At 66.8% G+C, this 55,438-nt stretch carries 55 protein-coding genes and 1 tRNA gene (1 of these 56 cut by a window edge); 21 read left to right on the top strand and 35 right to left on the bottom strand.

Translation table 11 applies throughout. From position 1 onward, the window contains the following. The 5 genes from ACMX2H_RS13855 to ACMX2H_RS13835 all read right to left on the bottom strand — a co-directional run. Positions 1-1,814: the 5' portion of an oxidoreductase gene (locus ACMX2H_RS13855; protein ID WP_414961137.1), read on the bottom strand. 205 nt of this gene lie to the left of the window's left edge; 1,814 of the gene's 2,019 nt are visible here — the first part of the coding sequence; its start codon is at positions 1,812-1,814; its stop codon lies off the left edge, out of view. Between the two features lie 105 nt (positions 1,815-1,919). Then, positions 1,920-2,630: an MOSC domain-containing protein gene (locus tag ACMX2H_RS13850; protein WP_414961135.1), complete on the bottom strand. Its 711-nt coding sequence runs from the start codon at positions 2,628-2,630 to the stop codon at positions 1,920-1,922. Continuing rightward, positions 2,623-3,078 (bottom strand): VOC family protein, encoded by a 456-nt coding sequence (locus ACMX2H_RS13845; RefSeq protein ID WP_414961133.1) that lies wholly within the window; start codon positions 3,076-3,078, stop codon positions 2,623-2,625. Before ACMX2H_RS13845 ends, ACMX2H_RS13850 begins: the two co-directional genes overlap by 8 nt. 111 nt (positions 3,079-3,189) lie before the next feature. Continuing rightward, positions 3,190-4,350 (bottom strand): cystathionine gamma-synthase, encoded by a 1,161-nt coding sequence (locus tag ACMX2H_RS13840; protein ID WP_414961131.1) that lies wholly within the window; start codon positions 4,348-4,350, stop codon positions 3,190-3,192. 11 nt (positions 4,351-4,361) lie between these two features. Continuing rightward, positions 4,362-5,738, bottom strand: a complete 1,377-nt coding sequence (locus ACMX2H_RS13835) for a cystathionine beta-synthase (protein WP_414961129.1) — start codon at positions 5,736-5,738, stop codon at positions 4,362-4,364. Between the two features lie 130 nt (positions 5,739-5,868). On the opposite strand from ACMX2H_RS13835, the gene ACMX2H_RS13830 reads away from it, so the two are divergent. After that, positions 5,869-6,906 (top strand): DNA-3-methyladenine glycosylase family protein, encoded by a 1,038-nt coding sequence (locus ACMX2H_RS13830; protein WP_414961128.1) that lies wholly within the window; start codon positions 5,869-5,871, stop codon positions 6,904-6,906. Positions 6,907-6,974: 68 nt separating this feature from the next. Here ACMX2H_RS13830 and trxA read toward each other — a convergent pair whose 3' ends face one another. Continuing rightward, complete coding sequence (gene trxA, locus ACMX2H_RS13825) at positions 6,975-7,364, bottom strand: thioredoxin (protein WP_414961126.1); 390 nt, start codon at positions 7,362-7,364, stop codon at positions 6,975-6,977. A gap of 179 nt (positions 7,365-7,543) precedes the next feature. Here trxA and ACMX2H_RS13820 point away from each other — a divergent pair, with 179 nt between their 5' ends. Further along, on the top strand, positions 7,544-7,951 hold the full coding sequence (locus ACMX2H_RS13820) for a hypothetical protein (RefSeq protein WP_414961124.1): 408 nt from the start codon (positions 7,544-7,546) through the stop codon (positions 7,949-7,951). A 79-nt stretch (positions 7,952-8,030) separates the two neighbouring features. Here the strand turns inward: ACMX2H_RS13820 and ACMX2H_RS13815 are convergent, their stop codons facing one another. The 3 genes from ACMX2H_RS13815 to ACMX2H_RS13805 all read right to left on the bottom strand — a co-directional run bounded on the left by ACMX2H_RS13815 (position 8,031) and on the right by ACMX2H_RS13805 (position 9,868). Beyond that, positions 8,031-9,104 carry a lipid II:glycine glycyltransferase FemX gene (locus ACMX2H_RS13815; RefSeq protein WP_414961122.1) on the bottom strand — a complete coding sequence of 358 codons (1,074 nt, stop codon included), beginning with the start codon at positions 9,102-9,104 and terminating at the stop codon, positions 8,031-8,033. Positions 9,105-9,277: 173 nt separating this feature from the next. Then, positions 9,278-9,359 (bottom strand) — tRNA-Tyr (locus tag ACMX2H_RS13810). A gap of 95 nt (positions 9,360-9,454) precedes the next feature. Then, entirely contained in the window at positions 9,455-9,868 is a 414-nt protein-coding gene (locus tag ACMX2H_RS13805; protein ID WP_414961120.1) for a hypothetical protein, read from the bottom strand. 165 nt (positions 9,869-10,033) lie between these two features. Here ACMX2H_RS13805 and ACMX2H_RS13800 point away from each other — a divergent pair, with 165 nt between their 5' ends. After that, positions 10,034-10,525 (top strand): YajQ family cyclic di-GMP-binding protein, encoded by a 492-nt coding sequence (locus tag ACMX2H_RS13800; RefSeq protein ID WP_414961118.1) that lies wholly within the window; start codon positions 10,034-10,036, stop codon positions 10,523-10,525. 75 nt (positions 10,526-10,600) lie between these two features. Here ACMX2H_RS13800 and ACMX2H_RS13795 read toward each other — a convergent pair whose 3' ends face one another. From ACMX2H_RS13795 to ACMX2H_RS13780, 4 genes are all read right to left on the bottom strand, one after another. Continuing rightward, complete coding sequence (locus ACMX2H_RS13795) at positions 10,601-11,770, bottom strand: NAD(P)/FAD-dependent oxidoreductase (RefSeq protein ID WP_414961116.1); 1,170 nt, start codon at positions 11,768-11,770, stop codon at positions 10,601-10,603. Between the two features lie 157 nt (positions 11,771-11,927). Beyond that, positions 11,928-12,614, bottom strand: a complete 687-nt coding sequence (locus ACMX2H_RS13790) for a histidine phosphatase family protein (RefSeq protein WP_414961114.1) — start codon at positions 12,612-12,614, stop codon at positions 11,928-11,930. A 7-nt stretch (positions 12,615-12,621) separates the two neighbouring features. Then, positions 12,622-13,491, bottom strand: a complete 870-nt coding sequence (gene htpX, locus ACMX2H_RS13785; RefSeq protein WP_136787641.1) for a zinc metalloprotease HtpX — start codon at positions 13,489-13,491, stop codon at positions 12,622-12,624. A gap of 134 nt (positions 13,492-13,625) precedes the next feature. After that, positions 13,626-14,906 carry an MFS transporter gene (locus ACMX2H_RS13780; RefSeq protein WP_414961112.1) on the bottom strand — a complete coding sequence of 427 codons (1,281 nt, stop codon included), beginning with the start codon at positions 14,904-14,906 and terminating at the stop codon, positions 13,626-13,628. A 187-nt stretch (positions 14,907-15,093) separates the two neighbouring features. Here ACMX2H_RS13780 and ACMX2H_RS13775 point away from each other — a divergent pair, with 187 nt between their 5' ends. Continuing rightward, positions 15,094-15,555, top strand: coding sequence for a Fur family transcriptional regulator (locus ACMX2H_RS13775; protein ID WP_414961110.1), 462 nt, complete (start codon positions 15,094-15,096; stop codon positions 15,553-15,555). Continuing rightward, positions 15,556-17,055, top strand: coding sequence for a catalase (locus ACMX2H_RS13770; RefSeq protein ID WP_414961108.1), 1,500 nt, complete (start codon positions 15,556-15,558; stop codon positions 17,053-17,055). Between the two features lie 77 nt (positions 17,056-17,132). Here the strand turns inward: ACMX2H_RS13770 and ACMX2H_RS13765 are convergent, their stop codons facing one another. The 11 genes from ACMX2H_RS13765 to ACMX2H_RS13715 form a co-directional block, all read right to left on the bottom strand. Continuing rightward, positions 17,133-17,522: an ankyrin repeat domain-containing protein gene (locus tag ACMX2H_RS13765; protein ID WP_414961106.1), complete on the bottom strand. Its 390-nt coding sequence runs from the start codon at positions 17,520-17,522 to the stop codon at positions 17,133-17,135. 86 nt (positions 17,523-17,608) lie between these two features. After that, entirely contained in the window at positions 17,609-18,229 is a 621-nt protein-coding gene (locus tag ACMX2H_RS13760) for a TetR/AcrR family transcriptional regulator (RefSeq protein ID WP_414961104.1), read from the bottom strand. 638 nt (positions 18,230-18,867) lie between these two features. Next, on the bottom strand, positions 18,868-20,295 hold the full coding sequence (locus ACMX2H_RS13755) for an FAD-dependent oxidoreductase (RefSeq protein WP_414961102.1): 1,428 nt from the start codon (positions 20,293-20,295) through the stop codon (positions 18,868-18,870). Between the two features lie 119 nt (positions 20,296-20,414). Next, positions 20,415-21,317 (bottom strand): hypothetical protein, encoded by a 903-nt coding sequence (locus ACMX2H_RS13750; RefSeq protein ID WP_414961100.1) that lies wholly within the window; start codon positions 21,315-21,317, stop codon positions 20,415-20,417. After that, a complete protein-coding gene (locus tag ACMX2H_RS13745) occupies positions 21,314-21,772 on the bottom strand; it encodes a hypothetical protein (RefSeq protein ID WP_414961098.1) in 459 nt (152 codons plus the stop codon). Before ACMX2H_RS13745 ends, ACMX2H_RS13750 begins: the two co-directional genes overlap by 4 nt. 111 nt (positions 21,773-21,883) lie before the next feature. After that, positions 21,884-22,333, bottom strand: coding sequence for a hypothetical protein (locus tag ACMX2H_RS13740; RefSeq protein WP_414961097.1), 450 nt, complete (start codon positions 22,331-22,333; stop codon positions 21,884-21,886). 78 nt (positions 22,334-22,411) lie between these two features. Further along, entirely contained in the window at positions 22,412-22,924 is a 513-nt protein-coding gene (locus tag ACMX2H_RS13735; protein WP_414961095.1) for a hypothetical protein, read from the bottom strand. A 24-nt stretch (positions 22,925-22,948) separates the two neighbouring features. After that, positions 22,949-25,783, bottom strand: a complete 2,835-nt coding sequence (locus tag ACMX2H_RS13730; protein WP_414961093.1) for a hypothetical protein — start codon at positions 25,781-25,783, stop codon at positions 22,949-22,951. A 138-nt stretch (positions 25,784-25,921) separates the two neighbouring features. Beyond that, a complete protein-coding gene (locus ACMX2H_RS13725; RefSeq protein ID WP_414961091.1) occupies positions 25,922-26,299 on the bottom strand; it encodes a DUF6507 family protein in 378 nt (125 codons plus the stop codon). Positions 26,300-26,371: 72 nt separating this feature from the next. Beyond that, positions 26,372-26,677 (bottom strand): hypothetical protein, encoded by a 306-nt coding sequence (locus ACMX2H_RS13720; RefSeq protein WP_127512819.1) that lies wholly within the window; start codon positions 26,675-26,677, stop codon positions 26,372-26,374. 111 nt (positions 26,678-26,788) lie between these two features. Then, positions 26,789-27,136 carry a hypothetical protein gene (locus ACMX2H_RS13715; protein WP_127512820.1) on the bottom strand — a complete coding sequence of 116 codons (348 nt, stop codon included), beginning with the start codon at positions 27,134-27,136 and terminating at the stop codon, positions 26,789-26,791. Between the two features lie 269 nt (positions 27,137-27,405). Here ACMX2H_RS13715 and ACMX2H_RS13710 point away from each other — a divergent pair, with 269 nt between their 5' ends. From ACMX2H_RS13710 to rarD, 7 genes are all read left to right on the top strand, one after another. Continuing rightward, positions 27,406-27,735 (top strand): hypothetical protein, encoded by a 330-nt coding sequence (locus tag ACMX2H_RS13710; protein ID WP_414961089.1) that lies wholly within the window; start codon positions 27,406-27,408, stop codon positions 27,733-27,735. A gap of 2 nt (positions 27,736-27,737) precedes the next feature. Next, entirely contained in the window at positions 27,738-29,063 is a 1,326-nt protein-coding gene (gene eccD / locus ACMX2H_RS13705; RefSeq protein WP_414961087.1) for a type VII secretion integral membrane protein EccD, read from the top strand. Positions 29,064-29,082: 19 nt separating this feature from the next. Then, entirely contained in the window at positions 29,083-30,225 is a 1,143-nt protein-coding gene (locus ACMX2H_RS13700; protein WP_414961085.1) for a nucleotide-binding protein, read from the top strand. Beyond that, the gene (eccCa, locus tag ACMX2H_RS13695; protein ID WP_414961083.1) at positions 30,222-34,409 is read left to right on the top strand and encodes a type VII secretion protein EccCa; all 4,188 of its coding nucleotides are present in this window, start codon (positions 30,222-30,224) and stop codon (positions 34,407-34,409) included. The genes ACMX2H_RS13700 and eccCa overlap by 4 nt, the downstream gene beginning before the upstream one ends. Further along, the gene (locus tag ACMX2H_RS13690) at positions 34,402-34,851 is read left to right on the top strand and encodes a hypothetical protein (protein ID WP_414961081.1); all 450 of its coding nucleotides are present in this window, start codon (positions 34,402-34,404) and stop codon (positions 34,849-34,851) included. Before eccCa ends, ACMX2H_RS13690 begins: the two co-directional genes overlap by 8 nt. Next, complete coding sequence (locus ACMX2H_RS13685; protein ID WP_414961079.1) at positions 34,848-35,846, top strand: DUF6177 family protein; 999 nt, start codon at positions 34,848-34,850, stop codon at positions 35,844-35,846. Before ACMX2H_RS13690 ends, ACMX2H_RS13685 begins: the two co-directional genes overlap by 4 nt. 96 nt (positions 35,847-35,942) lie before the next feature. After that, the gene (gene rarD, locus ACMX2H_RS13680) at positions 35,943-36,971 is read left to right on the top strand and encodes an EamA family transporter RarD (protein WP_414961154.1); all 1,029 of its coding nucleotides are present in this window, start codon (positions 35,943-35,945) and stop codon (positions 36,969-36,971) included. Positions 36,972-36,999: 28 nt separating this feature from the next. Here rarD and ACMX2H_RS13675 read toward each other — a convergent pair whose 3' ends face one another. From ACMX2H_RS13675 to ACMX2H_RS13665, 3 genes are read right to left on the bottom strand one after another with little or no spacing between them, the layout of a single operon-like run. Beyond that, positions 37,000-38,193, bottom strand: coding sequence for an ABC transporter permease (locus tag ACMX2H_RS13675; RefSeq protein ID WP_414961077.1), 1,194 nt, complete (start codon positions 38,191-38,193; stop codon positions 37,000-37,002). Further along, the gene (locus ACMX2H_RS13670) at positions 38,190-38,903 is read right to left on the bottom strand and encodes an ABC transporter ATP-binding protein (protein ID WP_414961075.1); all 714 of its coding nucleotides are present in this window, start codon (positions 38,901-38,903) and stop codon (positions 38,190-38,192) included. Before ACMX2H_RS13670 ends, ACMX2H_RS13675 begins: the two co-directional genes overlap by 4 nt. Next, the gene (locus ACMX2H_RS13665; RefSeq protein ID WP_414961074.1) at positions 38,900-39,955 is read right to left on the bottom strand and encodes an efflux RND transporter periplasmic adaptor subunit; all 1,056 of its coding nucleotides are present in this window, start codon (positions 39,953-39,955) and stop codon (positions 38,900-38,902) included. The genes ACMX2H_RS13670 and ACMX2H_RS13665 overlap by 4 nt, the downstream gene beginning before the upstream one ends. 278 nt (positions 39,956-40,233) lie before the next feature. On the opposite strand from ACMX2H_RS13665, the gene ACMX2H_RS13660 reads away from it, so the two are divergent. The 6 genes from ACMX2H_RS13660 (at position 40,234) to ACMX2H_RS13635 (ending at position 43,848) form a co-directional block, all read left to right on the top strand. Further along, positions 40,234-40,761 carry a hypothetical protein gene (locus ACMX2H_RS13660; protein WP_414961072.1) on the top strand — a complete coding sequence of 176 codons (528 nt, stop codon included), beginning with the start codon at positions 40,234-40,236 and terminating at the stop codon, positions 40,759-40,761. Between the two features lie 559 nt (positions 40,762-41,320). Then, a complete protein-coding gene (locus ACMX2H_RS13655; RefSeq protein WP_414961070.1) occupies positions 41,321-41,800 on the top strand; it encodes a DUF2975 domain-containing protein in 480 nt (159 codons plus the stop codon). Then, positions 41,800-42,006 carry a helix-turn-helix domain-containing protein gene (locus tag ACMX2H_RS13650; protein WP_127512832.1) on the top strand — a complete coding sequence of 69 codons (207 nt, stop codon included), beginning with the start codon at positions 41,800-41,802 and terminating at the stop codon, positions 42,004-42,006. Before ACMX2H_RS13655 ends, ACMX2H_RS13650 begins: the two co-directional genes overlap by 1 nt. Beyond that, positions 42,003-42,866 carry a DUF817 domain-containing protein gene (locus ACMX2H_RS13645; RefSeq protein WP_414961068.1) on the top strand — a complete coding sequence of 288 codons (864 nt, stop codon included), beginning with the start codon at positions 42,003-42,005 and terminating at the stop codon, positions 42,864-42,866. Before ACMX2H_RS13650 ends, ACMX2H_RS13645 begins: the two co-directional genes overlap by 4 nt. A gap of 106 nt (positions 42,867-42,972) precedes the next feature. Beyond that, positions 42,973-43,350 carry a hypothetical protein gene (locus ACMX2H_RS13640; RefSeq protein WP_414961066.1) on the top strand — a complete coding sequence of 126 codons (378 nt, stop codon included), beginning with the start codon at positions 42,973-42,975 and terminating at the stop codon, positions 43,348-43,350. A 45-nt stretch (positions 43,351-43,395) separates the two neighbouring features. Next, positions 43,396-43,848, top strand: a complete 453-nt coding sequence (locus ACMX2H_RS13635) for an SRPBCC family protein (RefSeq protein WP_414961064.1) — start codon at positions 43,396-43,398, stop codon at positions 43,846-43,848. Here ACMX2H_RS13635 and ACMX2H_RS13630 read toward each other — a convergent pair. From ACMX2H_RS13630 to ACMX2H_RS13615, 4 genes are all read right to left on the bottom strand, one after another. Beyond that, on the bottom strand, positions 43,845-44,708 hold the full coding sequence (locus tag ACMX2H_RS13630) for a universal stress protein (protein WP_414961062.1): 864 nt from the start codon (positions 44,706-44,708) through the stop codon (positions 43,845-43,847). The genes ACMX2H_RS13635 and ACMX2H_RS13630 overlap by 4 nt on opposite strands. 236 nt (positions 44,709-44,944) lie before the next feature. Then, entirely contained in the window at positions 44,945-46,330 is a 1,386-nt protein-coding gene (gabT, locus tag ACMX2H_RS13625) for a 4-aminobutyrate--2-oxoglutarate transaminase (RefSeq protein WP_414961060.1), read from the bottom strand. Between the two features lie 282 nt (positions 46,331-46,612). Continuing rightward, entirely contained in the window at positions 46,613-46,750 is a 138-nt protein-coding gene (locus tag ACMX2H_RS13620) for a methionine/alanine import family NSS transporter small subunit (RefSeq protein WP_414961058.1), read from the bottom strand. Continuing rightward, positions 46,747-48,318, bottom strand: a complete 1,572-nt coding sequence (locus tag ACMX2H_RS13615) for a sodium-dependent transporter (RefSeq protein ID WP_414961056.1) — start codon at positions 48,316-48,318, stop codon at positions 46,747-46,749. The genes ACMX2H_RS13620 and ACMX2H_RS13615 overlap by 4 nt, the downstream gene beginning before the upstream one ends. A gap of 232 nt (positions 48,319-48,550) precedes the next feature. Here ACMX2H_RS13615 and ACMX2H_RS13610 point away from each other — a divergent pair, with 232 nt between their 5' ends. The 3 genes from ACMX2H_RS13610 (at position 48,551) to ACMX2H_RS13600 (ending at position 51,272) form a co-directional block, all read left to right on the top strand. Continuing rightward, complete coding sequence (locus ACMX2H_RS13610; protein WP_414961054.1) at positions 48,551-49,984, top strand: PucR family transcriptional regulator; 1,434 nt, start codon at positions 48,551-48,553, stop codon at positions 49,982-49,984. A gap of 130 nt (positions 49,985-50,114) precedes the next feature. Next, the gene (locus ACMX2H_RS13605) at positions 50,115-50,738 is read left to right on the top strand and encodes a putative glycolipid-binding domain-containing protein (protein WP_414961052.1); all 624 of its coding nucleotides are present in this window, start codon (positions 50,115-50,117) and stop codon (positions 50,736-50,738) included. A gap of 105 nt (positions 50,739-50,843) precedes the next feature. Further along, complete coding sequence (locus tag ACMX2H_RS13600; protein ID WP_414961050.1) at positions 50,844-51,272, top strand: hypothetical protein; 429 nt, start codon at positions 50,844-50,846, stop codon at positions 51,270-51,272. Between the two features lie 81 nt (positions 51,273-51,353). Here ACMX2H_RS13600 and ACMX2H_RS13595 read toward each other — a convergent pair whose 3' ends face one another. Genes ACMX2H_RS13595 through ACMX2H_RS13580 form a run of 4 tightly spaced genes read right to left on the bottom strand, consistent with a single transcriptional unit; the run spans position 51,354 to position 55,243 of the window. Beyond that, positions 51,354-51,992: a LysE family translocator gene (locus ACMX2H_RS13595; RefSeq protein WP_414961049.1), complete on the bottom strand. Its 639-nt coding sequence runs from the start codon at positions 51,990-51,992 to the stop codon at positions 51,354-51,356. A 39-nt stretch (positions 51,993-52,031) separates the two neighbouring features. After that, positions 52,032-53,132, bottom strand: coding sequence for a polyprenyl synthetase family protein (locus tag ACMX2H_RS13590; protein WP_414961047.1), 1,101 nt, complete (start codon positions 53,130-53,132; stop codon positions 52,032-52,034). A gap of 9 nt (positions 53,133-53,141) precedes the next feature. Beyond that, entirely contained in the window at positions 53,142-54,479 is a 1,338-nt protein-coding gene (locus tag ACMX2H_RS13585) for a geranylgeranyl reductase family protein (RefSeq protein ID WP_414961046.1), read from the bottom strand. 2 nt (positions 54,480-54,481) lie between these two features. Further along, positions 54,482-55,243 carry a demethylmenaquinone methyltransferase gene (locus ACMX2H_RS13580; RefSeq protein ID WP_414961044.1) on the bottom strand — a complete coding sequence of 254 codons (762 nt, stop codon included), beginning with the start codon at positions 55,241-55,243 and terminating at the stop codon, positions 54,482-54,484. Positions 55,244-55,438 lie beyond the last annotated feature (195 nt).

Below are 55,438 nucleotides of genomic sequence, written 5' to 3'. Positions count from 1 at the left end.
AGGCCGTCGTCGTCAATTTTGCGGTAGGTGGCGGCAGGGATCATCTGCACGCCGCGGCTCTTCAGTTCTGCCCGGTGGATCCAGCCGGTGGTCTTGCCCAGCCCGGCACCGGGCTTGGTGTCCTTGCGCTGCAGCAGGTGCACCGTCCGCGCCGGGCTTTCGGGCCGCGGTGCGGCGAGGCCCCCGCGAACGGCCGGGTCGTCGTCGATCCCCCAGCGCTCACGGAAGAGCGTCGGCTCCAGCGAGGCGCTGGGCCCGGCCTGCGTGATGTACTCGCTGACATCGAAACCGATGCCGCCTGCGCCGAGCACTGCCACGGTTGCACCCAGCTCGCGGTGGTCGCGGAGCACATCCAGGTAACCGAGCACGCTCGGGTGGTCCACACCGTCCAGCTCCGGGATGCGCGGCACCACGCCGGTGGCCAAGATGATCTCGTCGAATCCGCCCTCGGCCAGTTCGGCTGCCGTCACCCGGGTCTTTAGCCGCACGTCGACGCCGAGCAGCTCCAGCTGGCGGTCGAAGTAGCGGATGGTCTCGTGGAACTCCTCCTTGCCGGGGATCTGCTTGGCCAGGTTGAACTGGCCGCCGATTTCTTCCGCGGCTTCGTACAGCGTGACCTGGTGGCCGCGCGCGGCAGCGGTCACGGCGCAGGCCAGGCCGGCCGGTCCGGCGCCGACGACGGCCAGCGACTTCGGCTTAGCCGCGGGCTCGATCACCACTTCGGTTTCATGGCAGGCACGCGGATTGACCAGGCAGGAGGTGATCTTGCCGGCGAACGTGTGGTCCAGGCAGGCCTGGTTGCAGGCGATGCAGGTATTGATGCGGTCGGCCTGGCCGCGCGATGCCTTCAGCACGAACGCCGGGTCGGCGAGCAACGGCCGCGCCATCGAGACCATGTCCGCGCACCCGCCGGCCAACAGCTGCTCGGCGGTGTCCGGGTTGTTGATCCGGTTGGTGGCCACCAGGGGAATTCCGACGGCGCCCATCAGCCGGCGAGTGACCCAGGCGAACCCGGCCCGGGGTACCGAGGTGGCGATCGTCGGCACCCGGGACTCGTGCCAGCCGATGCCCGTATTGATGATGGTGGCCCCCGCCGCTTCGACGCCGCGGGCCAGTTGGGCAACCTCCTCGAAGCTGGAGCCGCCTTCCACCAGGTCCAGCATGGACAACCGGTAGATGAGGATGAATTTCTCGCCCACGCGCTGGCGGGTGCGGCGGACTATCTCTAGTGGGAAGCGGATCCGGTTGTCGTAGCTGCCGCCCCAGCTGTCGGTGCGCTCGTTGGTCCGGGCCACGATGAACTCGTTGATCAGGTATCCCTCCGAGCCCATGATCTCCACGCCGTCGTACCCGGCGTCCCGGGCCAGCGCGGCAGCCGCGGCGAAGTCCTCGATGGTCTGCTCAATCTCCTCCTCGCTCAGTTCGCGGGGGCTGAACGGGCTGATTGGAGCCTGCACCGGACTGGGCGCCACCGGTTCCGGGTGGGCGGCGTAGCGGCCGGCGTGCAACAGCTGCAGCGCGATGCGCCCGCCTTCTGCGTGGACGGCATCGGTGATGGTGCGGTGGCGGGCAGCCTCCGCCGTCGTCGTCATCATCGCGCCGCCGGGCTGCAGCCGGCCGTCGGCGTTCGGGGCGATGCCGCCGGTGACGATCAGCCCGACGCCGCCGCGGGCCCGTTCGGCATAGAACGCCGCCATCCGCTCGAAACCGCCGGGCAGCTCCTCCAAACCCACGTGCATGGAGCCCATCAGCACCCGGTTGGGCAGGGTGGTAAAGCCCAGGTCCAGCGGTTCGAACAGCTTCGGGTAGGCCACTCTGCACTCCTTTGCACAACAAGTTGCATAAAGCCTACGGCGAGAGAGTGAAACGGACAAGGACCAGTGGAGGATGCATCGGACCGACCCGGCAGGCCGGCGTCGTTAGGCGTGGACGCGGCCTCGGGCCGGGTCTCGGTTCAACGCCCGGTGGACTGCCTTGCGGACGTTGCCGTGCAGCGTGATCTCGCCAGCGGCCTCGGACGCCAGGAGCGCCTGTGCTTGCTCCGGGGTGAGCCCCAGCGACGACTCCGCCACGCTGACACCATGCCCCGGCCGGAACAGCACGCGGATCCCGTCGCCGGCGGCAAGCGACCCGGCAGTGACGACTTTGAGGTAGGTGCCGGGCAGTCCTTTCTGCAGAAAGCGTTTGACCCAGCGGGGTTCATCCATGTGCCGGGCAAAGGTGGCGCACGGGATCCGCGGCATGGTCACCTCGACGACGACCTCCGGGCCCACCTGCCACCGCTCCCCCACCAGCGCGCCGCTGACCTGCACGCCGGTGGTCCGCAGGTTTTCGCCGAACAGACCAGGCGGAATGTCCCGCCTGAGTTCATCCGCCCAGGCGGCGGCATCTTCCTGAGCGTAGGCGTAGAGGGCTTTGAGCTCGCCGCCGTGGTTCTTGCGGTCGGCTTGGAGATCGGCGCGCAGCCCCATCGAGTGCAGGGGAATCCGGCCGGCGACCGGACGCTTGTCGATGCCGGTGATTCCCACTGTGCTGGCATCCGGCTTCAGCGCGTGGAGCCGGCAGAGGGCGAGCAGAAGCCCGGAAGGCAGTTGGTCGTCGCGAGAAGGGGTGGTGGCCGGCTCAGGCATGGCCCTCGAAGCTGATGTCCTGGACCTCGGTCCCGTTTGCGCCCGGCAGCGGCTGTCCGCGGTACATGCCAAAGGCCCAGAGGTTTCCGTCCGGATCGTTGATGGCAAAGCCGCGGTCCCCGTAGTCGGTGTCCTGCAGGTCGCGGATGATGGAGGCGTCGGCGGCCTTCAAGCGGGCGTAGAGGGCATCCGGATCGTGGGTGTACACGTTCAGCTGGGCCGAGCCCGGCTCGCGGGCCCACAGGGTGCCTTCGGCGTGGCTGGAGATCATCACCATGCCGCCTTCCGGCCAGAGCAGCTCGGCGTGGAGGACCACGCCGTGCTCCTCGAACCGGGCGTGTTCGGTGAACCCCACGGTGCCGGTGAGGTACTCGATCAGTTGCGCCGCCTTGCGCGACTGCAGACCGGGGACAACGCTGGCCGGTGGGTACTGCTTGTTCGGATCCATGGGCACAGTATTCCTTGACCGCCCGGGACACGCCAGAGGCCTGCGGTCCGGTCCGCCGGTACCGCAGGCCTCTGCGTTGTTCAGGGCTGCGTTAGAGCTGCGTCGAGCTGCCTAAAGCCGGGCGAAAGCCTGCTCCAGGTCCGCGATCAGGTCCCCGATGTCCTCGATGCCCACGGACAGCCGGATCAGGTTCTCCGGCACGGCCAGTTCGGTGCCCTTCACCGAGGCGTGGGTCATTTCCGAGGGGTAGTTGACCAGCGATTCGATGCCGCCCAGGGATTCGGCCAGCGTGAACACCGTGGTGGACTCGGCGACCTTGCGCGCCGCCGCCTCGCCGCCCTTGAAGGAAACCGAGACCATGCCGCCAAAGCCGCGCATCTGCTTCTTGGCCAGTTCGTGGCCGGGGTGATCCGGCAGCCCCGGGTAGAAGACGGCCTCCACTTCGGACCGGCCCTGCAGCCATTCGGCCACGGCCTGGGCATTGGCGGAGTGCCGGTCCATCCGCACGCCCAGGGTCTTCAGGCCGCGGGTGGTCAGGAAGGCGTCCAGGGGTGCGGATACGGCACCCACGGCGAACTGCACGAAGCCGATCTTCTCGGCGAGCGCGTCGTCGTTGAGCACCACCGCGCCGCCGATCACGTCCGAGTGGCCGCCGATGTACTTGGTGGTGGAGTGCACCACGACGTCGGCGCCGAAAGCCAGCGGGTTCTGCAGGTACGGCGAAGCGAACGTGTTGTCCACCACCAGAAGGGCACCGGCGGCGTGGGCCAGTTCCGCGAGCGCGGCGATATCGGTGACCTTCATCATCGGGTTGGACGGAGTCTCCACCCAGAGGAAGCGGGCCTTTTGCTCGTTGACCGCGGCGGCCACTTTGGACTCGTCGGACATGTCCACCACGGTATGGCCGATGCCCCAGGCGCCCAGCACCCGGTTGATCAGCCGGTAGGTTCCGCCGTAGGCGTCGTTGCCCAGCACAATGTGGTCGCCCGGGGCGAGCAGGGCGCGGATCAGCGCGTCTTCGGCTGCCAGGCCGGACGCGAAGGAGAACGCGTGCTTGCCGCCCTCCACCGCCGCCAACTGAACCTGCAGCGAGTCGCGGGTGGGGTTGGTGCCGCGGCCGTATTCGTACCCGTTGCGCAGCCCGCCGATGCCGTCCTGGGCGTAGGTCGAAGACTGGTAGATCGCCGGCACCACAGCGCCGGTGGCGTCGTCCGGCACCTGGCCGGCGTGCACGGCCCGGGTGTTGAAGCCCTGGTTGTTCTCTGCACTCATTCTTCTCTCCTTCAGCTCGTGAGGTAGGTCAGCAGGTCGTGCCGGGTCAGCACGCCCACAGGAGCCCCGGCCAGCGTGACCAGCACGCTGTCGGCCGCCTGCAGCTTCTCCCGCGCGGCGGACACCGGCTCCATCGATCCGACCAACGGCATGGCCGTTCCCAGATGATCGCCGACCTTGTCGGTCAGTTGTGCTTCGTTCTTGAACAGCTTGGCGGTGAGGTCCCGTTCGTTCACGGCTCCGACCACTTCGCCCATGACCACCGGCGGTTCCTGCGACAGCACCGGCAGCACGGAGACGCCGTATTCGTTCATGATCTCGATGACGTCGCGCACCGTTTCGTAGGGATGCGTGTGCACAAGGTCCGGCAGCCGACCGCTCTTGCGCTGCAGTACCTCGCCCACGGTGGCATCTTCGCCGCCGGCAATGAAGCCGTATGACTTCATCCATTCGTCGTTGAAGATCTTGCCCAGATAGCCGCGTCCGGAGTCCGGCAGGATCACCACCACGATGCCCTCCGGGCCCAGGGTCTTGGCCACGTTCAACGCCGCCACCACCGCCATGCCGGAGGAGCCGCCAACCAGCAGCCCCTCTTCCTGCGCCAGCCGGCGGGTCATCGCGAACGCTTCGGCGTCGTTGACGGCCAGGACCTCGTCCGGCACGGACTTGTCGTAGTTGTCCGGCCACATGTCCTCGCCCACGCCTTCAACGAAGTAGGGCCGTCCGGTGCCGCCGGAGTAGACAGAACCTTCCGGGTCGGCGCCGATGATCTTCACCGGGCCGCCGGGGCGGTCGGCGGAGACTTCCTTGAGGTAGCGGCCGGTTCCGGTGATGGTGCCGCCGGTGCCGGCACCGATCACCACGTGGGTGACCTGGCCGTCCGTGTCGCGCCAGATCTCCGGGCCGGTGGTCTCGTAGTGGCTGGCCGGAGCTGCCGGGTTGTTGAACTGGTCCGGCTTGTAGCCGCCGTCCACCTCCGTCACCAGCCGGTCGGAGACCCCGTAGTAGGACTCCGGGCTGTCCGGGGCCACGGACGTGGGCGTGACCACGACGTCGGCGCCGTAGGCCTTGAGCACATCGCGCTTTTCCAGGCCCACCTTGTCCGGGGTCACGAAGATGGACTTGTAGCCCTTCTGCTGGGCCACCAGGGCCAGCCCCACACCGGTGTTGCCGCTGGTGGGTTCGATCACCGTTCCGCCGGGCTTCAGCCGCCCGTCCTTTTCTGCTTCCTCGATCATCTTCACCGCAATGCGGTCCTTGATCGATCCGCCCGGGTTGAAATACTCCACCTTCGCCAGGACGGTGGCAGCAATACCTTCGGTCACTTTGTTCAGTTTGACCAACGGAGTGTTGCCGATCAGGTCCAGAACAGAATTGGCATATTTCATGGGCCCAAATCTACCTGCCAGCCCATACCGGGGCACATCCGGCGTAAGACGGGTTCACGCCCGCGCCGGTCGATGCGGTCCGCGGGCCGGCCGGGCCGCAACTGTCGGCCGTGCGTGCGACGATTAATCCATGCTCTCCACTGCCTCCGCGTCCGGCACCACCGGACTCACCAGTGAGGTGGAAATCCCGGAGCCTTACGACCTGCCCGGGACCTTGTCCATCCTGTCCCGGGGCAAGCAGGATCCCACCGCCCGGATGGACGACGCCGGTGCCTGGCTGACGCTGAATACCTCCTCCGGCGCGGCCACCCTGCTCATCACCCGCCGGCCGCGCCGGGACAACGAAATCCGGCGGGAAGCCACACCCCAGGAAGACGGCACCCGCGGTGCGGCCGCGGCAGGCAGCCGGGACACCGCCGTTGTCATGGGACAGGCCTGGGGGCCGGGCGCGGAGGAAGCACTGGCCGGCCTGCCGGCCCTGCTGGGGGTCAACGACGACTGGTCCGGATTTGACGCACCGGAATTCCACGCGGGACTGCCTCGGCTGGTGAGCGTGCCGCGGCGGCGGAACCCGGGGCTGCGCCTGCCGGCCACCGGGCGGATGATCGATGAACTGGTTCCAGTGATCCTGGAACAGAAAATCACCACGATCGAGGCGCGATACTCCTACAAATATCTGGTCCGGCGGCACGGCACCCCGGCACCGGGACCGGCTCCGGACGGTCTCATGGTCCCGCCAACGGCCCACGGATGGCTGCGCATTCCATCATGGGACTGGCACCGCGCCGGCGTGGATTCGAAACGCTCCGCCACCATCCTGCGTGCCTGCTCCTCCGGCGCAGCCCTGGAGCGCCTGGCGTCGCTGCCGGCCGGCGACGAGCTGGCCAGCAAGCTGTGCACCATCCCCGGGATTGGACCGTGGACTGCGGCCGAGACCGCGCAGCGCACGCACGGGGACCCCGACTCGGTGTCCGTGGGCGACTTCCATCTGGCGGCCTTTGTGGGCTACGCCCTCACCGGACGCAAGACGGACGACGCCGGCATGCTGGAACTCCTGGAACCGTGGCGGGGCCACCGGCAGCGCGTGGTGCGGATGCTGGTGCTCAGTGGTTTCCGTAAGCCCACGTTCGGGCCGCGGCTGCCCCCGCAGGACCACCGCCGCCACTGAGCCCCGGTTAAAGCACCGAGGGAGCAGGACAGTTGCCCTGCTCCCTCGGGAGGTTCGTGACGTTGTGGCTACTCGGCTGCCTGGCCGTCCTGCGCTGCCTGCTGTTGGGCAGCGACCTGCGCGTGGACTTCCTGCATGTCCAGGCCCTTGACCGCATCCACCAACTGGGTGAACTGGCTGGAGTTCAATGCGCCGGGCTGGGAGAAGACCAGCACCTTTTCGCGGAATGCCATCAGGGTGGGGATCGAAGTGATTCCGGCGGCGGCGGCAAGATTCTGCTCAGCCTCGGTGTCCACCTTGGCGAAGACGATGTCGCTGTGTTGCTCGGAAGCGGCGTCGTAGACGGGGGCAAACTGCTTGCAGGGGCCGCACCAGTCGGCCCAGAAGTCAACGAACACAATGTCGTTCTCTTCAATGGTCTGCGGGAACTGGGCCTCGGTGATATCGATGGTTGCCATACCCCCACGCTACGCGCCGGACTGCGGGCTGTCGCCCCGTGTTCGCTCAGCGCATGAGCTTGCGGGGTGTCACAAAGGCGTCCGGCGGCTGTTATCCACAACCTGGGGCGGCGCCTTCCGGCAGCGGTGCCCGCCTATCTAAGGTCGATTCCACCAGACACTCACCGGAGGGAAACGACATGAACCGCTGCACCGTCCTGATTGTCACCGACGGACTGGAGCTCGACGCCGCCATCTCCCGGAGCATGGGATTGATGGACGACCTGAATGACAGGCTGCCGTTCGCCCATGATCCGTCGAAGACCGAGCTGTATGCGGTGGGCGACGGCGCCTCGCTGAAGGAGCGGGTCGGCCTGCCGCACGGCAAACCCGGCGCCGGGCCGGCAGCCACGTATGTAGGCGACCTGTACTACATCTGGAGCGATGGGAAGTGGTACACGCCGGCGGACTGTCCGCCTGCTCCGGCCGACCATAACGGCGCCTCTGCCTGGCAGTGGCTGTACTACAACGTCATGCACAACTCGGGGCCGACCACGTACTGCTTCCTCTGGGACATCCACCCGCTGCCGCTGCGCGAAGCAGCCTGAGGACGGCAACTGATCGCGTCCCAGTCGGCTGAGAAGTGGCGTCCCGCCCGGCCGCTGATTGGTGTCCCCCGCCAGCTGCTCAGTAGAACGGCTGGTGGCGGCGGCGGACGTAGAGGCCGCGGGCAATCTTCTCCCCCGCTGTCGACCACAGCTTGTACTTGAGCGGCGAGATCACCTGGTCATAGCAGCCGACGAAGTCGGTGATGGTCTTGGTGAAACTGGTCTTGAACAGGCCCAGTCCGTAGTACTCATGCTCGGGGTTCTTCAGTTCGGACGCCGGCGGAGTTCCGCACAGGTCGTAACTGGTAATGCCCAGCTCCTTGAGCTGGTTCATCGCCGTCCACTGGATGAGATGCGAATCGCCGTACTGCTTGCGCCGCGGCAGCGATCCGCCGTCCTTGTAGGTGCCCTTGCGCCCGTAATTGACCACGAACGCCCCCACCGACGGCTTGCCGTCCTCGTAGGTGAACAGCAGCCGACCTTGTCCGGCAGCAATGAAGTTGCCCCAGAACGCCTTGAAGTATTCGAAAGAGCGAACCTGCACGTTTTTCTGGCCCTGCTGCACCTGCCCCATCAGGTTGAACATGGCCCGGAAGTTTTCCTCCGTCGGCTCAGCCGTGACAACTTCGGCGCCTTCCCGGATCGCCCGGCGCACGGCGTTGCGGCCGCGGGAGGAAAAGCTCTTGAGGACCACCTCCGGCTCCGGGGCAATATCCACGATCGCGGTGTGATCGTTCGGCTGCAGGTCCGGCATCTTGACCAGCCCTTCGCGTGCCAGCAGGGCGCGCGCATCATCAGTGGCCTCAACGTCCGGCTCAATCCGGATCGCGAAGACACCGCGCGCCTGCTCCTGGCAGAAGCGGCGGTTGGCCTCGAAAATGCCGGGCAGGTCATCGGGGGACGCGACATCCGGGCCCTTGATCATGTACCAGTACTGGCCCAGCAGCGGAACCTGCTTTTCCAGCACCAGGTTGTAACTGGTGTAGCCCGCGGTTTCATACGCGAGGTAGAGCGGCTTCCACCCGTGCTCCGCTTTCACCGCTGCGTAGGCCTTGGCCTGCAGCATGTTGCCGCCATTGGGGTTCGCTGTGACATGGTTGTCCCAGGCCTCGACTTCCTCCGGCGTAGCAAAGCGGGCGGTGAATTGTCGCAAGAGAACTCCTCGTCATGGCGGCCAGTCGCCGCCGGTCACATCCGCGGTCAAGTCTATCGGCGCCGGTTCCGGCCCGCTGTCGCAGGTGGACCAGCGGCCGCCGGTAAAACCGGCTAGTACGGAAAAACCCCGCCCGACCAGTAAGTCTTGGTCAGACGGGGTTTCCCGTTCGGTGGCAGATGAGGGATTCGAACCCCCGTAGGCAATGCCAGCTGATTTACAGTCAGCCCCCTTTGGCCGCTCGGGTAATCTGCCGAACGCCTTCTCGATCAGAAGACCGCTTCCCCGTGAGGAAGCAAGACAACTTTACACAAAGATCGGGGCAAGAATCGAATCGGGGTGTTTCGCAGCTATAAACCCCGGAGAATCCGCTCCTGGATCTGGTTCACAAAGCGGTCGGCTTGGTCCGCGGTGACCAGCCGCATCTGCACCGCCTGATCCATTTCCCGGCGGATCCCATCCAAGCGGGACGCCGGCTCAGCCCCGACGAGCAAGTCGGCTTCAGCGGACGCATCGCCTGCGCCGGACATATCGCCCAAGTTGCCGCGGTCGCTGCCCAGACCGTTCGCTGTCTCCCGCGGAAGCACTGGTGCAGCACCGACGGCGCCGACGGCCTTGGCAGGGGTCTGCGATGGCAGGGACACAGTGGCCGCCGAAGCCGGAGCTGAACCCATCACAACCACCGTGGCGACGGCCGTGGCGGTCACGAACGAACCCGCGGCAACCCTTATCGACGTGACTATGTACCGCGGGCGGGCTCCCATGTGCGCTTCTCCTGAAGATCGGTGATTGATACAACACAGTGATTCTGGCGGATCCGGATGAAGGAACAATGGACAGAAGCTGCGTGAAAGCTGGGAAATCTGACCCGCTGCTGCGCGATTCAGTAGGCTGGTGCCAAGCAAACACGCCCCGACCTAGGAGGAACCATGGCCAGCGATTCTTCGTTCGACATCGTCAGCAAAGTGGATAAGCAGGAAGTTGCCAATGCTTTGAACCAGGCGCAGAAGGAAATTGCGCAGCGCTATGACTTCAAGGGAGTCGGCGCCGAAGTCGATTTCAGCGGCGAGAAGATCTTGATGAAGGCAAACTCCGAGGAGCGCGTGAAAGCTGTCCTGGACGTACTGCAGTCCAAGCTGGTCAAGCGTGGCATCTCCTTGAAGTCGCTGGATGCTGGCGAGCCGTTCGCGTCAGGCAAGGAATACCGGATCGAAGCCGGCATCAAGGAGGGCATTGCCCAGGACCAGGCCAAGAAGATCTCGAAGATCATCCGCGATGAGGGTCCCAAGGCCGTGAAGTCGCAAATTCAGGGTGACGAACTTCGGGTCACGTCCAAGTCCCGTGATGACCTGCAGGAAGTCATTTCCCTGCTCAAGGGGTCGGATCTGGACGTCGACCTTCAGTTCATCAACTACCGCTGACTTCAGTACGACGACGGCTGCGCACCTCCGGTGCGTGGCCGTCGTCGCGCTGTGGGGTGGTCTGACCTGCCGTTGCTATTGCGCGCTGACGGCGCGAGGACCGCGCGGCCAGCTGTACGACCCGCTGCGCCGCCGTTCTCCCCTGATCCAGGTCAGTGTCATGCGGCACACCTGCTCCTTGACCAAGGCTCCTGTCCGATGGCTCAGGGCCAGCCGGCGCGGGGTGTCGTCGGCCCGCACCGGTTGGACCAGCCCCGACTTCCGGCCCAGGCTGACGCAGCGCAGCAGGAAGCCGGCGGACAGCTCCTGCGGGTCCCTCTGCCGGATCCGGGCGCTGATATTGTCCGCGGCGTGTGCGCCCATTGGCATGGCCATCGCGCAGCTCATCCGCAGGTGCGCGGCAACCGCGTCCGGCGCGCGGACAGCGTCTCCGGCGCCGAAGATCTCCGGGAACTCGGGGCAAGCCAGGGCTGAATCGACGAGCAGCCTGCCGTCAGCATCGGTGGCCAGGCCGCTCACCCGGGCGAGGTCCGGAGCGGCGAAGCCTGCTGTCCAAACGGTGCAGTCGGAGGCCATCGACGTGCCGTCGGAGAGCGTGATCTGCTGCCCCTCCGACCGCTCCACCCGGCGCCCTTCCATCAGCTGGACTCCAACCTCCCGGAGTCGTTTCAGCAACGCGCGTCGTCCACCGTCGGACAGGTCAGCCCCGATCTGCCCGCGGGAGACCAGCCGCACCGTCAAGCGCGGATGCGCCTCAGCGATTTCAGCAGCGGCTTCGATTCCGGTCAGCCCGCCGCCGATGACACTGACGACGCCGCCCGGCGCCAGCTGCTCCAGTTCCGGCCGGAGGCGCGTGGCCGACTCGGCGTCCTGGAGCGCGTAGCTGCCGGATCCCGACGGGGCGGGCTGACTGGTGCTGCCGGGAGCGTAGACCAGGAAGTCATACTTCAGCGGAGCGCGGCCGTCGTCGAAGTGGACGGTGTGGGCGTGCGGATCGATCCGTGTGGCTTGGCCGACCACCAGCGTGGCCTGTGGGTGCAGCACCGTTTCCATGGGAACCGAGGCTGCGGCCCGGCTGCCCGCCGCCACCTGGTGCAACCGGATCCGTTCGACGAAGTCCGGGAAGGGGTTGATGACGGTTACGCCGATCTGGCCTGCCAGGTCCTTGTTGCCGGCGAGCCGATTCGCTGCCATGACTCCGGCGTAGCCAGCCCCAATAACGACGATCCGTTGATGTGCAATCACTGCGATCTCCCTGAAGTTTTTGGTCATAAACATAGGACACCGCGGAGGACTGAACTGTGACATAGACACGAACGGGCGTGGATTCATGGCCGTTGGCAGCCGGGCAGCCGGGCCCGTGGTCGGTTTGGAGCCTCGCGTCAGGCCGGAGATCCTGGCGTCAGTCCCGGGAATCGGTGGGGATGCGGTCCGGGTTGATCGCATCGGCGGTGGGACCGTCGGCCAGCGGGGCGGCAACTTCCGGGCCACCGATGGCTTGGCCCATCCAGGTCAGCGCCTCCCAACCGTCCGGGCCGCTGTCGAGGACTACCACTCCGGTGTTGCTCAACTGGTTCTGGGCAACGAACGGGACGCTCAGATTCGATGCCCGCGCACCCGCCCAACTGCGGATCATGGCGCCGTGGCTGACCACCGCCAAGGTGCCTACGCCGGCGGCTCTGGCCTCGTCGATGACGGCATCGAAGCGGCCGAACGTTTCGTGACCGTCCGGGCCGCCGGGCATCCGCCGATCCAGGTCGCCCGATGCCCACGCAAAGACCGTGGTCATGTAGGCAATGATGGCGTCTCGGTCGCCTCGCATTTCCAGCTCACCGGCCGAGATCTCCCGCAGCCCGTCGTGAACGTCGGTCTCGAGCTTTCGGGCGGCAGCCAGCGGTGAGGCTGTGAGCTGCGTGCGCACGAGTGTGGAGACTAGCAGCGCGTCGATCGGTTCGCCGTCGAGCGCCGTCGGCAGGGCACGCGCCTGCTCCTCGCCCAACTGGGTCAGTTCCGCCCCTGGCGCCCCAGTATCGAGCAGCCCGCGGACGTTGGAGGGTGTCTGGCCGTGCCGGATCAGCAGCAGTCGCATGCCGGCCTCAGTAGCCCAGTGGCCGTCCGGCCATCCGTTCCAGCCGCGCCACACGGTCGTCCATCGGCGGGTGGGTGCTGAACATCTTCTTGACGCCGCCGCCCTTGAACGGGTTGGCAATCATCAGGTGGCTGGTATTGACCAGCTTCTGGTCCTGCGGCAATGGCGCCTGCTGCGTACCGTACTGCAGCTTGCGCAGCGCGGAGGCCAGCGCCAGCGGGTCGTCGGTCAGGGTGGCGCCGTCCTCGTCGGCGTCGTACTCACGGGTGCGGCTGACCGCCATCTGGATCAGCATGGCCGCGATCGGTGCCAGCAGGGACATGGCGATCAGCGCGAGCGGGTTGGCGTTGCGGTCGCGGCCGCCGAAAAACAGCAGGAACTGTGCCACCGAGGTGATCACACCAGCCACGGCGGCGGCAACGGAGGAGGTCAGGATGTCCCGGTTGTAAACGTGCATCAGCTCATGGCCCAGCACGCCGCGCAGTTCGCGCTCGTCCAGCAAGCGCAAGATGCCCTCGGTGCAGCAGACGGCCGAGTTCTTTGGGTTGCGTCCGGTGGCGAAGGCATTCGGTGCCATGGTCGGGGAAACGTAGAGCCGGGGCATCGGCTGGTTGGCCCTCGTGGATAGCTCGCGGACGATTCGGTACATGGCGGGCTGGTCCGCTTCGGTGACCGGGTAGGCCTGCATGCTGCGGATGGCCAGCTTATCGCTGTTCCAGTAGCTGTAGGCCGTGGTGGCCACGCCGATTAGGGCCATGATCCAGATCCAGTTGGCACTGCCGGTCCCGCTGGCCAACAGCGCGCCGATCGCCAGCAGCAGGGCGAAGAGACCGCCCAGCAATCCTGCCGTTTTCAGTCCGTTGAAGTGGTTGTGCACAGCGTGTTAGTCCTCTCCCGCGCCGATGCGGCCCTCTGCCGCTGCGGGCGCAGCATGTCCGGTTTCAGTCTATCTACCGCACACTTATTCCAACGCCGGAATCCGGCGACGGGTTCCCAGTGTCCCGGCGGCAGCTATGGCTCGGGGTGCCTGTCGTCGTAGCGGGCGAATCGCGGCTGCAACCGGTGCAGCAGCGCTACCATGCAGACGCAGGCGATACCGCCGGCGACGGCTGCGAAGCCCTCGCCCAGCCATTCGCCCCCTCCGCCTGCAACGGCATCGCCCAGCCTGGGGCCACCTGCCACTACCACAATGAAGATGCCCTGCAGCCGCCCGCGCATGGCGTCCGGCGTCGCCGATTGCAGGATCGTATTGCGGAAGACGCCGCTGACGGTGTCCGCACCACCGGCAACGGCCAGGCAGAGGGCCGCCGGCAGCAGCCACTCGCTGACGTCTCCGGCAGCTGCGGCGTCGGCACGGCTCGCCATGACGACGACGGCGCCGAACCCGCCAACGGCGCTCCCCCAGACCACCACGCACCACAGCACCGCCAGCCCTTGCCGCCGGACGCCTCCCAACGGCCCGGAGAACACCGCCGCGATAAAGGAACCGGCTGCCACCGCGGCTAGCAGGATGCCTGCGGTCGCCTCGCCGCCGCCGATGATCACCGCGCCGATGGCCGGCATCAGCGCCCGCGGCTGGGCCAGCACCATCGCGGCCATGTCCACCAGGAACGTCATCCGGATGTTGGGACGGGTGCGCAGGAACTGCAGCCCTTCCACCACCGATTTCAGGCCGGCCTTGCGTACGTCCCCCTCCGGCGGGATCGGCGGCAGTTTGAGCACCGCCCAAATGGCCGCCGTGAACGTCAGGACGTCCAAGGTGTAGGTCCAGCCGAAGCCCACGTTGGCCACCAGCACGCCCGCGGCCAGCGGCCCGATGGTCATGCCGAGACCGAATGTCATCATGGTCAAGGCATTGGCGGCCGGCAGCATCTCGCGCCGCACCAGCCGCGGCACAATCGCACTGCGCGCCGGCTGGTTGATCCCGGCCGCCGCAGAGTGCACCGCAATCACCAGATACAGCAACCACACCTGTTCCAGCTGGAACCACGCCTGCAGGGCAAACACTGCGGTGCAGGCCCACAGCACCAGCCCGGAATAGAGCGCTACTTTTCGGCGGTCGTGGGCGTCCACCACCGAGCCGCCGTATAGCCCGGCCAGCACCAGCGGAATCAAGCCGACGACGCCGACCGCGCCCACGGCCCACGTCGATCCGGTGAGCTGGTAGACCTCCAGGCTCACCGCCACCGCGGTCAACTGAGCGCCGATCGCAGAGAGCGACGTGCCGATCCACAGCCTGCGGAATTCCGGGCTCTCGGTCAGCGGCGCCGTGTCGGCGAACAGTTTGGGCATGGCGGAAATTCTAGTTGCCCGCGGCACCTTTCTTCGGCTGGCGGCACGCTCCGCGGAGCGTGGCGTTTAAACACAGAGGCGAGCAGCGCCGTCGTGCTTCTTCGACACCCGCGGTTCACCAACTGTTCTGGACTCGTTCCAGAACATATTCTGGACTGAGTCCAGAAAAGCTGACAGAATGGCTGACATGGTCGATATGAGGGAACCCGAGGACATGTTGCGCGAGGCTTCGCTGCGCGTCACCCGTCCGCGGACCGCGGTACTGGAAGCAGTCCGCACGCACCCGCATGCCGACGCCGATGCCATCACCGGCATGGTGCGGGACGAACTGGGCGGGGTTTCGAAACAGGCCGTGTACGACGTGCTTGCCGCGTTGACCGACGCCCGGCTGCTGCGTCGGATCGAGCCCTCGGGCTCCCCGGCGCGCTACGAGGCCCGGGTTGGCGATAATCACCACCACGTGGTGTGCCGGCGGTGCGGCGACATTGCCGACATCGACTGCACTGTGGGCGAGGCGCCGTGCCTGACCGTGGGCGATGACCATGGGTTCGCGATTGACGAAGCCGAGGTCACGTTCTGGGGCATCTGTCCCGCCTGCACTGCCACGAAGACCAACAAGATGGAAGATCCGACAAGGAGCGATAACTAAATGGCTGATAACACCAAGCCGTTGACAACCGTTGCGGGCGCGCCCGTAGCGGACAACCAGGACAGCCTGACCGCTGGTCCGCGCGGCCCGATGCTGCTGCAGGACGTCTGGTTCCTGGAGAAAATGGCGCACTTCGACCGCGAGGTCATCCCTGAGCGCCGCATGCATGCCAAGGGCTCCGGTGCGTTCGGTACCTTCACGGTGACCAACGACATCACCAAGTACACCAAGGCGAAGATCTTCTCCGAGGTCGGCAAGAAGACCGAACTGTTCGCCCGCTTCTCCACCGTCGCCGGCGAGCGCGGCGCGGCCGACGCCGAGCGCGACATCCGCGGCTTCTCGGTGAAGTTCTACACCGAAGAGGGCAACTGGGACCTGGTGGGCAACAACACCCCGGTGTTCTTCTTCCGCGACCCGCTGAAGTTCCCGGACCTCAACCACGCAGTGAAGCGTGATCCGCGCACCAACCTGCGCAGCGCCGAGAACAACTGGGACTTCTGGACCAACCTGCCGGAGGCCCTGCACCAGGTCACCATTGTCATGTCCGACCGCGGCATCCCGGCGACCTACCGCCACATGCACGGCTTCGGTTCGCACACCTACAGCTTCATCAACGATGCCGGCGAGCGTTTCTGGGTGAAGTTCCACCACCGCACGCAGCAGGGCATCAAGAACCTGACCGATGCCGAGGCCGCCGCACTGGTGGGCGAGGACCGCGAGTCGCACCAGCGCGACCTGCTCGAGTCCATCGACAAGGGTGACTTCCCGAAGTGGAAGCTCATGGTCCAGATCATGCCCGAGGCTGACGCGGAGACCTACAAGTACCACCCGTTCGACCTGACCAAGGTCTGGTCCAAGAAGGACTACCCGCTGATCGAGGTCGGCGAGTGGGAGCTCAACCGCAACCCGGAGAACTACTTCGCCGACGTGGAACAGGCCGCCTTCACCCCGGCCAACGTGGTGCCGGGCATCAGCTTCTCCCCGGACCGCATGCTGCAGGGCCGCCTGTTCTCCTACGGCGACGCGCAGCGCTACCGCCTGGGTGTGAACCACCACCAGATCCCGGTGAACTACCCGCGCGGCGCCGGCCTGGTCAACTCCTTCCACCGTGACGGCGCCATGCGCGTCGACGGCAACCAGGGCGCAACCCCGGGCATCAACCCGAACGGCTACGGCCGTTGGGAGGAACAGCCGGCCTACCGCGACCCGGCCCAGGCCGTGGGCGCTGTGGCCGATCGGTTCAACTTCCGCGAGGACGACGACAACTACTTCGAGCAGCCCGGCATCCTCTTCCGCGAGAAGATGACCGCCGAGCAGCGCCAGGTGCTGTTCGAGAACACCGCCCGCGCCATCGACGGTGCGTCGCAGGCCACCATCGAACGCCATATCGCCAACTGCACCAAGGCCGACCCGGCCTACGGTGAGGGTGTGCGCAAGGCCATCGAGGCCCTGCAGGCCGGCAAGATCTCCGCGGTGGATGTGAACACCGACTCGGCGTAATTGCCCCGCCACACGGCATAAAACTGCCCGGGACCAGCCTTTGCGGCCGGTCCCGGGCAGTTTTTATTTTCCGGCGGTTAGCGCTCCAGCAGGTGCTCGCGGCCGAACATCTTGGCGGCATCGCGGGCGGACGGCGTGCCGGCGTCGATATCCGCTCCGGCGGCCAGCAGCTTGGCCACCACCACGTCCTCGCCCTTGAACAGCGCACCGGCAATCGGCGACTGGTCGCGGACGTTGCGGATATCAGGATTGGCGCCGCGGCCCAGCAGCATGTCCACGGTCTCTTCCTGCCCGTGGTAGGCAGCCAGCATCAGCAGCGTGTTGCGGTCCGGATCAAGTGCATCCACGGGCAGTCCGTGGTCGAGGAACTCAGCCAGCTCGCTGGTTTTGCCCTCGCGGGCCAAATCCATGGCGATGCCGACAATCCGTTGGGTCTGTTCTTCATTCAGCGGCATGTCATTGGTCACCACCCCAGACTATGCGAGCCTGTGCCGAATCACGACGGCGGAGCCCGGCTTTGGTCACGGTGGCGCCTTGTCGAGGGCAGGCAGCGTCAGGGTGCTGCCTGCAGGAGGCGCTCCAGCAACAGGTGGAACGCCTCGGTGGACCCCTGCGGCGGTTCGGCAGCCACTACCTGCCCGAACCACAGACCGCACAGCCCGGCGGCGAAGAGCGTGCCTTCAGCTGCTGCCCGCTGCTCCCCTGCCCCGCGGGCGCGGAGCCAACCGGCAGCGGCGTCGCGCCAGAGGGAGAACCCGGGCGGCCGGAGGGCCGTTCCGGTCAGCGTGGACTGCGAGGAGCCCGTTTGCTGGGTGGCTGCCTGTTGGGTGGCCGACTGCTGAATGGCAGCTTCGAATCCGAGCCGCTGCAGCACGCGGCTCTGCGGGGTCTGCGAACGCTCCCAGATTTGCAGCAGCAGTTGCCGCAGTGCCGGAGCATCCAAATCGGCCAGCTGCTCCTGCGAAGGCGCGGGCAGCTGTGCCTGGACCTGATGCACAATTTCCTCGAGCAGCTGTTCGCGGTGCCCGAAATGGTAGACCAGCATGTAGCTGCTGATGCCCAGGGCCTCGGCCAGCGGGCGGAAGGACAGGTCCGCCAGGTTCTTGTCCTGCAGGTAGTCCAGGATGTCTTCAAGCAGCTGCGGCTTGCGCTGCGGATTCTGCGGCCTGGCCATGCGGTGCGCTGCCTCCTCCTGCTCGGAACCTCTGCGTGAACCACCTCGCTCGTGGTGCTGCCGGGACGGCTGGTAGCCGGCCGGGTCCCAGCTTAGCCGCTGGGGTCGAGAGGGCACCGGGACGCGCAGATCACAGGCTCTTCCGCGACTTGCCGGAACGCCTCGCGGATTTATCGCCGGCGACTCCCATACTTGGTGGAAGGGCCGACCCAGGGGAATCGGACCGGCCGGCCGCCGGCAGTGAAGCGAGCAAGGAAGCGGGCAACAAGGCGATGGTGGTCCCAGCACAGTCTCGACTGCAGCGGTTCGGAGGGCGGTTTCGGGCCCTGTTCCTCCGCCCGGCACCGGAAATTCAGCGCGGGCCGGAGCTTCCGCCCCCGGATCCGTATCAAACGCCGGATCCGTATCAAACACTCCTCACCAGCCTGCGGTCGACCTACCCCGGAGCACGCCTCAGCATGCCTGGCCATGGCAAGGTCCGGGTGGAGCTGCCCGGCGGAGACGTGCTGCGCTTCTACGTCGAGCGTTAGGCACGCCGCCGCCGGCCGAGGCGTTCGGGTCTCTACTCGGCGCTGGCGCGCCTCCATCGACCACCGCTCTCGGTGCTGGCGCGCCTCCATCGACCACCGCAGCTTGGCTCAGTGCTGGGAAATCTTGATCATGTCTTCGCGCGGGACCACCTTGACGCGTTCGCGCTCGACGGCGGGAGCACCGTCGTCGTTGTGTTCCGCCATGAAGGAGGCGCCGAGCTCCCGCTCATGGGCGTCCAGCTTCAGCCAGCCTTCCCAAGTGGTGTAGGCAACGCCGCGCTCGTCGAGCAGCTTGATGATGGCGTCCTCGTCCGGTTCCTCTGCGGCCGGCAGGTCCAGCCGGTCCTCCAGCAGGAAGCCGATGGTTTCCAGGGCGTCGCCCTTGGTGTGGCCGATCAGGCCGACCGGGCCGCGCTTGATCCAGCCGGTGGCGTAGATGCCGGGGACGGGGTTTCCGGCCTCGTCGATCACGCGTCCGCCCTCGTTGGGGATCACGCCGCGGCGGGCATCGTAGCCCACCTCGGGCAGCTCCGAGCCGAAGTAGCCGATGGCGCGGTAGACCGCCTGGACCGGGTATTCGACGATTTCGCCGGTGCCGCGGACATTGCCGGTGCCGTCGAGTTCGTTGCGCTCGAACTTGATCGCGGCAACGTGGCCGGCGCCGTCCCCGGTGCCCTCGACGATCTCCAGCGGCGTGTGCAGGAAGTGCAGGTGCAGCCGGCGCGAGGCACCGGTGTCCTGTTCCTCCACCAGCCAGTTGGTGAGCGTGTTGACCATGGTCTTGGTCTGGTTGTTGGTGCGGATGGCCTCGTCGGATCCCTCGTCGAAGTCGAAATCCTCCGGGTACAGCACGATGTCCACGTCGCGGGAATGCGAGAGTTCGCGCAGTTCCAGCGGGGTGAACTTCACCTGGGCCGGGCCGCGCCGGCCGAAGATATGCACGTCGGTGACCGGCGAGCCCTTCAAGCCCTGGTAGACGTTGTCCGGAATCTCGGTGCTGAGCAGGTCGTCGGCGTGCTTGGACAGGATGCGGGCCACGTCCAGTGCCACGTTGCCGTTGCCGATGACCGCGATCTCCTTGGCATCCAAGGGCCACTCGCGGGGCACATCCGGGTGGCCGTCGTACCAGGAAACGAACTCGGCGGCGCCGTAGGATCCGTCCAGCTCAATGCCCGGGATGTCGAGGGCCGCGTCCTTGATGGCGCCGGTGGCGAAGATGACGGCGTCGTAGAAGTGCCGGAAGTCGCTCAGGGTCAGGTCCTGGCCGTAGTCGACGTTGCCCAGGAAGCGGATGTCGCCGCGGTCCAGCACCTTGTGCAACGCGTTGACGATGCCTTTGATCCGGGGGTGGTCCGGCGCCACGCCGTAGCGGATCAGGCCGTACGGCGCGGGGTAGCGGTCGAAGAGGTCGATGCTGACCTCGAAGTCGCGCTCAGCTTTGGTGAGGATGTCAGCGGCGTAGACGCCGGCTGGTCCGGCGCCGATGATAGCCACCCTGAGGGGACGCTGGGTGATGGCCTCGGCAGAGTTAGACACGGGCAGTCCTTCTTCTTGTGGAATCCTCCTGCGCAATAAGCGCACAGTTTCCTATTCTAAATGCCCGCGGGTTTGCCGCCTAACAGTGTGCCCGGCGTCTCACCTGGCACAGTGAGTGCTCAGCGGCCGGAGCCCGGCAGGCCTGCCAACCGGTTCTGCACGAACTGCAGATCCTGCACGTCCTCCTCGGCAGCGATGGCCCGGTACACTCCGGCATCGGCCTTATCGAGCTGCAGGCCTTCGGCGAAGTCGGCATTGTGACCGGTATAGGAGAGCCGGAAGACGCGCCGGCTGCCATCCATGGCAGTATCCAGGACCCGGAAAGGAAGCCCGTTGAAAGTGCAGGAGACGTTCAGTTCGTAGAGGTCGGTGACGTCGGCCAGCGGAACCTTCGCCCGCCAGACCCCGCGCGCCGTCTTCTCGAAACCTGATACTTCCGCCGGGGGCTCGCCGGGCGATGAGAGCACCACGGTGTTGCCGTCGTCAACCATGTCGGCAACGAATTCTGCTCCCCGCCAACTGGCGCGCAAGCCCAACACCGACGACGGCGGTACGGGCTTCGGCTCCACCCTCGCCTCATCGGCGACCACAGCCCAGCCCCGGGCCACATCGACATAAACCGCGAGGAGATCCTCCGACCCGTTCCGGCCGATGCGCCAATGTTCCGCCCCGGCCGGCAGCCGCACTTCGTCGAGATAGAACAACGGCGCCCGCCCACCGTCCCAAGACGTGAGTCCGGTCCCGGTAAACGGCGCACGGTCCACAAACTCCGGAGCAACGGCGTCATGCAGGTAGTTCCCGACCGGAGACTGGAACCGGATTACATCGATGGTTTCCGAACTCCGCTGCCACGGAGACCCGGAAAACCCCAGTCCGTGGGCATCGAACAGCTGTTGCGGGGTTCGTGCCTCAGCGACGTCCGCCGCCCGCAGCACGTAGCCGGCGACAGTGTCCGTGGAGTTGGCCAGATAATTGCGGCTCAGGGCCGGGCTCACGGCCTTCTGTAGGATCGTCCGGGTCATGCTGCCAGCTCCATTCGTTCCGATTTAAAATCCGTCAGCGCATGCGCTGGAACCCAGCCGAAGACCCAGCTGCGGTCATATTCTTCGAAGTCATACTCGCGCACGAGCGCATCCCAATGGTGGCGGGGTTCGCGCGGCATGGTCTCAACGGCCAACCTGCCTTCTGCGTCTTGGGCGATGATGTTCACGCGTGCCTGGATGTCGTGGCCCGTGCTGTCGGTGAGCGGAACGTATCCCGTGGCGGCAATCTCATGGAGATCGGATACCTCTGATTCGGGAACGTGTAGGTAGTGCCGGATAGGCGTCCGGCCAAACCGATTCGGAAACTCCAGTGTGGACCATTCCGGCGAAGGCATCTCGCCGCCGTCCTGAATGATCGTCAGCTTCCCCAGGTAGGGGGTTCGTCGCTGGAGTTCCACCACTCGGCCGCTCCACACCCCGTAGATTCCGTCCAACGGAGTTCCATCGCTTAGCCACATGGTTACACCCTATTCCAACCACCTCCGTCGAATATTTCGACCGGAGCCTTTGTCTCCACGGCCCAAGGCCGGGCTTACTGCGCCGAATCAGCCATCACGCTCTGTGCGCTCGATGGTGATATCGATGAGGGCGTGCCGGGGAACCCATCCGAAAACAAAGGCATTCTCGTAGCGCTCAAACCCGAATTCCTCCACGAACCCGTTCATGAAGTTCGGCGCGGCCCCGCCCAAAGTCTGCACAGCGAGGCGCCCTTCGTCATCCTCCGCCAGCAGTTCGACCGACACCCGGTCCAGCTTGGCCGTGGCACGAATGGAATGTAGGTCCGACACTTCGTTCGCGTCTACGATGCGTCGGAAGTTGACCGGGGTGCGCGCAAAACGATTCGGAAAATGCTGTTCAGTCCACCCCGGACCCGGGCTGTCGCCCCCATCCTGGATCAGGACGAGCTTCCCCCTGAGCGGCCGGGTGCTGTCCAGTTCGAGCTCTTCGCCCCGCCAGACTCCATACGATCCGGAAAGCTTGGTTCCGTCACTCATCCACATGTTTGCACCACACCGTAGTTGATTCCCGCCGTGACCCTGATGCGGGCGGAGGCTCATGGTGTCGAGCCGCTTTCATTCTGATATTTCGGTGCGTTCGATAGAGATGTCAGCAAGGGCCTGCGGGGGAACCCATCCGAAAACGAACGCGTTCTCATAGCGCTCGAACCCGAATTCGTCCACGAACCGGTCCATGAAGTTCGGCGGTACCTGACCCAACGTTTGTACAGCCATGCTCCCCGCGTCGCCTTCAGCCAGAAGCTCAACCAGCACTCCGTCAAGTCTGGCCGTTGCCCGAACGGAATGGACGTCGGAGACAGAGGCAGCTTCGACGTCTTTGTAAAAGCGGACCGCCGTCCTGGCGAACCTGTTGGGATAATCCAAGCGCTTCCAGTCCGGCCCAGGTTGCTCTCCGCCGTCCTGCACCAAGGTCAGGTTTCCGCGATCGATGGCGGAACTCCAGAGCTCCCATTCACGCCCATGCCAAGTCCCATAAGTACCACTCAGTTTCGAACCGTCGTTGCGCCACATATCTTGAATTCCAATCCAGTCGTCCTCCTTCGCATGGGGAGAAGCGCCCCATGGCATTGCGCGATTCTATTGGCGCCCGCGCTAAATCGTGGTCCACTTCTTGCCGTCGAAAATGCCAATCAGCACTTCGTCGCCTGCTTTGTTGAGGCGCCACATTTCAGCACCGCGGCGCAATGGCACACCGCCGTTTACCTGCAACTCCGGAATTACAGGGGCACCATCAACACGGCTGCTGGTGTAGCCGTGCCCGGTATTGGGCCACACTGCTTTGTCCGTCGCCGTCTCGACCGGGAGTCCGTGAGCATTCGCGTCTTCGAGTTTTTCGCGGGCTAAATCCTCGGGCGTGGGCGACTTACCCGAGACTTGCTCTGCCGCGCGGTCCCGCTGGAGTTCCCCGACGCGTTCACGGTTGGATCCGTCCGGGATCTCGATATTATTCCAAGCGTCGGTGCTTCCAGCTTGGAAGCGGATCGCCACAACTTCGTCCACCTCGCCGGCTTTGTATGCGATGTACGGGTGATCGGCAGCGTCCTTCATCCAGTAATCGAGCCTGAGGCCATTGATAACATCATCGACGGACTTCAGCCGAGCCGTATCCGATGCCTGGCTGACGAAGCCTCCGACCGATCCCGGATAGCGGTCGCCGCCTGCGAGGACCTGGGCGGCATCGTCTACCGACATGACCTTTTGGTAGAGGGTGTCAGAGTTTCCGGTTCCCATGGCATGGCGGAGGTCGTGGATCAGCGTGGCCTGGGAGTCGGTCAGGTCGTAGTAGTAGCGGTTGGTGAACGGGGCAAGTGCACGCTCGACGGCGCTGGCATTCTCTGGTGGTTTGGGCCAGTTGCCGTCCGGGGCACCGAATTCGCGTTCGATCAGGCCGGCCAGCTGGTTGTCGATGACCTCGTTTGGCAGCTTGCCGTCCGGACCCCGCAGATCGTCCAGTCGGGCGAGGTCGCTCTCCGGCAGGTGCCGCTGCAGGAGTGATTCTGCATCGGCCCAGTTGGCCGGCTGGGTAGAACGAGGGAGCTCAGCGATCTGGTCGGAGCGGGTGGAGACGGTGTGGGTCTCACCGTCGATAACGACCTCGGTGGGCCGGCCGGAATCGTCACGTCGAACAGTGACCTCGGGTTCCGGTTCCCGGCCCGCGGCAGGGCCTTCGGAATCCGACGTGTTCTGCGCGGCGTCCGCGTCCTGGGCGGTCCGCGGGGTCTCGGAGTCCGCGGTGTCCAGAGGGGTCTCGGCGTCCGCCGTGTGGCGCGGGGCCTCGGCGTCCGCAGCGGTGCGCGGAGCCTCGGCATCCGTCGTGTTGCGTGGAGCCTCGGTATCCGGGGCGTTGCGGGGGGCGTCCGCGTCCGAAGCGACTCGCGGAGCCTCGGTCTCCGGCGCGGAACCGCGTCCGGCGTTGGTCTCCGGGGTTTCGATCCGCTGGCCGTACTGCGGCGGGGCGGAGCGGTCCGGGAGGTTGTAGCCGGACTGGCCGGAGGGCGGCTTGGGCCCGTCGGCGTCGAAGTTCATGGTGCTGTTGGAGTTCCGGCTGGACGGCATCTCCACGTCGAACCGGTGCGGCGTGGTGAAGCCGCCGCCGGCGGTAGCCACGCGCGGTCCGCCCAGCGCATTGGCGAAGTTATCAGCGCTGGTGCGCACCGACGTCGTGAGGTTGTCCATGCCGGTGCGCAGGCCGGTGGAGGCGTGGCGCAGCCCGTCGGTGATGGTGTGTCCGGCGGTGCTGATGTACGGGCGGACGGTGTTGCTGACCGTCTTGAAGCCGCTGGTGGTGACGTCGATGGCGGTGAACTTGAGGTTGCTGGAAAAGTCGAGGGCTCGCGTGGTGACGCCCGCCGTCTTGGTCAGGCCGGAGAAGTCCAGCACCTTGGAGGCCATACCGCCGGCCCGGCTGACGGCCGTGACCTTGTTGGCCACGCCGCCGACCTTTGCGGCAGCTCCGCCGCCGGCGGTGAGCAGGATGGCGGAGAGATCAAACGCGGTGGCGCCGGCCGCGTAGGCCGGATCGCGCTGCCAGTCATCCCAGTGGATCGCTGCCTTGCCGACGGCGAGCAGTTCCTCGCCGGCCTTCTTGACCGTTCCCGGGCCGCCGATCTTCTCGGCCACCACCGCGGTGACCGGGCTGGAGACAATGGCCACGTTCAGGGCGATCTGGCCGATGCCCTTCCAGGTTGCCGCGAAAGTTTCCCCGTCCGTGAAGTTGACCATGTTCCACAGGCCGGTCACCGTGCCGGTAATGCCGCTCCAGACGCCTTTGCCAAAGGACACCACGCCGTCCCAGGCATCGCGGTACCACGGCTTGTCCCACTCCGTGGGCTTGCCCCAGGGAATGTGCCCTTCCCCGGTGGCGGAATCCAGTTGTTCGGCCGAGTAACCGTAAGCCTGCTGCCCGGTGCCCGGGCCGTCCTGCGTGGTCTCCACCAGGGTGATGCCGCCGTACAGTGCGGTGATGGCATTGTGGCAGGCGCGTTCGGCCGCCATGTGCTCGGCCGCCAGCGCGTTGGCGTCCTTGAGGAGCTGGTTGTCGTCGTTGACCAGGTCCTCTTCCTTGCGCCAGTCGTCGCCTTCACTGGCAATCCGCGACCGTACGCCGTGCCAGCGGACCACCAGCGCGTCATAGCGCGCCTTGAAGGTGTCAGCCCAGTCGGCAAAAGTTTCGATGGCCGACTTGATGGCGGCGGTGTCGGCCTTGATCTCCTCGGCGGTGGTCTTGACCGGTTTGACCGCAACATAGACCTGGGGCGCTTCCGGCGACTTGTAGACCGCTTCCAGCCCGCTCCAGTCGCTCTCGATCAGCTCGACGGCGTCGATAATGCCCTCGGCCGTCTCATCCAGCGCCCGGGCGTGCGTGCGCAGCAGTTCGGCGTCGGGCCGCGGCGGGTATGCCTCGGCATACGGATCCCAGGCCGTCATTGATTCCCCTTAGGTGGTGCGAGTTGTGGTGCGAGAGACGTGTGGTGGTGCGAGCGACGTGCGGCGGTGCGGGTTTCCGGCGGACAGTGGCCGGAGACGCCGGCGTCCGCCCTCCCCGGTTCTCCGCCCTCCCCCGGTTCAGAGTGCCTGCGGAACCGGACCGTGAGGGCTGTGCGGGCGGGTGGACGGATCGTCCTCGGGCAACGTGCCGATCAGGTCCTGCGCGTCGCCGGCCATCCTGGCATCTCCGAGGACGTAGGCGTTGACCGCGTCCATGGTCCCTTGGAAGGTGGTCTGCAGGCGGCCGCCGACGCTCTCCAGCCCCGGCTGGACGGTCTTCTCAGCCCAGCCGTTGAGCGCTTCCATCACCGGACCGGATTTGGAGGCTGCGGCCATCTCGGACAATTCCGTGCCGAGTGCCGGAAAGTCCTTCTCGAAGCCTTCGGTCCGCCCGCTGGCGGTACTCACGATCGCCTGGACCTTGGTGGGGTCGATGTCCCAGCCGTCGAGTGCCACTGCTGTCCGCCTTCCGTACTAGTTGTTGCCCATGCCCTGGGTATTGCCCGGTGCCTGCAAAGTGCGGCAGTGCTAGATGTTGGCGATCTTCCCGCCGGCGGTCTTGATGGTGCTGCCCGCGGTGCTCTTGGCGTCCTCCAGCAGCTTGTGCACGTCGGCCATGATGCCGGCGAAAGCAATACCCGCGTCGGCCCAGGCCTGCTCCACCCGGTCGTACTGCTCGGCAATGTCGGTGGCCTGGAACTTGGCCTGCAGGTCCGCGGCGTCCTTCTTGCGGGTCTCCACCAGCGCGTTGAGCTTCTTCTTCACCCGGTCCAGGTTGTCCTGGGCCTGCGATGCTCCGCCGTCCGAAAAGGCGAATGAATTCTGGTCTGCCATGATGTTTCCTCCCTCATGCCCGGCCTTGGCCGGAAAGTCTCTGATCGGTGCGTGCGTCTGTTGGACGCTGCGGCCGCTCGCGGCCGGTTGCCGCGCGATGCGGCGGGAGCGCTAGCCGCGGTTGCGGAAGACGGCGTCGTCCCAGGCGGCCTTGCCCTCGGTGGCGTCGGCGTCGTCGGCCTGCTGCTGCTCGCCCAGCTGCATGGTGGTGTTGACCTCGGACTGGCCCTGCTGGATGGACACCAACGACTTCTGCAGTCCGGAAGCCACCATGTTGGCCCGGCCCATGATGCCCTTGAACTTCTCCCAGAAGTCACCGGCCGTATTGCTGCGCATCGGCTCCGGGACGGCCTCGAGTTCCTTCATCAGGGCCTGCAGCTCGGTGTCGGCCGCCGCGCTGGCCTTGCCGGCGTCGACGAACGCACTCTTCTCCATCTTGATGAACTGGTTGCCGCTCATTGCTCCACCTCCGTGCCCCCTCGGGGCTGTCGCTGCCGCTGTGCCGGCGGGCATGGCTCGTCCGCCGAATGCCGGGTTGCCGCCCGGTCGGTTGTCTTGAGGCGGTTCCCCGCCTTTACCATGGAACGCGCTGGCCGGCACCGGCGTCAATCGGAGTTAATGGGTACATCTCCCCATCCTGCGCGGGTCCGGGGCGGATTTGTCCATCAATTGGAACGATAAGCTCAAGAAGCGACAAACCGGAAACCGCACCGCGTGGGAGGAGACAGATGGCGCACGACTACGACAATCAGCTCATCGAGTCCGTGGCTGTCCGACGGGCGCGCCTGACCACCGCCCTGCTCTATGGCAACAATCCGCTGCAGCGCCGGTGGAAGTCCAGCGTGCGGACCTTCTTCTTCAGCGTGGCCCTGGCCGCGGTGATCGCCGCCGTCTGCGTCGGCTATTCGTTTGTGACCAACCTGCTCGAAGACCTGCGGGAGCAACAGCAGCAGCGCGCCGCATCCGCCGTCGTCCTCCAGCTCAGTAGCGATTCAACGTACGACGACGGCGGCGCCGGTTTCCGTCTCGACCTCACCCCGCATTCAGGAGCCGCCTGACCATGGCCGAAACCTTTACCCGCGTCACGGTGGCCGGGCCGCAGCGGCATGTGGATGTGCTGCTGCCGTCGCAGACCCCTGCCGGCCTGCTGCTGCCGCAGATCCTGGAACTGCTGGACGACCAGCCGACCTCCGCCGTCTCGGTCAAGACGCTGATCACTCCCGCGGGCGACCCGGTCCGCGAGGACGCCTCGCTCAGTGACGCCGGGATTGCCGACGGCGCCATGCTGCGGCTGGTGAACGTGTCCGAGGCGCCGCCCGCGCCGGTGGTCTACGACATCACCGACGCCGTGGTGGAACAGACCGAGGACATCGGCGGCCGCTGGACGGAACGGGTCCGCAGGGCCACCGGAGCCGTCTTCGCCGCCGCGGGACTGTACTTGGGCGTGCACGTGCTGCTCGACGGCGTGTCCACCGGCTCGGCCGCCGCGGTCTTTTTCGGCGTCGCAGCAGTGCTGCTGGGCGCCGGCATCTATCTGGGCCGGGCCACAACCACGGTGCTGGGTCCGCTGCTGGTCGGCACCGGCTGGCTGCTGGCTGTGGGCGGCGTGCTGCGGCTGCCGGCCGGCCCCGGGGTGCACGTACTGCTGGCCGCAGCGGTAAGCGCGGTGGCGCTGGTCTGCGCGGGCCTGATCTCGCGGCGGCCGCGGGCCTTGCTGTCCGCTGCCGGCCTGCTGGCCCTGCTCACCTTGTTCTGGGCCGCGTCGCTGGCCTTGTTCGACACTCCGGTGCAGGCCGCCAGCGTTGCCGCGCTGCTGAGCTGCGCCACCCTGGGTTTGCTGCCGCAGATCGCCCTGTCCGTCTCCGGTTTGGCCACACTGGACGACCGCCGGGCCAAAGGCGGCCGGATCGGACGCACGGACGTGCATGTGGCGATTGGTTCCGCGCACCGCGGGCTCAGCCTGGGCACCGCCCTGGTGGCGCTTTCGGTGGCCGCCGGCTTGTGGATTCTGGGCACGGACACCCAGTGGCAGGTCTGGACTATGCCGCTGGTCGGATGCCTGGCCTTGGCCACCGGGCTGCGGGCGCGTGCCTTCCCGCTCGCCCCGGACCGCATTGCGCTCTACCTGGCCGCGGCCGTCGGCACGCTGGCGCTGGCCCGTTCGGTGCTGGCCTTCGCCCCAACCCAGGGCTGGCTGGTGGCGGCCGGCCTGCTGGTGTTGGCCGTCGCGGTCGTGATCTCGCTGACCGTGACGCTGGCCGACCATTCCGCGGCGAAACTGCGCCTGCTCGCCAACCGGTTCGAGACGCTGGCCATCCTGGCCTCGGTCCCGCTGGTCATCGGCTTGTTCGGCGTCTTCGCATCGCTGCTGACCACCTTCGACTGACTCAGGCTGGGACCGACCTATGGAACCGATTTCACGCAGGGACTCAATCGCGCGGGAGCAAGCCGCCGCAGGCCACCTCACCGCGGGTCGGCTCACCGCAGGCCAGCCTCATCCGGGCAGCGCGCCGCTGGGCGCCCCGTCGGGAGCCGGTCTCCAGAGCGCCCGGTCAGGCGCCAGTATCCCGGGTGTAACACCTGCGGCTGATCCGTGGAGCTCACCGGCACCGGCTGCCGGGCCGGAGGGAGCCGGACCGTTCGAGTCCGATGCCGAACAACGCCGCCGCCGGCTGCGCAGCCGCCCCGGAGAGCCGTGGCTGGTCCGCACCGCGCGTGCGGCGAAGGGCCTGGTGTCCTCCGACGACTACCCGCAGCGGCTGGTCGCCGCCACCGCCGGCGCGCAGGCCGCCGTCAGCACGGGGCGCCGGATAGCAGTGATCGGCAGCCGGGGTGGAGCCGGCAAGACCACGACGGCGGCGCTGCTGGCTGCGCTCTATGCCGCAGCACGGCAGGACACCATTGCCGCCGTGGACCTGGCGCCCGCCGGAGGCACCTTGGCGCTGCGCCTCGGCGTGCCGGACGCACCGGCCATCGACGCCGCCGCTTCCGCGCTGCAGCAGGAGCCCGCCGCGGGCGCCGACGGACTGCGCCGGCTGCTGGCAGCCGCCGGTAACAATCTGTGGGTGGCCGGCGAGCGGACGCTCGGCGGACACGCCGGAAGCGCGGCGCTTTCTGCAGCCGGCCAGAGCATCTCCCGCTACTGCCCGGTGGCCGTCTACGACTGCGCCACCGGCCCGGGCGAGAATCCGGACACCAACTGGGCCATCGGTGCCGCCCAAGTGGCCGTGCTGGTGGCCCCCGCCTCGGTGGCCGGGGTCCAGGACGTGCGCCGGACGGCCGCGGCGTGGGCGGCTACCCCTGCGCTGGCCGGCACCGGACTGCTGGCGGTGCTGACCCAGACCGATGCCCAGGCACCGCTGGACCCGATGTCCGAAGCCAAGGCGCTGGCCCGGGACGGACTCACCGTGCTGCCGCTGGGCTACGACCGGCATCTGGCCAGCGGCGTGGAGTTCGATCCCGGACTGATGTCCCGTGCGGTCCGGCTGCAGGCGGCGGAGCTCGCCTCCACCGCGCTGGCCCTGGCAATGGAGCACACCGGCCGATGAGCGTGAAGATCATCCACCGGCCGGCCCGCACCACCGCCCCGGCCCGCGAGGCTGCGCCGTTCAGCCTCGAAGCTCCGCCGCCGATGGCCGAGAAGTCCGGCCGGATGAACGCCATGGCGCTGATCCCGCTGCTCGGCGCCGGCCTGTCCATGACCGTGATGATGCTCTTCCGCGGCAACAGCCTGGCCGCCGTCGGCGCCATCGCTATGATCGTGACCGTGGTGGCATCCATCATCATGATGCTGGGCCAGCGCGGCCGGGCGGCCCGCACCCGGGCGGAGGAACGCGACCGCTATCTGGAGTACCTGGAGGAATCCCGGACCACGCTGCGCACCGACGAGCAGCGGACCATCACCACGGCCCGCACCAGCAACCCGGAACCCACCGCCCTGTTCGACATCGTCCGCAATACCAGGCGGCTCTGGGAACGGCGCCGGGGCAACGAAGACTTCCTGCAGGTCCGGATCGGCTCCGGCGAGCGGATCAGCCGGCAGATCACCGTCAACGAGCAGGGCCCCGCAACCGCGCAACGCGACACGTTCATGGACAACGAAGTGCGGATCTTGCAGCAACGCTACGAGAGGTCGCCGGACCTGCCGCTGACCCTGCCGCTGGACTCGGCCGGCAATGTCAGCATCATCGGTTCCCGAGAGTTCGTGCTGAGCGCCGCCCGGAACCTGCTCATCGAGGCCTGCGCCTTCCACTCGCCGGAAGACCTGCAGGTGGGCATCGCGGCCCGCGAGGACCGGCTGCGCGACTGGGACTGGACCCTGTGGCTGCCGCATCTGGCCGACCAGAAGCAGACCCATGTCACCGGTCCGGTGCGCCGGATGGCCCGCTCCGTCGACGAGCTCGGTGCGGTGCTCGCCGACGAGCTGAACCGCCGCGCCGTGGTGGCCGCCGAATCGTCCAAGAACCTCAAGGGCGCCAGCCAGCACTTGCCCCGGCTGCTGGTGCTGGCCGACTGCTATGGCTCGTTGCCGGAAGATCTGGTGCTGCCGGACCGGCACGCCGGGCTCGCCCAACTAGGCATCACCGTGGTGTATTTGGTGGCCGACCGCGGCCAGGAGCCCGGTGAAGTCAGCGTGCGGGTTAGCCAGGACGGCGCGGCCGCCCACAGCGGCCCGGTCGGCTCCCGCAGCTACCGGGCGCAGGCCGAACGCAGCCAGGCCAGTGCCCGGGCCAAGGCAGGCCGCACCCCAGGGCACGGCGCCCGGACGGCGAGCGGCACGGCAGGCGCCGTTGCCGCAGAAGCCGGCGCCCCGCCGTCGGACGCGGGATTCCTGATCCAAAATTACCGCCACGATCCGGTGGAACCGGTCGAGGAACGCGGCACCCTGGACACCCTGGCCGTCGCCACCGCCGAGGCCCTGGCCCGCGAGCTGGCACCGATGCGGCTCTCGGCGGACTCGCTGGAACACAATACAGCCGCCAGTTCGGACAGCTTCCTGGAGATGCTCGGCCTTAGCCCGGCGCTCGATGAAGCGGACATCAGGCGGCTCTGGAAACCGCGCAGCGAAGTGGATTTCCTGCGCATCCCGCTGGGCCCGGACGACCGCGGCCGGCCCGCCCTGCTGGACCTGAAGGAATCGGCCCAGTTCGGCATGGGCCCGCACGGGCTCTGCGTCGGCGCCACCGGTTCCGGCAAGTCGGAAATGCTGCGGTCACTGGTGCTCGGGCTGCTGGCCACGCATCCGCCGGAATTGCTGTCCATGGTGCTGGTGGACTTCAAGGGCGGCGCCACCTTCGCGCCGTTCGCCGAGGCGCCGCAGGTCTCCGGTGTGATCACCAACCTGGCCGACGACGCCAGCCTGATCGAGCGCATCTACTCCAGCCTCAACGGCGAGGTGGTGCGGCGTCAGGAAGTGCTCAAGGCCGCCGGGAACATCGCCAACATCACCGACTACCAGCTGCACCGGCAGGAACGGCTGGCCCGCGGCGAGGCCATGGAGCCGCTGCCGCACCTGGTGGTGATCATCGACGAGTTCGGTGAACTGCTCACCGCCCGGCCGGATTTCATCGACCTCTTCCTGTCCATCGGCCGGATCGGCCGGTCCATCGGCGTGCACCTGTTGCTGAGCAGCCAGCGGATCGAATCCGGCAAGCTGCGCGGCCTGGAAACCTACCTGTCATACCGGATCGGCCTGCGCACCCTCTCCGAGTCCGAGTCGCGCACCGTGCTGGACACCCCGGATGCCTTCCACCTGCCGCCGGTGCCCGGCTTCGGCTACCTGAAGGTGGACACCACCGTCTACACCCGGTTCAAGGCCGGCTATGTGTCCGGCCCGCTGGAAGATGTCCAGGTCCAGGTCCAGGTCACGCAGGAAACCACCGACGACGACGGTCCCCTGGTACTGCCGATGCCCACCTACGCAGCCAGCCTGGAAAAGGCGAAAGACGCCGGCCAGTCCGCCGCGAAGCCGGCCCGCACCGGAGCGTCCAAGCGGACCACCGGTCCCACCGTGATGTCCACGCTGATGGACACCCTGGCCCGGTTCCCGCGCGCGGTGGATCCCATCTGGCTGCCGCCGCTGCCCGCCGCCGTGGCGCTGGACGCCGCCGCCGGTTCGGTGACCAGCACCAGCCAGGGCATCCGACTCACCACCGGCGGCTCGCTGAAGATCCCCATTGGCCTGCTGGACGACCCGGCCAAGCAGTGGCAGGGCGTCTGGGAGCTGGACCTCAAGTCAGCGGGCGGCAACGTGGCCATTATTGGCGGCCCCCAGTCGGGCAAGAGCACTGCCCTGCGCACCATCGCCGCCTCGCTGGCCATGACCCACAGTCCGCAGGAGGTCGGCATCTACTGCGTGGACCTGATGGGCAATTCGCTGATTCCGCTGGAAGGCCTGCCGCATGTGGGCGGCGTGGCCGTGCGCACCAACCGCGAGGTGGTCCGCCGCACGGTGGAGGAACTCCTCGCCATGTTGACCGTGCGCGAGAACGTCTTCGAGAAGTACCAGGTGGACTCGCTGGCTACGCTGCGCAAACTCTGTGCGCAAGGCAGGATCCCGGAACTTCCCAGCGCCGACATCGTGCTGGTGCTGGACGGCTACGGTCTGCTCACCGATGAGTTCGAGGACATCGAACCGGCCGTGCACGCCTTGATCGCCCGCGGTGGCGGCTACGGCATCCACGTGGTCACCACCGTCAACCGGCAGAACGAGATCCGGCTGGCCCAGCAGTCCTTCTTCGGCACCAAGATCGAGCTGCGGCTGGCCGACCCGGCGGACTCCTCCTACGGCCGCAAACTCGCCGAGACCATGCCCGCGGACCGGCCGGGCCGGGCGCTTACAGAAGCGAAACTGTTCGGCCACTTCGCGCTGCCGCGCATCGACGGCGTGGCCGATGCGGACACCGCCACCCAGGGCACCCGGGACATGGTGGCCGCCGTTGCAGCTTCCACCGACGCCCGCGCCATGCGGGTGCGCATCCTGCCGCAACTGGTGGAAGCCGCGGAGATCGAGGTCCCGCCGCTGCCCGGCCTGCTGCCGCTGGGGCTCCGCGAGACCGACCTCGGCCCGGAAATGTTGGATGTGGTCCGCGGCGAACACCACCTGATCGTGATGGGCGACGAGCAGTCCGGCAAAACCAACCTGGTCCGCTCGCTGGTCTCCTCGCTGGTGGCACAGTATCCGTCCCGGGACCTGGTCTTCGCGGTCTTCGATCCGCGGCGGGCGCTGGCCGACGTGGTGCCGGATGCCTATCTGGGCGGCTACGCCCCCAGCGCCGCGCAGGCCGAACCGCTGGCCAACGCCATCGCCTCCGAGCTGTCCAAGCGGACCGCCGGCGGCGACGCAATGCAGGACAGCATCGGCGAGCCGGACAGCATCCCGCGGATCGTGCTGCTGGCCGACGACTATGACATCCTCACCGCCGGCGGCGCCGGACCGCTGCGGTCACTCATCGAGTACCTGCCGATGGGCCCGGAACTGCAGCTGAACGTGATCCTCACCCGCCGCGTGCGCGGCGCCGGCCGCGGCATGTACGAGCAGTTCTTCGCCGCGCTGCGCGACTCGGGCAGCACCGGCCTGATCCTTTCCGGCGACCGCTCCGAAGGCGGCCTGCTGAACAACGTGCGCGCCCGCCGGCTGCCGCCCGGCCGCGGCCTGCTGGTCCGCGCGGGCGGGCCGGTGCAGACCGTGCAGACCCTGTGGACCCCGTTGGAGGAAACCGCCGATGTCTAACACGCTGACCGTCGTCGCGCTCGACGAACCGGACCAGGACGTGGTCATGGTCTCGCTGCTGGCCGTGGTCCCGCAGGAGTACGTCCGGCTGGCCGCCGACAGCACCCTGCTGGAAGTCGAGGACGGCAACGGCACCACCATGTTCGCCGTCGAGCTTCCCCGCCTGATCCGGGTGCCTGGCGAGGTGTCCCGGCTGCTCGCCGGCGCCACCGTGGACGCGGTGGAAGGGGCGCCGATCCCGTCCGTCTTCTCCGACGACCCGGACTTCGAAGCACCGGAGCACCAGGACCTGTGGTGGCAAGAGATCACCATCCGCAACGGCATTCCGGACGGCGAATCGCTGGGCTACCGGCTGGCTCAGAACATCGCGGTGCGCTGCCGCGGCGTCGTCGTCGGCCACCAGCTGCCCGGATCCGGAGAACGAACTGGAGAACAGGGATGACCATGCACGCCTCCGCGTTCGACTTCCACACCGAGCGCACCGCCGTCGTCTTCCAGGACAAGCCGCTGGCCTTCCTGTCCCCCGCCCTCACCCGCGCCTATGTGGCCGCGCGCGAATCGGAACGCCAGTTCGTGGTGATGACGCCCAGCGCCAGCAAGCTGACCCTGCCGCTGTACCAGTTGCTGCAGCGCGAGGGCTGCATCTGGATGGCCAGTACGGCGGACGGCACGTTCTACAACGGCTTCACCGGCCAGCAGTACCGCTGGAACGGGGACGTCTTTGCCGCCGAGGAACAGCTCGCACCGGACTACCTGCAGGCTTCGGGCGGGTCCGACGGCGTGGTCCAGGCCCGCGGCGAGATCCTGCATCCGGCCAGCGAAGCGACCCGGATCGGCGAGTTCACCGCGGCGCTGTTCCGCGAGCTCACCGGTGCCGAACCTGCCGGCTGGGGCATCCACGAGCCGGTCAGCGAACCGTGGGATATCGCTGCATTAACCCGCTACTGCTACGAAACCGCGCCGATGACCAGCAACATCATCGTGGTCGGCCGGCCCCGCGCGGGTACCGAGGTGCCGTCCATCGGCGTGCTGACGGTGACCCGCTCCGCCACCGGGGTGCACGAGTCAGTGGAGCTGTTCTGCGAATCGGTGGATCCGCTCACCGAGGACGAACTGGCCTCGTTCGGTTCAGCCATGCACCGGGCGCACGCCCGCACCGCGTTGGCCGGCCACACCATGCTGCTGGAGCGGCTCGCGTTCCCTGCCCGCTTCACCGGCGTCAGCGTCCCGGCCTGCGCGTTCTTTGGGCCGGAGTCGCTGAAGCAGTTCGGCCCGCAGCAGGCGTTGGCCGCGGCCGGCGAGCGCGCCCGGCTGGTGGGCGTTCCGCCGCTTCAGTCGCTCGCCGTCACCTACCACCGGGACCCCTCCGGCGGCCGCCAGCATCCGCTGGACGAGTTCACCGAGCTGGTTGGCAAACTGGCCGGCGGAAAGTTCTGACCAAGTTCTGATCACGGCATGGGCTCCGGGATAGCGTTGGGAACATCCGCCCAAGCGGAATAGATCCACGTGACCGGAGGTTGTCCCAGCGTGTCCATGAACGACGGCGGTGCCTCCTCCCAGTCTTCTGCCCCTGCTGCCGCGGTTGCCGAGGCCGGTGCCCGCCGCGGACTTGGCCGGTTCCGCAAACAGGGCCGCAGCCCCAGCGAGACCGGCGCGGGCATGGCCTACGGGCTCGCCGCCTACGGGCTTTGGGGCCTCCTCCCGCTCTACTTCACCGCCCTGATACCGGCCGGTCCGCTGGAGATCGTGGCGAACCGCATTGTCTGGTCGCTGCTGTTCTGCTTCCTGCTGATCACGGCGCTGCGCGGCTGGCGCACCTTCCGGTCCGCGCTGGGCGACTGGCGCACCTTCGGAACGCTGGCGCTGGCCGCCGGGCTCATCGCCGTCAACTGGTTCACTTACACCTTCGCGGTCCTCAACGCCCACGCCATCGAAGCCTCCCTGGGGTACTTCATCAACCCGCTGGTGTCCGTGCTGCTCGGAGTCATCCTGCTGAAGGAACGACTGCGCCCGGCACAGTGGGTCGCGATGGGCGTGGCGTTCACAGCGGTGCTGGTACTGGCCTTCGGGTACGGCAACGTCCCGTGGATCGCACTGATTCTGGCGCTCAGCTTCGGCTTCTACGGCCTGGTTAAGAATCGCGTCGGCGGCCGCGTGGACGCCGTCACCAGCCTCAGCGTGGAAACCCTGGTGCTGACCCCGGTGTCCGTGGTCATCATGCTCGTCCTGATGGCCGGCAGCCAGGCAACCCTGCTCTCCGAAGGCCCCGGCCACTTCTGGCTGATGGCTTCCAGCGGCCTGATCACCGCCTTGCCGCTGCTGTTCTTCGGCGCCGCCGCCCGCCGGCTGCCGCTCAGCACGGTTGGCATGCTGCAGTACCTGGCACCCATCCTGCAGTTCATCACCGCCCTCGTCTTCCTGCACGAGCCCATGCCGCTGGAGCGCTGGATCGGCTTCGGCCTGGTCTGGCTCTCCCTGGCCATCCTGACCGCGGACATGGTCGTGGCGCTCAAGAGGGCGCCCAAAGCCGGCGCCACGCCCGCCCCGGCCCAGACACATTAGTATCCGATCGCGCTAGTACCTGCTCGAGCTAGTACCTGATCGCGTCGATCACCTTCACGCGGACGGCCACCAGCGCGGGGATCAGGCCGGCCAGCGCTCCGACCGCGGTGGCGGCGCCAATGCCGATCAGCGCGGCTTCCACCGGGAACGGCGGCAGTTCGCTGATGCCTTGGGCAATCAGCTCCTGGACCCACGGGCTCTTCACCACTGCGACGGCGAGCATCACCCCGATCACGCCGGCCACGAAAGTGGCAACCACTGACTCAAGCATGACGCCGAAAAAGATACGCCCCGACGTCGCACCGAAGCTGCGGCGGATGCCGATTTCCCGCACTCGGTATTTGACCGTGACCATGGAGATGTTCAGCAGCCCTACGGCCCCGAGCAGCAGCACCAGGCCGGCGATGCCGCCTACTGCCCACTGGATGCCTTCGAAGGGGTCGCCCCACGCCGCGTAGTCGCTGCGGTGGATCTGAACATGGGCGTCGGGGAACTGGGCCTGCAGATCGCCGGTCATCGCAGCCGACAGCGCCGGCTCAACGTCAACCGGTACCCACATCTCCAAGGCCGGCGGCGGCCCGCCTTCGCCGCCCAAACCCCAGCGCTCGTACTGGGAGGTGAGCATCATGGCCGCAGGCATGGCGCCCTCGTAGCCATCCGGCGTGATACCCACGATCCTGGCCGCGATCGGCCGCTGCTGGAAGATCTGCAGCACGGGGTTCGCGGTGAGGTCCGGTCCGCCCAACTGGCGGTGGAACGCTTCGTTGATGATGACCGCCGGTGCCAGCGCCGCGGCATCGGCCTCGGTGAACCAGCGGCCGCCGGCCAGGTTCACCCGCCGCATCTCGCCGTAGCTTCTGTCCACCACCGTGGTTTCGGTCCCCACCACGCCGTGCGGGAACTGGAACGGGACCTGGGCGAACGTCCGCCGGCTCGCGTACTCCACCGCGTAGCGCTCCACCAGTCCGTCAAAGGCAGCCTGCAGAACGGCCGGGTCCTCTTGTCCTGTCGCAGAGAAGACTTCCACCGACACCGTGGCCGCCCGGCCGCCAGATTGTTCCTGCGCCTGCACCATGCCTTCCCGTGCCATGTTGCCGAGCCCGACGACGGTGGTCAGCGCCGCGACCGACAGTGCCACCCCAATCAGCGCCAAGAGGATCCTGGTTTTGTGGATGCGCAGCTCGGCCCATGCTTCCACCAGCAGGGCTACCATTCCGGTCATGCCGCCAGCTCCGGGGCGTTCAGGATGCCATCGCTTAGCCGGTAGTGCCGCTGGGCCAGGGCCGCAACATTTGCGTCGTGGGTGATGGTCACCAGCGCCGCGCCCGATTCCAGCGCCACTTCGTCCAACAGCGCCATCACTTTCTGCCCCGTGTCGATGTCCAGCGCGCCGGTGGGTTCGTCGGCCAGGATCAGCCGGGGCGACCGCACCAACGCCCGGGCAATCGCGATCCGCTGCTGCTCGCCGCCGGAGAGCTTGTGTGGCTTCTCGCGCAGCCGATCGCCCAACCCGACGCGCTCCAGCATCCGCGCGGCCAGCCGTTCGCGCTGCCAGAACTGGCTGCCGCGCGCATACAGCAGGGGCGTCATGACGTTCTCCAACGCGGTGCGGCCGGGCAACAGGTTGAACTGTTGGAAGATGAACCCCACCTGGGCGCCGCGGGCGATGGCGCGCTGCTTCTCCCCCATGGAAGAAACCGGCCGCCCGTCGAAGTACAGCTCGCCAGTGGTGGGCACGTCCAGCAGGCCGAGGATATTCAGCAGCGTCGATTTACCCGATCCGGAACGCCCCTGGATCGAGACATGGTCCCCGGCGCTGATGCTCAGGTCGATGCCCTGCAGGATGTGCAGCGGGTCGCGGTCCGGAATGTGTACGCTCCGGGTCACACCGTGCAATTCCAGCAGCGGTGTGCCCGTCGCCGCGGCACTCATCCGCCGATCATCCCGAAGTCGCCTTCCATCCCGGGCATCATCTGCTCCCCGGGAGCTCCCGGGATGAACTGCAGGACCATGTCGCCCTCGGCGAGCCCGTCGAGGATCTGCACTTGCATGCCGTCGTTGAGGCCCAAGGTGACGGAGCGCTCCACTGGTGCACCGCCGTCGTCCTCCACCAGCCAGACCAGTCCGGTGTCCACGGATCCTTGGACCGCCGTGGTGGGGACGACCACGACGTTTTCCGCGGTTCCTGCGGTGATGTCGATCGTCGCGCCCAGGCCGGCGAACACCTTGACGTCTGCCGGCACCGCACAATTGACCGTGCCGGTTGCCGCAGCCGCCGGAGCTTCCGGACCGAACGGACCGATGGCCGCAGGCGCCACCTGCGCCTGGTCCGGGCCGCCGTCTGGCGCCTCGCCGACGGTCACTGCCTTGCAGTCGAACGGCGCCGGGCCGCCGTTGACCGTCACGGTGGCCGAGCTGGGGCGGTCCAGCAGCCGGAACTGCTGGTCGGCGGTCAAGGTTCCGGTGACCGAGAACGTGCCGGGCGAGATCGTGGCGGCGTCCGCACCGACCGAGACCTGCTGGTCCACCAGCACGGTCAGTTCGGTGAGCTTGCCCGCTGCCGGGGCCACCACGTTCACATACGTGTAGACCGGGGCTGGCGGCGGGGCCGGTTCCTCGTCCGGGTCCACCTCAACCGTCAGCCCGGCTGGGTCAGGTTCCACGAGTTTCTGCACCTGGAACAGCGGGTCGCCCTTGGACACGTTCGCGCCGGCGTCGACAAACAGGAAATTGACCGTCCCTTCGGCGGTGCTCCGCACGGCCACGGCCGGGTCGCTGGCCACCGAACCCTCGATCTGCACCACATTGGTCACGGTCCCCAGCGTTGCCGGAACGCTGGGTGTGACCAACTGGGCCGTTGGGTGCTCTGTCACCGCCTCGGCGCGCATGCCGTCCACAAAGGCGAGCTTGAACAGTGCGACGGCGATGACCGCGAAAATCGCCAGCCAAGCCACCGGAAAGACGTAGCGGCGCAGAACGCGCATGCAGATCCCCCTCTAGATGATGCGCGCCGCGGCGCACGAGACTGCGGGGCATCCAGGACAATGCCTGCAACAATTCCCGCTTGTGACGGAGGCTACCATCGGCGGGCCGTTGATCCGGCGGCCAGGGCAGGCAGTCAGCGGGAAAGTTACACAATTGTCGCTGTTTGAATAAGTTGCCGGTTGCCTTCCCGGTCAAGGGCCGGAGACTTCAGTATTTGCAATGCCGTCCAACAAGGGAAATTGCGCCGGACGCCTGGTATCTGTGATTCAAGGAATTAGTGAATGAATCGGCTAGCCTAAGACTAAATTCACAAATCCGCCGCCTGATCTGGCGCTTAAGCGAACCGGGGAATCTGTTGAAAACGAAGCCCACTATCGGGACCACTGCTGTCCTCTTCTTAGTCGCGGGATTCGCTCTCGGGCTCTCCACGTTGTCCGGCGGGCAACCGCCCGGGCCTTCCGTCGCCGGGGCATCTGCCGACGTGCCGCTGTCCACACTGGACGCGGGTTCTGCCAGTCCCGCACCCGGGGTTCAATTTCCGGCAGACGATCCGGGGACGAAATTGTATGAACCCTTCACGGAGTGCTCTGCGGACTATGCCGAAGGTCCCGGCGGGGATCTCGACAAAAAGAACATGATTGGCCCGGAGAACAGCCTCATGGTGACACCGGAGGAAATGAAGGCCATGGGCATGCCCGAGGCCGCGATCCGGTCGCAGACCGCCGCGTGGCAGGCCCTTTCGCCGGAAGAACGCGAAGAGCAACTGTGCCGCGCTGCCCAACAAGGCCGAGTTCTTGAGCAGTAGTTTCCGGAAGCATCCGCGTTGCGCTCTGCAGCCATCGAGCATCGCGCATGCCCGCCCGTCCCCCACTGTGACGTCTTTAGAATCGATTTCATGGGCCAGGCAGTTTTTCCGCGGTTGATGTGCGCGACTGCTTGACATTTTGTCTGGGCGCTTGCGGTACTTCAGCCGAATAAAGCACCGGTGCGACCGAGACCCCGAGTATATGTTGCGGAGGCCAGCGTCGCCGAAGGCGCGGCCAATTTCCAACTATCCACTGACTGGGGAACGCTACCCTTTTACCAAAAGTACGTCGAGGACCCGGACAGATTATGGCAAACAACTGTCCTTGAACCGGTCGCCGACGGGGAATTGAGGCCGCTTGAGCGGGACTTCCAACGTGGCTGCCGGTTTTATCTTGAGCACAATTTCCACTCGGACGACTGACAGCGCTGAGTACACCGCCAGATCACGCATTCCGTCGATTCGGCAAGCACGTGACGGGGCGGGGTGTGGTGGCCCGGCCGCATCAGACCGATCGCTATCGATTGAAATTCGATAGGAAAGAAGCGATACTCGATGGATGCGAAAGACATATCTGGCGGTCACCGCCCTGAGGATCCTGCTGGTGGTGGCCTTCGCCCTTCTCCTCTTGTTCCAAGTGATGTCGTTGCCGGGCCAATTCGCCCACATGGCAGCGGAATCACCGCAGCTGGCCTACCTGCAGTGGCCCCTGACGGTGTTTTCGATTGTGGAGCTGCTGTGCGTGCAGGCTGTGATTGTCAGTACCTGGAAACTGCTCACGCTGGTCAAGCACGACCGGATTTTTAGCAAGGCGTCCTTGTCCTGGGTGGATGTCATTGTGTGGGCCGTGGTCGCCGCCTGGACACTGCTCGTCGGCGTTTTCCTGTTCGTCGGATTCAATGCCAATGACCCCGGTATGCCGCTGCTCCTGTTCTTGTTTGTGGTGGCCGGCGCGGTGCTCGCCTTGCTGCTGGTGGTCTTGCGGGCCGTGCTGCGTCAGGCCATCACCCTGCGGAGCGACATGGATGCGGTGATCTGATGCCGATCGTGGTGCGCATCGACGTCGAGCTCGCAAAACGAAAAATGAGCGTCGGGGAGTTCGCCGAACGCGTGGGGCTGACACCCGCCAACGTGGCCGTGCTGAAGAACGGCCGGGCCAAAGCCGTGCGTTTCAGCACCCTGGATGCGATGTGCCGGGTGTTGGAGTGCCAGCCCGGCGATTTGCTTGAATGGGTTGAGGAGTGAGCGGCCTCGGCATTGCAGCGGTTGTCCGGCCGCTGCCGGCGTTCCGGCGCGTGGCCTCAGCCCTGGTCCAACTGCTCCGGTTCGCCTGGCTACAGATCCAATGCTGCCTCTTCGCGGCCGCGATTTTCGTGGGCCTTGCGGTCAGCACGGCAGTGCCTTTGCCGGTCCCCCGCTACGATGCCCTGCTGGTGTACGGGCTGGCGCTGACCGCGGCGTTCTACCTGCTGCGATTGGAAACCGGCCGCGAGGTGGCAGTGATCTTCGGCTTCCACCTGGTGGGTTTGGCGTTGGAACTGTTCAAAGTCCAGATGGGCTCCTGGTCCTACCCTGAGGCGGCTTGGTCCAAGGTCGCGGGAGTGCCGCTCTACTCCGGCTTTATGTACGCCGCTGTCGGCTCCTACATCTGCCAGGCGTTCCGCCGTTTCGACCTGCGGATCAACAGCTTTCCATGGGTCCCGGCTGCGGCACTGGCCGTGGCGGCCTACGCCAACTTTTACACCCACCACTATCTGCCGGACCTGCGCTGGGTGATTGCCGCCGGCTTCGTCATCGTGCTCTGGCGCAGCCGGGTGACCTTCACCGTGGAGGCCCGCAGCTATGCCATGCCGCTGAGCCTGTCCTTTGTCCTCATCGGCTTTTTCCTGTGGGTTGCCGAGAACGCCGCCACCCTGCTGGGCGCCTGGCAGTACCCGGACCAAGGCCAGATCTGGCAGATGGTGCACGTGGGCAAGTGGGGGTCCTGGGCGCTGCTTGTCAGCCTCAGCTTCGTCTTGGTGGCGGCCGTCAAGACCCATGAGGGCCGCTTCTACGGCAAGGCAGGTGCCGCGCCGACCGTCACTAGTAACCAACGCCCGTCCTGAGTTCCAAGCGGACGATCATTAGGCAGTCTGGGTTCCTCCCCACCGGCTTATCTCGAAGGTAGCCTGTTCGAAACACGTTCGATTCGTCAGGCACGGGGCAGGGGCAATGCGTAGAACCGACGTCATTACAGTGGTCTCGATCTTCGGGATCATCCTGGCCATCTCAGGCCTGCACTTGTCCGGCTGCCCGGACTGGGCGGGGTATGGCATCCAAGGACTGATGCTCCTCGGCGTCCTGGCGGTAGTGGTCCGGTTACTCCTGGGACGCAAGAACAGTGTCACCGGTCCGATGGCGGATTCCGGCAGCGCACTCAACAATCTCTACCTGGGAACCACCTACACCGGACCGCGGCATGTCGCCCAGCCCCAGGAGCAACAGATGTCGCTGGTCATCGACGACGACGAGCGCCAGGAGTTCTTGAAAGCCCTCGATGGCGCGGACCTTCGGCCTGATCCGGGACGCACCAATGATCGCAGGCTCTGACCGGAGACGTTTGGCCCGTCTGCCTCTGGTTTGGGACCATGAAGCATGGTTGACGTCACTACCGAGATCGTGATCGACGTTCCACGGGTTCGTGTTGCCGAGTATGCTGCCGACCCGGACAACGCCCCCGCGTGGTACCAGAATATCGATTTCGTCCGCTGGGAGACCGCCGGGCCTCTGTCGGTAGGGTCCAGCGTTGCCTTTGAAGCCGCTTTCCTTGGCCGCCGTCTCTGCTACACCGATCAGGTCGTAGAGTTCCGTCCGGCCGAAAAACTGGTCATGCGGACGGCCCAGGGTCCCTTTCCCATGCAGACTACCTACGAGTGGACCGAGGCGGGGGTCAACCGCACGCTCATGACTCTGCGGAACAACGGCGAACCAGCAGGTTTCTCCCGGCTCCTCGCTCCGTTCGTCGGATTCATGATGAAGCAGGCCAACCGCAAGGACCTGGCGCGGATCAAGTCGATTCTGGAGTCTGGCAGCCCGGCTGAACGCTAGTCCCGCAGCCCGTCCACTTCCCGCGGGACCACCACCATGGGCACCGGCAGTGAGCGGAGGACCTTGTGCGCGGTGGCGCCGAGGAACAGGCGGTTGTGCTGGGCCAGTCGACTGGAGCCCATGACCACCAGTTCGCCGTCGTCCCAATCAAGCGAGTCGATGGCCTCTTCAATGTTGCGACCGTGCGCCACGGTCACGGTCGCCTTGCCCGGGGGCAACTCGGTGGCGGCCGAGGCGAGGACCGAGTTGGCGTGCAGGTGGGCGCTGTGGATCGCTTCGCCGCTGTCCGAGTCTTCACGGGTGTCCAGCGAGACCAGGGAGACCAACCGCAACTGCAGGCCGCGGCGCGAAGCCGCGTTCAAGGCCACATCGCGGGCGGCTTGCGCCCCCTGCCGCTCGCCGATGAATGCGGTCAGCCGGGTCAAGGGCTCCGTCCGCTGATAACCGCGGGGAGCGAGCGCCACCGGAATCGGCGAGGCATGCAGCAGCGCATTTGCCACGCTGCCCACCGTGAAGCGCTTGAACAGGCTGTTGCTGCTGGCTCCGATGACGATCAGCCGGGCGCCGGATTCCTCGCCGGCGGCGATCAGCCCCTCGGCGAAAGAGTCGGCTGCCCGCACCTTGAATTCGGCATGCACATCGGACGGAATCAGCTTCAAGGCCTCACGGCGTGCGGTGACGACGTCCTGCTCGCTGGCGCTGACTCGCTTGCCTTCGGGGTTCAGCGCTGCATAAGGAGCGCTGTCAGCCACCACGTAGACAATGTCCAGCCCGGTTCCCTGGGTCCGGGCAATTGCGACGGCCAGTGCCACGGCGTCGGCTCCGCGTTCGTCCGGCTGGTAACCCACCACATAGCGCATGCGACAACCCCTGTCCGTGTCCATCAGCCGGCGGATGCGACGGCGCCGGCGCATCCGCAGCCAAGAGCCGACTATGATTCCGACTCTAGTCCGAGAGGGCCTACGGCAACAGGCTCGAGCCGTATCTTCCGGCCGCACGCCTGGGGCGTGTGGAAACGACCGCGGGGCGGCTCCCGGTCCCTTGTCCCGAGGGACGAAGGGAACCGGCAGCCGCCCCGGCGGGACGTGGCGACGGGCTAGGCAGCGACCTTGCGGATGGCTGCTTCCAGCACGTCGAGGGCGTCGGCCAGCAGTTCGTCGCCGATGACCAGCGGCGGCAGCAGGCGCACCACGTTGCCGTAGGTGCCGCAGGTGAGGATGATGACGCCTTCCTGCAGGCAGGCGGCGGCGATTTCCTTAGTGGCCTCGGGGTTGGGCTCCTTGGTGGTAGCACCGGTGCCCGGCTTGACGAACTCCATCGCCAGCATCGCACCGCGGCCGCGCAGGTCGCCGATGATGTCGACTTCCTCGGCCAGCTTCCGCAGCCGGCCCATGACCTGCTCCTCAATGTGGCGGGCCCGGGCGCTCAGGTCCTGCGCCTGCATGGTCTCAATGGCAGCCAGTGCGGCGGCACAGGCCACCGGGTTGCCGCCGTAGGTGCCGCCCAGGCCGCCCGGGTGCACGGCGTCCATCAGCTCGGCGCGGCCGGTGATGGCGGACAGCGGCATGCCGCCGGCAATGCCCTTGGCCATCGTGATGATGTCGGGCACCACGCCGTCGTGCTCGGAGGCGAACCAGGAACCGGTGCGGCAGAATCCGGACTGGACTTCGTCCGCAATGAAGACCACGCCCTTCTCCTTGGCCCACGCCGCCAGCGCTGGCAAGAAGCCCTCGGCCGGTACGATGAAGCCGCCCTCGCCCTGGATCGGTTCGATCAGGATGGCTGCCACGTTCTCGGCGCCCACCTGCTTCTCGATCATGGTGATAGCGCGGCGGGCAGCGTCCTCGCCTGTGAATTTCCCGGCGATGCCGGATTCCTCCCGGTACGGGTAGCTCATCGGCACCCGGTAGATCTCCGGGGCGAACGGGCCAAAGCTGCCGGCCGGGCTGGACTTGTACGGGTTGGCCTTGGCGGTCAGCCCCATCGTCAGGTTGGTGCGGCCGTGGTATGCGTGATCAAAAGCGACGACGGCGGTGCGCCCGGTGGCGATGCGCGCCACCTTCACGGCGTTCTCCACGGCTTCGGCGCCGGAGTTGAACAGCACCGAACGCTTTTCGTGGTCGCCCGGGGTCAACTCGGCCAGCTTCTCCGCCACCGCGATGTAGCTCTCATACGGGCTGACCATGAAGCAGGTGTGCGTGAACTTGGCTACCTGCTCCTGCACTGCGGCGACGACGGCGGGGTCCGAGGCCCCGACGCTGGTGACGGCGATGCCAGAGCCCAGGTCGATGAACGAGTTGCCATCCACGTCGGTGATGATGCCGCCATCGGCGTCGGCCACGTAGACCGGAACGCTGGAAGCGACACCGCCGGCCACCACCGCGTTGCGGCGGGAGGCCAGTTCAGCGGACTTGGGGCCGGGGAAGCCCGCGGACACGTCGCGCTTCTGTTCCAGCCGGTACTGGGTCGTCTGAGTGGTCATGGTGTGCCTTTCACGTTGTGGTGGGATGCCGCCGGCAGTCGGGACGCCCGGCGCACTCAAGTCGCGACGGTGCCCGGCCGCGGTGGAGGTCGTTCAGCCGTCGAACAGCGCGTGCCAAGGGAAGCCGTGCTCTACAGCGAGATTACGGTTTCCGTTCGGGTGCTGCCTATGGCGCCCCGCACAGCCAATCTTCCATTCCGCCGTGCAAATGGCCAACACGTCGAACGGCGGTGTCCTCCGGCCGCACGGTCGGAGGACACCGCCGGGGAAACGGCAGCTGGTTCAGAGCTCCGGTGCGTGCTCTGCCGGCATGGCGCCGTCGTCCTCAGGGTGGCGGGTGAGGTTCATCAGGGCCAGGGCCAACCCACCCCATACGGTAATGATGGCGATGATCAACATCACGATCGCTGCGGTGCTCATCGTTGTGCCTCCTGAAGGGTTGGGGAATCGAGTTCCGGATCGTTGGCGGCCGAGTTCTTGCCCCACGGAATCAGCGAGAGCAGGAAGGACACGACGATGAGCGCGCCGGCCATCCCCCAGCCGAAGACACCGACAAACCAGTCGGGCATGGCCGGATCGCCGTAGCCTTCCTGGATCCTCTTGATCACTTCGCTGATCAGGATGTAGCCCAGCACAATCGGCGAGACGATCCCGACCATGATCCGCCACCACAGACCCAGCTTGATGGAAGACACCTCGCTGACGTGCCGGCCCAGCAGCGGCAATTTACGGAAGCCGTAGGTCACGAGCAGCACGGTCACCAGGGCACACGCCATGATGCCGAAGTTGTTGACGAACGCGTCGGTGACGTCCAGCAGGTTCAGGCCCGTGGTGGTCGGGAACAGCAGGATGGAAATCAGTGCCAGCGGGATGCCCACGCACCAGGTGGTCTTGACCCGGCCCATCCCCAACTTGTCCTGCACCGCCGCGATGATGACCTCGATGATGCTGATCAGCGAGGTGAAGCCGGCGAACACCAGTGAACCGAAGAACAGCACGCCCAGAAGTCCGCCCAGCGGCGCCTCGGAAATGATGGTGGGGAACGCGATGAACGCCAGGCCGATGCCGCCGGCGGCAACATCGCCGACTTCGGCGCCGGCGCTGAAGGCCATGAAGCCCACCGCGGCGAAAACACCGATGCCGGCCAGGATCTCGAAGCCGGAGTTCGCAAAGCCCACCACGAAGCCGGAGCCGGTCAGGTCCGTCTTGTGCTTGAGGTAGGACGCGTAAGTGACCATGATGCCGAAGGCCACGGACAGGGAGAAGAAGATCTGGCCGTAGGCCGCGGCCCAGACCGTGGTGTTGGTGAGCGCGCCCCAGTCCGGAGTGAACAGGGCGTTCAGTCCGTCGGCGGCACCCGGCAGGAACAGCGACTGAACTACCAAGATGAGGAACATGACCAGCAGCAGCGGCAGGAAGATGATGTTCGCCCGTCCAATGCCCTTCTGCACCCCCGCTGCCAGCACCAGCAGGACCACAGCCCAGACCACAATCAGCGGGATCAGGACCATGGGCACGAAATCGAAGCCGATGTTCACGTCCTCGCTCACCTGCAGGAAGGAGCCGATGAAGAACCCTGCCGGGTCGTCACCCCACGCTTCGGTGACCGAAAAGATCATGTACATCGCGGCCCACGCGATGATCACCGCGTAGTACACGCAGATGACAAAGCAGATCGCCACCTGCCACCAGCCCAGTCCTTCGGCGCCACGGGCCAGTCGGCGGTACGCCAGCGGTGCGGATCCACGGTGGCGGTGCCCCACGGCGTAGTCCAGGAACAGCAGTGGAATGCCGGCGGTCAGCAGAGCCACCAGGTACGGAATGATGAAGGCGCCGCCGCCGTTTTCGTAGGCGACATACGGGAAGCGCCAGATGTTGCCCAGGCCAACGGCAGAGCCGATCGCCGCGAGGATGAACACCTTGCGTGTGGACCACATCTCTCGCTTGGGCTTGACGCCCGGCGCGGCTTGCGGTGAAGGGGAACTCATTGATGGACCTCAAAGTGTAGGGAATTCGGTGCTGTGACGGCTGTTACGCCGCGGACCATCCTAGTGGCGCCCTGCCAACCCCGGAAACCGCGGAACCAAGTCCAACCGCCGCTGTCCGGCATTGCGCGCCCTAAAGCAGGTGCTGTCCCCAGCAATGATGCGGTTCTGCGCAACGGCATCTGCATCCTGCGTCACAGTGCACCTGCACAACACTGAATCGTACAATGGGAACATGGCTGTCACTCTTGCCAACCTTCTCGCCTCTCCGTCGCTTCACCTGTCGCTGGTTGGCACCGCGCAGGGCGACCCCGACGCGCCCATCACCTGGGTGGCGTCCACCGAACTGGAGGATCCGCTGCCTTTCCTGAGCGGCGGCGAAGTGGTGCTGACTACCGGCCTGCGGCAGAAGACCGCGGCCGCGCAGCGCAAATTCGTGGCACGCGTCCACCAGGCGGGCGCAGTGGGCATGGGCTTCGCGCTCGGGCTCACGCATCGCAAGGTCCCGCCGGGGGTGCTGGCCGCGGCCAACGAGCTTGAACTGCCGGTCTTTGAGGTGCCCTACGAAACCCCATTCGTGGCGATCAGCAAGATGGTGGCCGATGCGATCTCCGCCGACCACTACAACCGGCTGGAGCACCTGCTCAAGGACCACCAGGCGCTGGCGGCCTCGCTGCTGGGCGGTGGAGGTCTCCCCGCGCTGCTGCGGAAGCTCGCCGCGATGGTGGGCACCGACGTCGTGCTTTCCCAATACGGCACCCAGATCTACGGGACCGGCGGCGGGCGCGGTGGATGGCACGAGGTCCCGATTGCCACCGGCCTGAAGGACCGCTGCACGCTGGCGCTGGCCGAGCCCTACGAACGCAACGCCATCGTGGACTATGCGCAAAGCCTGATCAGCCTGGAACTAAGCAACCAGGCCCATCGCCGCGCGACCGACCGACGCTCCGTGGGGCAGGTGCTGCTGGATGTGGTGGGGGGCGTGCTGCAGGGCGGCGACGCGTCACTGCGGCTGAGCAATGTGGGGATTGACGCCGGACGGCGGCAACTGGTCATCATGGTGCAGGTGGCCGGAACCCAGCGCCGCGCGCTGCCCACGTTGCCGCTGCCCGCCTCCTTCGACGGCGTGGTGACCGGTCTGGTCGACGACCGACTGGTGCTGGTGGTGCAGGCCACCGAATCGGGTGAAGCGCTGGGCCGGGAGCTAAGCTCCTACCTGCAGAGCGCGGGCCTCACCGCGACGGTGGGCGTGGGCGGCAGCTACGCCCAGGCGAACGGCTTGCGCTGGAGCTACTTCGAGGCCAAGGAAGCCGTGGGCCGCGGCGGCCGGCTGAACGGGCCGCAGCGGCTCTCTCTGACGTCCCTCCTGCTGGCCTCGGAAGACGTGCCGCTGAGCGACCTGGCGGCGGAAGCGCTGGATCCGCTGGCCGATTTCGACGCCGCGCATGATGCCGCCCTGCTGTCCACGCTGCAGACCTACCTGGAGCTGAACGGATCGGTAGCCGCCGTGGCGGAGGAGCTGGGACTGCACCGGAACTCGGTTCGCTACCGGTTGTCCCAGATTGTGGAACTGACCGGCTACGACCCTGCCCTGACCGCGGACCGGGTGCACCTGTGGCTGGCCCTGACGGTTCGGCGGCTGGGCTCCGACGCGGCGTCGCAAGGCTAATCCCAGGCCCGAGCCCGGCCACCGCCGCCGGCCGCCGCGGCCGGTGCCGGTGCCGCCGCCGCTCTGCGCCGGCCGTGCCGCTGCCGCCGACCCCTTGTCAGAACCGGGCGCAGGCACAAGGCTGGGGGTCATGGGACACGAGACGCACGAGAGCCGCACGGTGACCTGGCTGGGAACGGACGATCCGCAGCGCGCCGACACCGCCACCATCAATCTGGAGCCCGAACGGCTCAGCGCTCACGGCGCCTCCCGCACCGCCGACTACGCCGCAAGCTGGTCGCTGACCACCACCGACAATTGGTTCACCGAGAACCTCACGGTCTCCGTGCACGGAAGGGGCTGGAGCAGGTACCTGGTGCTGGACCGTGCCACGGACGGCAGCTGGAGCGCGGCGACGAAGGTCTCCGGGGACACCGACCTGCCGGAGCCGGGCATCGTCGACCCGGCGTCGCTGACCGGGGCGGTGGACTGTGACCTGGGATTGTGCCCGGCCACCAACACCATGCCGATCCTGCGGCTGGGGCTGGTCCACGACGCGGAGTCCGCCGCAGAGCTGACGGTGGCGTGGGTGGAGATGCCCAGCCTGCGGGTACTGGGCCGGCAAAAGATCTACAGCGGCTCCCGCGCGTACGACGACGGCACCGGGACTGCCGCTGTCACCTTCAGCTCCGGCGACTTCAGCGCCGAGATGGTGGTGGACTCGGACGGCATCGTGATCGACTACCCAGGGCTGGCCACCCGGCGCCGGGAGTGATGGGTCGGACATCGGGTGAAGCTCAGCACGAGCGGTTCGAGCCAGTCGGGGCGGCCACATAGGATGGTAGCCAAGCCCTCCGACCAACCATTCCAGGGAGAAACCATGCCCGAAATGTTCGTGGACAAGTTCCGTGCCCTCGTGCCCAAGTACCTGGACCGGGCGTGGACCGAAGACGACGGCATCTCCTATGACGAGCTGGAAGGGCAGCTGGGCGAGCACAAGTTCCAGGTTCCGCAGGCGCTGGTGGAGTTCTACCACGCGCTGGGCGGCTGCGAGGACCTGATGGAAGCCCACGATTTCTTCTTCGACCCGGATGAACTTGAGATCGAGGACGGCTACCTGCTGTTCCTGGACGAGATGGACGAAGAAGCGAACTGGGGCTTCAAGTCCGAGCACCTGGACGTGCCGGACCCCATTGTCTGGATCCGCACGAACGGGCCAAAGCCCCGGTGGCAGAGCGAAGAGGCCACCTTCAGCGAGTTCGTCTTCGACATGTTCGAGTGGGTCTTCGGCGACGAGGACGAAGACTAAACCCGCTCACTTGGCTGGCTGAGGAGCCGCGGCGGCCCGCGGAGCTTCCGTGGTTCTCTTACGGGGCTTCCGTGGTTTCTCTTACCGGGCTTCCGCCGCCAGCGCCACGCCGAAGCCGACCAACACGGTCCCGGTGATCCGGTCGATCGCCCGCACAACCGCCGGCGTGCGCAGCCACTTGCGGGCAACATGCGTGCCCCAAATGATGGCTGAGAAGAACAGCAGTCCTTCGAGGTTGTGCACCAGGGCCAGCGCGGTGCCCATCAACGCCGGCGAGACATCCGGCGGAATGAACTGCGGGATCATCGCCATGTAGAACACGCCGACCTTCGGGTTCAGCAGATTGGTCCCCACCCCGGTGAACCAGGCCCTGGCGTACGATGCCGAAGCTTCGGGTTCCGCCACGGCGGCCACGTGCGGGTCCGGCCTCCGGAACGACTTCCAGAGCATCCGGCCGCCCAGCCAGACCATGTAGGCAGCGCCGGCGATCTTCAGCACCGTGAACGCTGTCTCCGAGGCGGCCAGCAGGGCCGAAGCCCCGACCGCCGCCGCAATTCCCCAGACCAGGGCCTCGGTGCTGATGCCCAGCGCGGTGGCGTAGGCTCTGCCGCGCCCTTGGCTGACGGCCGAACGGAGCACCAGCGCCGTGTCCATACCCGGCACCAAGGTCAGCAGACCGGCCACCAAAGCAAAGGACAACAGGGCCTGTTCTATGCTCATCGGGTCAGTTTAGGGGACGCGATCTGTGCGGGGGTGGGACTAGACCTCGCGGTCGACGACGGCTTCGGCGAAGGCCGTCAGCGCGAACTTCACCGTGCTCTCCGGCAGCGGGTCCAGGGACGCCTTGGCGGCGTCGGCCCACTCGCCCGCGATGGACCAGGCCTGCGCCGTGACCGGGTGTGCGCGCAGCGCGGTGACGGCCTCGGCCAGGGCCTCGTCGGAGCTCAGGTCTGCCTCCACCAGTGCCAGTACCGAGGCGGCGGTAGCATCGCCGTCGGCCGCTGCCTTTCGGAGCAAGAGCACCGGCAGCGTGGGTACGCCTTCGCGCAGGTCGGTTCCCGGCGTCTTGCCCGACTTGGCCTTCAGTCCGGTCACGTCGATGACATCGTCGGCCAACTGGAAGGCAACGCCCACCTTCTCGCCGTACTCCAGCATCACGTTGACGGCCTGCTCGCCGGCGCCGGAGAACATGGCGCCCAGCTGGCCGGAGGTGGCGATCAGCGATGCGGTCTTGTCCGCGATGACGGACAGGTAGTGCTCCACCGGGTCCTCGTCGTCGCGCGGACCGACGGTTTCGTGCAGCTGGCCCAGGCAGAGCCGTTCGAAAGTCCGGGCCTGGATGCCCACGGCCTCCGGACCCAACTGGGAGACCAGCAGCGAGGCGCGGGCGAAGATCAGGTCACCGGCCAGAATGGCCACCTGATTGCCCCACACCTCGTGCGCGGTCGGGGCGCCGCGCCGGTACGGGGCGGAGTCCATCACGTCGTCGTGGTACAGCGTGGCCAGATGCGTCAACTCAACAACGACGGCGGCCTGCACCACGTCGGGGACCGCCCCGTTCCCCAGTTGCGCGGCCAAGATGGTCAGCAGCGGGCGGATCCGCTTGCCGCCGGCTTCCACCAAGTGGCGGCTGGTGGCGTCGGCGAACGGATCGGAGTGAGCAATGGCTGCACGCAGCTGCTTCTCCACCCGGGCCAGTGCGGTGGAGACCTCGGGACCGAGCACGGCATCCTGGGCCACCGGGTCGAATCCCGCCGGCAGGTTCAAGCTGGTGGCAAGGGCGGCGGTTGCTGTATCCAGCTCCGGCGACTCCGGCGGGTTCTGGCCGGCAGGAGTCCAACTCGGTTTAGCGTCAGTCACGGTTCAACACTAACTAATCGTCGGGGCGGTATGGCTGGTCGGCTTGTTGCCGCCAGTCTGGTTGGATGCCGGCGGCGTGAGCTGCTCCAGCAGATGAATAACTCTATCCTCAAATCCCTTGCCGCCTGAGTCTGTCAGGTTGGCCAGCATGCGTACCACAAAGCGCATCAGCGGCGGGACCGGCATTCCTGTTCGCAGTGCCACCTTCATGACGGCGGGTTTGCCGATGAGCTGGGCGAAGATCCGGCCCAGGGTGAAGTGGCTGCCCCACTGGTCGCGGATGATTCCGGGGTAGGTGGACAGCGCGGCGTCGAATCCGGACCGGCTGAGCAGCTGGCCGCCGGCCCCGGATAGCCGGTCATGTGCGTCGGCGATCAGCTCAGCGGCGTAGCGGGCGGACTCCATCGCATAGGAGATGCCTTCGCCGTTGAAGGGGCTGACCATGCCCCCGGCGTCACCGAGGAGCAGCAGGCCGGGGCTGTAGTGCGGCGTCCGGTTGAAGCCCATCGGCAGGGCCGCGCCACGGACCTCGCCGACCTGGTTCTCCTCGGTGAAACCCCAGTCCGCCGGCATTGCGGCGGTCCACTCGCGAAGCACCTGCTTGTAGTCCAGCTTGCCGAAGGATTTGGACGAGTTCAGAATGCCCAGGCCCACATTGGAGGTGCCGTCCCCCACACCGAATACCCAGCCGTAGCCGGGCAACGGATTGCCGGCGGCGTCGGGCAGTTCCAGCCAGCCCTCCATCCAGTCGTCGTCGTGCCGGGGCGAGGTGAAGTAGGTGCGCACGGCCACACCCAGCGGCCGGTCGTCGCGCTTTTCGATGCCCAGGCTCAGCGCGGTGCGGGTGGAGTTGCCGTCCGCGGCGAGTACCACGTCGGCGAAGAAGTCCTTGGTTTCGCCGGTCTTGCGGCCGCGCTCGTCCAGCAGGTTGGCGCGCACGCCGATGACCCGTCCGGCGTCGTCCCTGAGGGCGGTGGAGACGGAATGGCGTTCCAGCACCACGGCGCCGGCCGACTCGGCGTGGCGGGCGAGTGCCTCGTCAAAGCCCAGCCGGGTGCGGATCAGCCCGTAGTCCGGGAAATCGCTCAGCTCCGGCCAGGGCAGTTCCAGCTCCCGTCCGCCGGCGATCAGCCGCAACCCGCGGTTCCGGCGCCATCCGGCTGATTCCTCGTGCGGCAGGCCGAGCAGCTGCACCTCGCGGACGGCACGCGGCGTCAGGCCGTCGCCGCAGACCTTTTCGCGCGGGAAGGCGGTCTTCTCCAGCACCGTCACATCAACACCGGCCGCGGCCAGGTAGTACGCCGCTGTGGCTCCTGCCGGGCCGGCCCCAACAATCAGAACTGACATGGCTACAGGGTGCGCCTGCTGCTCTGGTGCTTCAGCTCAGCCTGCGCCCGCGTGTTGGCGGCGTCCTCTCGGCCGGGCTTGGTGGCGCGGTGGACGGCAACGATGCCGCCGGACAGGTTGCGGTAGGCCGCGTCCTGCCAGCCCTCGCCGGTGATCCATTGCGCCAGCCGGTCCTGGTTCGGCCAGGCGCGGATGGACTCGGCCAGGTAGACGTAGGACGCCGGGTTGGATGAGATCTTGGACGCAATCGCCGGCAGCGCCCGCATCAGGTACTCGGTGTACACGGTCCGCCACGGCGCGAAGGTCGGCTGCGAGAACTCGGCGATCACCAACCGGCCGCCGGGCTTGGTGACGCGCAGCATCTCGCGCAGCGCCAGCTTCGGATCGCTGACGTTCCGCAGGCCGAAGGAAATGGTCACCGCGTCGAAGGAGTTGTCCGCGAACGGGAGGCTGGTGGCGTCGCCGGCCACAAAGTCGATGTCCGGGCGGCGACGCTTGCCCACCCGCAGCATGCCCAGCGAGAAATCGCAGGCCACCACATGGATGCCGGCGTCGGCATACGGCTCGCTGGAGGTGCCGGTTCCGGCAGCCAGGTCCAGGACCTTCTGGCCACGTTCGGCGTCTACCGCATCCACCACGATCCGGCGCCACCGGCGGGTCTGCCCCATCGACAGCACATCGTTGACCAGGTCGTATTTCGGCGCCACGTCATCGAACATGGCGGCTACTTCATCCGGGCGCTTCTCCAGCGATGCACGATTCACTGGTCCATTGTCTCAAAGACCTGCACCCGCCAGCGAACCCGCGCGTGCGCGCCCGGTCTGCGCGGGTGGGGTGCTCCGCGCACGGCCGGTTCGCGGAGGACCGGCGGGTCCCGCCGCTGCCCGCACGCGGCAGCTTCGCGGGGACCGGCGGGCCCCGCCGCTGCCCGCGCGGCAGGGTTCGCGGAGGACCGGCGG

The organism is Arthrobacter sulfonylureivorans (assembly GCF_047607445.1).
Lineage (GTDB): Bacteria > Actinomycetota > Actinomycetes > Actinomycetales > Micrococcaceae > Crystallibacter > Crystallibacter sulfonylureivorans_A.
The sequence above is the reverse complement of the archived record's forward strand: the minus strand, read 5'-3'. Positions and strand labels throughout refer to the sequence as shown.

What these genes read in the sequence shown, in the direction of transcription:
- ACMX2H_RS13845 (WP_414961133.1), bottom strand. Translation starts at nt 3,078, where the DNA reads ATGGATCCGAACAAGCAGTACCCACCGGCCAGCGTTGTCCCCGGTCTG.
- ACMX2H_RS13740 (WP_414961097.1), bottom strand. Translation starts at nt 22,333, where the DNA reads ATGAGTGACGGAACCAAGCTTTCCGGATCGTATGGAGTCTGGCGGGGC.
- ACMX2H_RS13835 (WP_414961129.1), bottom strand. Translation starts at nt 5,738, where the DNA reads ATGAAATATGCCAATTCTGTTCTGGACCTGATCGGCAACACTCCGTTG.
- trxA (WP_414961126.1), bottom strand. Translation starts at nt 7,364, where the DNA reads ATGGCAACCATCGATATCACCGAGGCCCAGTTCCCGCAGACCATTGAA.
- ACMX2H_RS13605 (WP_414961052.1), top strand. Translation starts at nt 50,115, where the DNA reads ATGGGACACGAGACGCACGAGAGCCGCACGGTGACCTGGCTGGGAACG.
- ACMX2H_RS13850 (WP_414961135.1), bottom strand. Translation starts at nt 2,630, where the DNA reads ATGCCTGAGCCGGCCACCACCCCTTCTCGCGACGACCAACTGCCTTCC.
- ACMX2H_RS13650 (WP_127512832.1), top strand. Translation starts at nt 41,800, where the DNA reads ATGCCGATCGTGGTGCGCATCGACGTCGAGCTCGCAAAACGAAAAATG.
- ACMX2H_RS13780 (WP_414961112.1), bottom strand. Translation starts at nt 14,906, where the DNA reads ATGCCCAAACTGTTCGCCGACACGGCGCCGCTGACCGAGAGCCCGGAA.
- ACMX2H_RS13670 (WP_414961075.1), bottom strand. Translation starts at nt 38,903, where the DNA reads ATGAGTGCCGCGGCGACGGGCACACCGCTGCTGGAATTGCACGGTGTG.
- ACMX2H_RS13760 (WP_414961104.1), bottom strand. Translation starts at nt 18,229, where the DNA reads ATGGCCAGGCCGCAGAATCCGCAGCGCAAGCCGCAGCTGCTTGAAGAC.
- ACMX2H_RS13805 (WP_414961120.1), bottom strand. Translation starts at nt 9,868, where the DNA reads ATGGGAGCCCGCCCGCGGTACATAGTCACGTCGATAAGGGTTGCCGCG.
- ACMX2H_RS13730 (WP_414961093.1), bottom strand. Translation starts at nt 25,783, where the DNA reads ATGACGGCCTGGGATCCGTATGCCGAGGCATACCCGCCGCGGCCCGAC.
- eccCa (WP_414961083.1), top strand. Translation starts at nt 30,222, where the DNA reads ATGAGCGTGAAGATCATCCACCGGCCGGCCCGCACCACCGCCCCGGCC.
- ACMX2H_RS13630 (WP_414961062.1), bottom strand. Translation starts at nt 44,708, where the DNA reads ATGCGCTATGTGGTGGGTTACCAGCCGGACGAACGCGGAGCCGACGCC.
- eccD (WP_414961087.1), top strand. Translation starts at nt 27,738, where the DNA reads ATGGCCGAAACCTTTACCCGCGTCACGGTGGCCGGGCCGCAGCGGCAT.
- ACMX2H_RS13770 (WP_414961108.1), top strand. Translation starts at nt 15,556, where the DNA reads ATGGCTGATAACACCAAGCCGTTGACAACCGTTGCGGGCGCGCCCGTA.
- ACMX2H_RS13690 (WP_414961081.1), top strand. Translation starts at nt 34,402, where the DNA reads ATGTCTAACACGCTGACCGTCGTCGCGCTCGACGAACCGGACCAGGAC.
- rarD (WP_414961154.1), top strand. Translation starts at nt 35,943, where the DNA reads ATGAACGACGGCGGTGCCTCCTCCCAGTCTTCTGCCCCTGCTGCCGCG.
- ACMX2H_RS13735 (WP_414961095.1), bottom strand. Translation starts at nt 22,924, where the DNA reads ATGCCATGGGGCGCTTCTCCCCATGCGAAGGAGGACGACTGGATTGGA.
- ACMX2H_RS13800 (WP_414961118.1), top strand. Translation starts at nt 10,034, where the DNA reads ATGGCCAGCGATTCTTCGTTCGACATCGTCAGCAAAGTGGATAAGCAG.
- ACMX2H_RS13790 (WP_414961114.1), bottom strand. Translation starts at nt 12,614, where the DNA reads ATGCGACTGCTGCTGATCCGGCACGGCCAGACACCCTCCAACGTCCGC.
- ACMX2H_RS13620 (WP_414961058.1), bottom strand. Translation starts at nt 46,750, where the DNA reads ATGAGCACCGCAGCGATCGTGATGTTGATCATCGCCATCATTACCGTA.
- ACMX2H_RS13720 (WP_127512819.1), bottom strand. Translation starts at nt 26,677, where the DNA reads ATGGCAGACCAGAATTCATTCGCCTTTTCGGACGGCGGAGCATCGCAG.
- ACMX2H_RS13615 (WP_414961056.1), bottom strand. Translation starts at nt 48,318, where the DNA reads ATGAGTTCCCCTTCACCGCAAGCCGCGCCGGGCGTCAAGCCCAAGCGA.
- ACMX2H_RS13595 (WP_414961049.1), bottom strand. Translation starts at nt 51,992, where the DNA reads ATGAGCATAGAACAGGCCCTGTTGTCCTTTGCTTTGGTGGCCGGTCTG.
- ACMX2H_RS13675 (WP_414961077.1), bottom strand. Translation starts at nt 38,193, where the DNA reads ATGACCGGAATGGTAGCCCTGCTGGTGGAAGCATGGGCCGAGCTGCGC.
- ACMX2H_RS13715 (WP_127512820.1), bottom strand. Translation starts at nt 27,136, where the DNA reads ATGAGCGGCAACCAGTTCATCAAGATGGAGAAGAGTGCGTTCGTCGAC.
- ACMX2H_RS13640 (WP_414961066.1), top strand. Translation starts at nt 42,973, where the DNA reads ATGCGTAGAACCGACGTCATTACAGTGGTCTCGATCTTCGGGATCATC.
- ACMX2H_RS13840 (WP_414961131.1), bottom strand. Translation starts at nt 4,350, where the DNA reads ATGAGTGCAGAGAACAACCAGGGCTTCAACACCCGGGCCGTGCACGCC.
- ACMX2H_RS13655 (WP_414961070.1), top strand. Translation starts at nt 41,321, where the DNA reads ATGCGAAAGACATATCTGGCGGTCACCGCCCTGAGGATCCTGCTGGTG.
- ACMX2H_RS13750 (WP_414961100.1), bottom strand. Translation starts at nt 21,317, where the DNA reads ATGACCCGGACGATCCTACAGAAGGCCGTGAGCCCGGCCCTGAGCCGC.
- gabT (WP_414961060.1), bottom strand. Translation starts at nt 46,330, where the DNA reads ATGACCACTCAGACGACCCAGTACCGGCTGGAACAGAAGCGCGACGTG.
- ACMX2H_RS13600 (WP_414961050.1), top strand. Translation starts at nt 50,844, where the DNA reads ATGCCCGAAATGTTCGTGGACAAGTTCCGTGCCCTCGTGCCCAAGTAC.
- ACMX2H_RS13710 (WP_414961089.1), top strand. Translation starts at nt 27,406, where the DNA reads ATGGCGCACGACTACGACAATCAGCTCATCGAGTCCGTGGCTGTCCGA.
- ACMX2H_RS13585 (WP_414961046.1), bottom strand. Translation starts at nt 54,479, where the DNA reads ATGTCAGTTCTGATTGTTGGGGCCGGCCCGGCAGGAGCCACAGCGGCG.
- ACMX2H_RS13820 (WP_414961124.1), top strand. Translation starts at nt 7,544, where the DNA reads ATGAACCGCTGCACCGTCCTGATTGTCACCGACGGACTGGAGCTCGAC.
- ACMX2H_RS13830 (WP_414961128.1), top strand. Translation starts at nt 5,869, where the DNA reads ATGCTCTCCACTGCCTCCGCGTCCGGCACCACCGGACTCACCAGTGAG.
- ACMX2H_RS13775 (WP_414961110.1), top strand. Translation starts at nt 15,094, where the DNA reads ATGGTCGATATGAGGGAACCCGAGGACATGTTGCGCGAGGCTTCGCTG.
- ACMX2H_RS13700 (WP_414961085.1), top strand. Translation starts at nt 29,083, where the DNA reads ATGGAACCGATTTCACGCAGGGACTCAATCGCGCGGGAGCAAGCCGCC.
- ACMX2H_RS13685 (WP_414961079.1), top strand. Translation starts at nt 34,848, where the DNA reads ATGACCATGCACGCCTCCGCGTTCGACTTCCACACCGAGCGCACCGCC.
- ACMX2H_RS13610 (WP_414961054.1), top strand. Translation starts at nt 48,551, where the DNA reads ATGGCTGTCACTCTTGCCAACCTTCTCGCCTCTCCGTCGCTTCACCTG.
- ACMX2H_RS13665 (WP_414961074.1), bottom strand. Translation starts at nt 39,955, where the DNA reads ATGCGCGTTCTGCGCCGCTACGTCTTTCCGGTGGCTTGGCTGGCGATT.
- ACMX2H_RS13635 (WP_414961064.1), top strand. Translation starts at nt 43,396, where the DNA reads ATGGTTGACGTCACTACCGAGATCGTGATCGACGTTCCACGGGTTCGT.